This window comes from Catellatospora paridis (assembly GCF_009720365.1).
GTDB classification, from domain to species: domain Bacteria; phylum Actinomycetota; class Actinomycetes; order Mycobacteriales; family Micromonosporaceae; genus Catellatospora; species Catellatospora paridis.
This window is the reverse complement of sequence record NZ_ML769318.1, coordinates 265,140-322,266: the sequence shown is the minus strand read 5'-3', so window position 1 is coordinate 322,266 and position 57,127 is coordinate 265,140. Positions and strand designations below refer to the sequence as shown.

The following is a 57,127-nucleotide window of genomic DNA, read 5'->3' as shown; positions in this document are numbered from 1 at the left end:
GACAGCTTCCAGTTCGGCGAGGCCGAACCCGTGCGGCAGCAGCTCCGCCATGGTCAGCGGGCCGCCGTCGGCGTCCACCAGCATCCGCGGGCCGCCCTGCTCCCACAGCAGCTGGCGGCAGCGCCCGCAGGGCAGCAGCGGATCGCCGGAGGCGTTCACGCAGGCCATCGCGACCAGCTTGCCGCCACCGGTGGCGTGCAGCTGGGACACCATGCCGCACTCGGCGCACAGCACCACCCCGTACGCGGCGTTCTCGACGTTGCAGCCGACCACGACGCGGCCGTCGTCGACCAGCCCCGCGGCTCCCACCGGGAACTTCGAGTAGGGCGCGTAGGCGCGGTGCATCACCCGCACCGCCTCTTCGCGCAGCATCTCCCAGTCGACGTCCATCACGGCCCCTTTCCACGTTCGCCCGACCGGCGTGGCGCCCGGCCGGGCGCCACGCAAGATCGGACCATCCAGCCTAGCCGTCAGCCCTTGACGTAGGGCTTGCCGTCGGCCGCGGGCGCGCGGACGCGTCCCACCAGCCCGGCCACCGCGAAGATCGTCGCGACGTACGGCAGCATGCTGAGGAACTGGCTCGGAATCGGGCTGCCGATGCTGTTCAGGAACCCGGTCAGCGCGCCGAAGAAGCCGAAGAACAGCGAGGCGAAGAACGCCCCGACCGGGTGCCACCGGCCGAAGATCATGGCGGCCAGCGCGATGAAGCCCGCGCCGCTGACCATGTACTTGCTGAAGCCGGTGGTCGACAGCATCGAGAAGTACGCGCCGCCGAACCCGGCCACCAGGCCGGCGATCAGCACGTTCGTGTACCGCAGGCCGAGCACCCGGATGCCGACGGTGTCCGCCGCGGCCGGGTGCTCACCGACCGCCCGGGTGCGCAGACCCCAGCGGGTGCGGAACAGCGCGATCGTCACGACGGCCACCGCGAGCAGCGAGCCGTAGCTGAAGATGTTGCCGTTGAACAGCGCCGGTCCCAGAATCGGGATGTCGACGAGTCCGGGGATCGGCCAGCTCGGCACGCGCCCGGGGAAGTTGTACCCGTCCGTGTCCGGCCGCATCACCTGCTCGTAGAAGAACGCGGTGAGCCCGCCCGCGAACACGTTCAGCACGATGCCCACGACCACCTGGTCGACCAGGTACTTGATGGCGAACACGGCCAGGATCGCCGACAGCAGCGCGCCGCCGATCGCCGCGGCCAGCAGGCCGAGCCAGAAGTTGCCGGTGAGCGTGCCGAACAGGGCGCCGAAGAAGGCGCCGGTGAGCAGCTGCCCCTCGATGGCCACGTTGACCACGCCGCTGCGCTCGCAGAGCACGCCGCCGAGCGAGCCGAAGATCAGCGGGATGGCGGCGGTGAAGGTGGCCGCGGCGATGAAGCCCAGGGGCATCGTGTGCGACACCGGCGACACCGACATCTGCCAGCACAGCGCCGAGATGATGAAGGCCATCAGGGCGACGCCGGTCAGCAGGCCGAAGTGCCTGCCGGTGACCAGCAGCGCCACGCCGGCCGCAAGGGCGAGGAGTCCGAAGATGATCGCGCCGGCGGTGCCGGGGATGTCGAACCCGGCGCCGGACACGTTCTCGCCGAGCGTGAACCGCGCGTTCCCGGAGCCGGCCAGCGCGCCGAACACGATCGTGGCCAGCAGGCCCAGGAAGATCATCACCGCGCCGGTCTTGCGGGTGCGGGTCCAGTACGCCTCCGGCACCGCCAGCTCGACGTCCATCGTGGAGGTAGTCACGTTCACCCCTTCGCCAATCCGGCCTGCGCGGCCGCAGCCGGCGACCTGCGCAGCCTGTAGATCGCCTTCACCAGTGCCGGAGCGGCGACGAAGAGCACGATAAGTGCCTGGATGACGCCGACCAGCTCCACCGACACGCCGGAGAAGGTCTGCATCGCGTTGCCGCCCGCCTGGAGCGCGCCGAACAGCAGCCCGGCGCCGACCACACCCCACGGCCGGACCCGGCCGAGCAGCGCGACCAGGATGCCGTTGAAGCCGATCTGCCCGAGCATGTCGACGGTCAGCGCCGGGGCGGTGCCCAGCGCGACGCTGGTGCCGCCGAGCCCGGCGAGCGCACCGGCCAGCGCCATGGTCAGCGCCACGGTCGTGCCGACCTTGATGCCGGCCGTCGCCGCGGCGTGCGGGTTGTGCCCGACGGCGCGCAGCTCGAAGCCGAAGCGCCCGCGCTTGAGCAGCCAGGCCACCCCGGCCGCGACCGCCACGGCCAGCAGGATGGCGAAGTTGGCCCGCAGCAGCGGGTCCGGGATCAGGTGCGGCAGGCGGCCGGACTCCTGGATCGGCTTGCTGATCGCGTCCGACCGGACCGGGTCCTTGATCCCGGCCTGCAGGATGTACCAGCCCAGGAAGAGGAACGCGATGTTGTTCAGCATGATCGTGAGGATGACCTCGTGCGCGCCCGTGCGCGCCTTGAGGATGCCGACCAGGTAACCCCAGAGGCCACCGATCAGCGCGCCGGCGAGCACACCGAGCGGCAGCTGGACGACCGCGGGCAGGGACAGCGCCAGGCCGACCGTGCCGCCGCCGATGGCGCCCATGATGGCCTGGCCCTGGCCGCCGATGTTGAACAGGCCCGCGCGGAACGGCACCGCCACCGCGAGGCCCGTGAAGATCAGCGGCGCGGCGTTGGTCAGCGTCTCCGAGATCGGGTAGAAGACCTGCTGCCAGGTGGTCATGTCCCAGTACCAGCGGTTCACCGTGTCCGGGTTGACGACCGCGCCCTTGAACATGTCGGTGTACGCGGTGCTGACGAACGCCCAGGTGTCGCCCAGCGTCTTGCCCGGCTGGTAGAGCAGGTACTGCCACTGGTCGCGGACCTCGGCGTTGCCGATGACCATCAGCACCGCGCCGCAGACCAGCGCGAGGAAGATCGCCAGCAGGGTGACCGTGAAGTTGTTGTCGGCCCACAGCTCCTCACGGAAGGTGCGCGCGAACGAGCGCTTGCCCCCCTCGGGCGCGCGGTGCTTCGGCTGCCTCTCCGCCTGGTCGTGGTGCTTTTCGAGATCGACAGGAGGCAGCGACGGGTTGACGTGGTACTGGTCCACGTCGGGGGCCGGCAGCGCCGGGCTCTTGTCGGGCGACGCGGCGGTGGTGCCGGGTTCCGCCTCGAGAGGCTCGTGCGACGTCATGAGGCTGCCTCGCCGTGCTCGCTCATACCCTCACCTTGGGTGTCCTGCTCGCCGGAGGCCGGTGTCCCGGGGGTGGGCGAGCTGCTACTGGGGTCGATGCCGGCCATCAGCAGGCCCAGCGTCTCGCGCGGCGTGTCCGGGGAGACCACGGCCAGCACCCGGCCGCGGTACATCACCGCGACCCGGTCGGCCAGCGCCACCACCTCGTCCAGCTCGCTGGAGACGACCAGCACGGCCGCGCCGCGGTCGCGCTCGGCCACGATGCGGGAGTGGATGAACTCGATCGAGCCGACGTCCACGCCGCGGGTCGGCTGCGACGCGATGAGCAGCTTCAGCGGCCGGGACATCTCCCTGGCCACGATGACCTTCTGCTGGTTGCCGCCGGACAGCGCGCCGACCGGCTGGTGCGCCGACTGGGTGCGCACGTCGAACTCGGCGATCTTCTCCCCGGCCGAGTTCTCGATGGCGTCCAGGTCGAGCGCGAACCTGCCGCCGAACGGCTGCAGGTCGTACAGGTCGAGCACCAGGTTCTCCGCGACGGAGAACTCTTTGACCAGGCCGTCGACGCTGCGGTCCTCGGGTACGTAGCCGACGCCAGCGCGCAGCACCTCACGGGTGTGCCAGGTGGTGATCGGCTTGCCGGCCAGGTGCACGCTGCCGGCCCGCGCGGGGCGCAGCCCCATGATCGATTCGACCAGCTCGGTCTGCCCGTTGCCCTGCACGCCCGCGATGCCGAGCACCTCTCCGGCGCGTACCACGAGGTCCACGCCGTCGACCGCACGGTGCTCGCGGTCGTCGGCGACGACCAGGCCGGCCACCTCCAGCACCGGCTCGCCCGGCACCGCGTCCTCCTTCGGCACCTCCAGCACCACGCTGCGGCCGACCATCAGCTCGGCCAGCTCCGACTCGGGGGCGGTCGGCTCGGCGGTGCCCACGGTCCTGCCGCGGCGGATCACGGTGATCCGGTCCGCCACCGCCTTGACCTCGCGCAGCTTGTGCGTGATGAAGACGATGGACTTGCCCGCCGCCTTCAGCCCGCGCATGACCTCGAGCAGCTCGTCGGTCTCCTGCGGGGTGAGCACGGCGGTCGGCTCGTCCAGGATGAGCAGGTCGACGTCGCGGGTGAGCGCCTTGACGATCTCGACCCGCTGCTGGATGCCGATCGGCAGGTCCTCGATGATCGCGTCGGGGTTCAGCGGCAGGCCGTAGCGCTGCGATACCTCGCGTACCAGCTTGACGGCCTTGGCGTGGTCGATGAACCCGCCGCGGGCCGGCTCGGCGCCGAGCATGATGTTCTCGGCGACGGAGAAGACGGGCACGAGCATGAAGTGCTGGTGCACCATGCCGATGCCGACCTTGATCGCGTCGCCGGGGCCTTTGATGCGTACGGGCGCGCCGTCGACGAGGATCTCGCCCTCGTCCGGCTGCAGCAGGCCGTACAGCACGTTCATGAGAGTGGACTTGCCCGCGCCGTTCTCGCCGAGCAGCGCGTGGATCTCGCCCGGTTCGACGGTCAGGTGGATGTCATCGTTTGCGACGAGGTCACCGAATCGCTTGGTGATGCCGCGCAGTTCGAGTCTCAGCTCCGGCCTCCGATGGTCTGGTGCACCACCGGAACAGGGAATCGGTCGGCGGGGCGCCGCGACGTTCCGCCTTCCGAGGGCGAGTGTGCGCTCATTATGTGGGCGGCCCCGGGGGGAGCGCACTCCCCGGTCCGCACTGAGGCTTCACCGGACCGGCCGCCATCTCGACCACGGATTCCGTGGCGGGACAGCGGCCGGTGGAGGAAAGCGAGGCCGCCCTCTCCGGTGATCATCTCACCGGAGAGGGCGGCCGGGTGTCACTTCGGCTGGGCCGGGGACTCCACCTTGATCTTGCCGGAGATGATGTCCTGCTTCAGCGTCTCGACCTCGGCCTTGAGGGCCGGGTCGATCTTGCTGTCGAAGTCGTGGTACGGGGCCAGCGAGACGCCGTTGTTGGCCAGCGTGCCCATGAAGCCGCCGGTCAGCATGGTGTCCGGCGCGGCGGCGGCCTTGGTCACGGCCTCCTTCACACCGTCGGTCGAGTTCTTCACCACGGTGGTCAGCATGACCGAGCCGTACTTGGTGGTCTCGAAACCGTCCGCGTCGACCCAGATCACGACGAACTTGGTGCCGGCGTTGGCGGCCGAGCCGAGGCCCGCACCACCCGCGACCGGGAAGATCACGTCAGCGCCCTGAGCGGCCAGCGTGTCCGACTTCTGCTTGCCCTTGTCCTGCGAGCCGAAGTCCTCGGTGAACAGGCCGTCCTGCTTGGCCTTGTCCCAGCCGAGCACCTGGACGTTCTTGCCCTTGGCCGTGTTGTAGGCGGCCACGCCGTCGGCGAAGCCGTCCATGAAGATCGTCACCGGCGGGATCTTCATGCCGCCGTAGGTGCCGACCTTGCCCGACTTCGAGTAGCCCGCCGCCAGGTAGCCGGCGAGGTACGCCGCCTGCTGGGTCTGGAACTGGATCGGGTACACGTTCGTCAGGCCGAGGTTGTCGGCGTCGACGATCGAGAACTGGACCTTCGGGTTGGCGGTCGCCGCGGTCTTGGTCGCGGTGCCCATCAGGCCACCGACGGCCTGGATGTACTTGCAGCCCTTGGTGACGGAGTTCGCCAGGTTCGGGTCGTAGTCCGTGGCCGCGGTCGACGCCGTGTAGCTCGGGTCGATCGCCGGGTTCGCCGCCTTGGCGGCCTGCAGGCCCGCCCAGGACGAGGCATTGAACGAGTGGTCGTCGATACCACCGGTGTCGGTCACCATGCACGCGCTGTACTTGGCAGCGGCGCTGGTGCCGGTGCCCGGCGTCTCCTCAGTCGGCTTGGCACAGGCGGCTGCGGCGAACGCAAGGCCCGCAGACGCGACAAGCGCGACAATCTTCATCCCACGCACAGGGCGCAAGACGGTCTCCTCTCCCATAAAGACACCGCACATGGTCTTCCATCTTGTGTACAGATGGCGGCACGGTGAACCTCGCCCAGCAACATATCCTTCACATCGCCGTTCGAACGACAATCGTGCAGGGTTGTTGAACGGTCGTTACCCCCGCGTGACCAGGAGGTGTAATGGGTCACGAAGCAGCCTCGGCCACTCCCGCCGTAACTGGACCAGTTGGCCATGAATCGGGCATTCGTTCAGGCCCATATCTGGCTGTGACCGGGGTGTGACGTTGGCAACGGGTGCTCGCGTACCCTCGGCGATCGTGGACGCTATGGAAGCAGTACGCCTGATCCTGCGGTACGCGCACCTGGTCGGCTTCGCCCTGCTGTTGGGCGGCGCACTGGTGCAGTACTACACGGGACGTATCTACATCAATGCCGTGATGCTGTGGGGCGCGACCATCCAGGTGGTCACCGGCGTCGCGCTGGCCGCACCGCTGGGCCGCGAGGTCCAGCCCGACCCGGCCAAGCTCGCGGTCAAGGGAGTCATCGCCATCATGATCTTCATCATGGTGCTGATCCCGTACCTCAAGAAGCGCGAGACCGTCAACAAGGGCCACTTCCTCACCATCATCGCCCTAACCCTGGTCAACGCCGCCGTAGCCGTCTTCTGGCGCTGACCCCCGCCGCCGGGTCGCCGCCCGGACGGCGCCTCCCGAGATCGCTGTTTCGTGTCCGCAAGCTGTGGTCAGACCGCAGTTCCAGACACGGAACAGCGATCTTTCGTCGTCAGCGGGGGCGGCGGGCGCGGAGGGCGGACTTGAGGTCGCGGATCAGGGGGTCGTGGCCGTCGGCGAGCTGGTGGGGGGCGGCGGGTAGGACCAGCCAGTCGGGGGCGGGCGGGGGTGCGGGGATCTCCGCGCAGTCCACGGCCACCCGGTGATCCGGCCAGGCCAGGTCGAGCCGCACCGCCGGCTGCCCGTCACGGGCCAGCACGTACTTCACCACCGGGGCCGGGACCCCGGCCAGGACCAGCCGGACCCGCACCCGGCTCTCGTGCGGCCCCCGCGCGGCCGGGTCGACCAGTCGCGCCGCCTTCAGCAGCCGACCCCAGCCGGGCTTGCCGATCCGGGCCTGGGCGTACTCCGTCAGCGCGCCGACGCTGACCGCGCCCCGGGCGACCATGACGTCGAGCAGCGCCACCGCCTCCACCACGTCGAGCCAGCGGGCCAGGTCCCACCCGGTGCGCTGCGGTGTGGTGACCCGGATGCCGTCGACCCGCCGGGTCACGTCCTTCTCCGGCACCGGCCCGCGGTGCACCAGGATGCCCGCCATCGGCCCGAACCGGCCCGGGGTGAGGATCTCCACCGCCTCGTCCGCCCCGTACGGCGCGCCGTACAGGCTGGCGGCCGAGCGTCCGGCGACGACCCCGTCCTCGGGCAGCAGGAAGTCGCTGACGGCCAGGCAGCGAAGGCGGTGGGTGATGGTCAGGTCGCGGTCGGCGTACACCCCGCGGAACAGCGGCCGCCAGGCGGAGCTGCGCAGTTGGGCGCGGGTGAGCAGACCAGACTCCAGCGCGTCGGCTCCCCGGAAGATCCGGCGGGCGAGCGCTTCGGGGCGCAGCGGCGGCTTGGGCACGGGCGTCAGCGTAAGACCCCCGTTCACGCGATCTTGCGTGAGTCGCGGGGGCGACACGCCCGAAAAGGACATACCACCGGTCGATCATGTGGATTTCTCGCGATTACACGGCGTGTCGACACGTTTACGGCAAGTGGCGGCACACGGGGTCGAACCGCGTGCCGCCACCGCCTGTCAGCGGGGTGGTTCCAGTCGCCAGACGCGCAGGGCCGGACCGTCGCCCGGCAGGGTCAGCCGACCCGTGCCGTCCGGTTCGAGGTCCGTAGCAGCGAAGACGCCGGCAGCCCGCGCGCCCAGGGCTAGTGAGACTTCCTCACCGGCCGCGCGCGAAGCCGCCACCAGAAGTGCATTCTGCTCGAATTCCCGCAGGTAGACCATGGTATCGCTGGTCACATGCAGCCACCGCAGCCCGCCGTGGCGCAGCGCGGGCTCCGCGGCCCGCAGTCCGAGCAGCTCGCGGTATGCCGCCAGCGTCTGCTCGTCGCGGTCACCCGCCCGGTTCCACGGCATCGGGGTGCGCGCGTTCTCGCCGTTCCAGCCGGTCAGGCCGAACTCGCTGCCGGCATACACCATCGGGGTTCCCGGCAGCGTGACCTGCATGCCCAGCGCGACCAGCTGCCGCGCCGCGGAACCGGTGACGGTGCGGATGCGGGCCGAGTCGTGCGAGTCGAGGATGTTCCAGGAGTGGACCAGCGACCGCCAGGACACCCGTGCCGCGAACGCCCGCATGGTGGCGTGCACCGCCGCCCCGTCCCGGCTCGGCACGTCGCCCGGCGTGCCGAAGAAGTTGGGCAGGCCCGGTGCCTCGCCCCGCAGCCACGCCCAGACCGGACGGGTGAACCCGAGGTAGTTCATGGCCCCGTGCCAGCCGTCGCGATCCAGGTCGCCGGTCGCGTCGTGCATGTGCTCGCCGACCAGCATCGCCTCGGCGGGCAGCGCCCGGCGGATCAGCGCGGCCACCTCGTGGGCGTCGTCCTGCGCGCCGCGGCGGCCGGTCATGTTGGCCACGTCCACCCGCCAGCCGTCGAAATACACCAGCCAGCGCCGCAGCACCGCGGTCATCCGCTGCCGCACCAGCGGACTGGCCCAGTTGAGTTTGGGCAGGCTCTTGACCCCGCACCAGGCCTCATAGTCGCCGGTGTCGGCGTCGAAATAGAACATCTCGCGCTCGGCGGAATCCACATCGGACGCCGCACTGGTGAACCACTCATGAGCGTCGCCGCAATGGTTGGAAGTGATGTCGCCGATCAGCCGCATGCCGCGCGCATGCACGGCCTCGGCCAGCCGGGCCAGCGCCGCATCCCCGCCGAGCAGCGGATCCACCTCGTCGAAGGTGGCCGCGTCGTAGCGGTGGTTGGAGCGGGCCGGGAAGATCGGCGTGAGGTAGACCGTGTTCGCACCCAGCGCCTGGATGTGGTCCAGGTGCTCGGCGATGCCGTCGAGGTCGCCGCCGAAGAACTGCTCGGCGGTGCCCGGACCCTGCCCGACGACCTCGTCGCGGTCCCACTCGCGGGGCAGTGCCCAGCCCGGCAGGTCCAGCGCCTCCAGCGGTTTCGCGTCCGCCGCGCGGGCGAAGCGGTCCGGGAAGATCTGGTACAGCACGGCGTCCGCGGACCAGGCCGGCGGCGCGTCGTACGCGACGGCCCGGAAGTCGGTGTCGTCGGGCAGTTCGTGCTCGACGATCCCGCCCGCGGTCAGCCAGTACGTGTCACCGGCGGCGGTGCGCAGGTGGAAGCGGTAGTTCGTCACCGGGTTGCGCACGGTCAGCGCGGCCCGCCACCAGACATCGGTCGCGCCGTACCCACCGACCGCCGTGCCCGTCCGCCCCGGATCCACCTCGGCCGCAACGAAGTTCGGCTCGCCATCCGGCGTGCTCCGCAGGTGCACCGCGCTGACTCCGGCCGCGGCGGGCACCCGCACCCACACGGTGACCACGTCGCCCAGCCTCGGGGCGCCGTCCGAAATGTACTGGGGCGAGCCGTCATGATGCGGTTGTTCGACGAGACGCATTGTCGCGCCATCCTTCCGTGTTCAGAGGATGTCGACGTTTCAGCCCGCAGCCCCGTCACCAGGACCCGAGGTCGCGACACTGCTGTTGCTGCCGCCCCTCCCCCACTGCGTTGATCATGAAGTTGTGGCGACGACACACCGTCGAGCCGTGCCATAAGTTCATGATCAACGCGGTGGGGGTGGGGTCAGCCCTTGACTGCGCCGGCGGTTAGGCCGCTGACGATGTAGCGCTGGAGCCAGAGGAAGAGGCTCACGGTGGGGATCGCCGTCAGGAGGGTGGCGGCGGCGAACATGCCGAAGTTGGCGTCCCGTTTGTCGGTGAGCATGCCGTACATGCCGACCGCCAGGGTTTTCGCCTCGGTGTCGCGGAGGAAGACGTTGGCGATGAGGAACTCGTTGATGGTGCCGATGAAGGAGAGCATCGCCGTCACCGCGAGCACCGGGCCGACCAGCGGCAGGATGATCCGGAAGAAGGTCTGCACGTGCGACGCGCCGTCCATGGTGGCCGACTCGTCGATCTCCTTGGGCACCGTGTCCAGGTAACCCTTCATCAGGTACGTGTTCACGCCCAGCGCGCCGCCCAGGTAGAGGATCAGCAGGCCCCACGGCTTGTTGAAGCCGAACGCCGGGTACAGCTCGGTGACCTCGGTGAACACGATGAAGATGGCCACGATCGCCAGGAACTGCGGGAACATCTGGATGAGCAGGATGGACAGCAGGCCCACCCGGCGGCCCCGGAACCGCATCCGGCTGAACGCGTACGCCGCCGCCACGCTGATCAGCAGGCCCGCGAAGGCCGAGATCAGCGCGATGACCACCGAGTTCAGGAACCACTTGGTGAACGGGTGGTCACCGGTGAGCAGGTCGTGGAAGTTGGACAGGCTGGCCCCCTGCGGGATCAGCCCGGTGGAACCGAGCGTGCCCAGCGGGTTGATCGCGGCGGACACCACGAACAGCACCGGGAACAGCGCGAACGCGCACACCGCCAGCACCACCGCGTAGCGCCAGCCGACCTCTCTGAGCCACTTGATCACGAGTACACCTCCTCCTGCGCCCGGCTGCGCCAGAACGCCACCGTGGAGACCGTGGCCACGATCGCGAAGATGAACACCGAGATGGCCGCGGCGAAGCCGAAGTCGGCCACGCCGGAGTCGAAGCCCGCGACCCGGTACGTGTAGCTGATCAGCAGGTCGGTCGCGCCGACGGTGCTGTTGTCGATGGCGTACGGGCCGCCGTTGGTGACCAGCTTGATGTTGTTGAAGTTGTTGAAGTTGAAGCCGAACGACGAGATCAGCAGCGGGGTCAGCGCCACCAGCACCAGCGGCAGGGTGACCCGGCGGAAGCCGGCCCACGCCGACGCGCCGTCGATACGGGCCGCGTCGGTCAGCTCCCGCGGCACGGCCTGCAGCGCACCCGTGATCACCAGGAACATGTACGGGAAACCCATCCACAGGTTGATCACGATCAGGCCGAGCCGGGCCGTGGTCGGCGTGCCCAGCCAGTCGTGCACCCCGAACAGCTTGCTGATCAGGCCGAAGTCGGTGTTGAACATGTCCCGCCAGATCAGCAGCATGGCGAAGCCCGGCATGGCGTACGGCAGGATCAGGATGATCCGGTAGAACTTCGTGCCGCGCACCCGGGGCGAGTGCAGCGCCAGCGCCACGATCATGCCCAGCGCGAACGTGGTGGCGACCGCGCTGAGCGCGAAGACGAAGTTCCAGATGAGCACGTTGAGGAAGTGCCCGGAGATGGTCGGGTCGGTCAGCGCCTTGGTGAAGTTGGCGAACCCGACGTCGACCTTCCAGCCCTGGTCGAGGTGCTTGCCCTCGGCGTCGACGAAGTAGCCCTCGACCTCGTCGGCGACCCACCTGCCACCGGACGGGCTGGTGACGCAGTCGCAGGCCGCGTCGTAGGACTTGTCGGCCTTGCCCTCGAAGGCCCGGCTCAGGCCGGTGGCCTTGACCGCGCCGCCGGCGGTCGGCACCGAGAACGCCGCGATCTCCGCGTCGCGCTCGGCCGCCTGGGCCGTCGGGATCACGGTGTACCCGCCCGCCGACAGCACCTTGCCGGTCAGTGACACCTCCGCCCCGTCGACCGGGGACAGGCCGTCGGCCGTGCCCGCCTGGACCGCCTTGGTGTCCGGGTCGACCAGCAGGAACACCAGCTCGCCGTCGCGCTCGGCGATGGTGAGGTAGTACTCCGGGGAGCCCGGCACCTGGGTCACCGAGCTGGTCTCGATGGCCCGGATCGCCTCGTCCTTGGTGCCGCGGTGCCCGTCGCCGAAGTTGGTGAAGGCGGTGACGAAGGTCAGCACGATCGGCACGATGGCGAACGCGAACAGGAAGATCGTGCCCGGCACCAGGTACTTCGCCGGGATGTGGCGCGGGGTCAGGTAGAGGTAGGCGACGAGCGCCGTGACCACGCCGACGACGCCCAGGGCGGTCCAGGCCTCGGTCTGGATCAGCGGCGGGAGCGCGTAGATCAGCAGTGCGGCGACGATGCCGAGCACGGCGATACGCGACACGATGAAGCCGGTGGACAGTTCGCGGGTGCGGCGGACCTGCTCCGCATCACCGCGCCGCCCACCCCGGGAGCGCTGGTCGGGGGCCTGCCCGGACGGCCCCGGGTGCGGGGAGCGCTCGCTCCCCGCACCCGTTACCTCAGTGGTCATGAGGCAGGACTACTTGTTGATCTCGGCGGTGATGGCCTTCGTGGCGGCCTCGGCCGCGGTCTTGGCGTCGCCGCCCTTGACCACCGCCACCTCGGCGTTGGCCATCGGGCCCCAGATCGCGCCCATGGCCGGGATGGCCGGCATCGGGATGCCGTTGGCGCCGGCAAGCACGAACTTCTCGGCGTTCGGGTCGAGGCTCTTCACCGCGTCGGCGGCCGCGGTCAGCGCCGCGGGGCGCGGGTCGGCCTTGTAGAGCGCCATGGCCACGTCCTTGTTGGTGACGTAGTTGGCCACGAACTCCTGGGCCAGCACCTTGCTCTTGCCCTTCGACGCCACGTAGAACGCCTGCACGCCGAGGAACGGCTTGGCCTGCCCACCCGCCGCGAAGCCGGGGACCGCGCTGATGTCGTAGCCGAAGCCGGCCTTCTTGACGTCGTTCATCGACCACGGGCCGGAGATCAGGAACGCGCACTTCTTCTGCACGAAGGTCGGGATGCCGTTCTCGTTGCCGATCGAGGTCTTGATCGCGCCCTCGCCCTTCTCGCCGAGCGCCTTCATCTTCTCCAGCGCGGCGATCGACTCGGGGGTGTTCACGGTGACCTTGGACGGGTCCGGGTCACCGGAGGCGGTGGTGCCGAACAGCGAGCCGCCGGCCGCCGAGAACAGCGGGTACGTGTGGTACACGTCGCCCGCCGCGCCGAACGGCACGCAGAGGATCTCCTGGACCTTCTTGGCGGCCTTGAGCTCCTTGCCGGTCTTGATCAGGTCCTCGATCGTGGCGGGCGCGGCGGGGACCAGGTCCGTGTTGCGGATCAGGGCCACGTTCTCCATCGCGTACGGCGCACCGTAGATCTGCCCGTTGAAGGTCACGGCCTTGATCGCGTTCGGGTGGAAGGCGGCCTTCTGCTCGGCGGTCAGCTGCACCGGGTCGATGGCGCCGTTCTGCACCATGTTGCCGATCCAGTCGTGCGCGCCGACCATGATGTCCGGGCCGCTGCCCTGCTGCGAGGCGGTGATGAAGGTCTGCTGCTGGTTCTCGCTGATCTCCTTGACCTCGACCGTCACGCCGTTCTCCTTGCCGAACGCCTCGGCGAACGGCTTGAGCACGGGGGCCCGGGTCGGGTCGGTCCACAGCACGAGCTTGCCGTTGCCCTTGTCCTTGCTGGGGGTGGCGGCCGGCTCGTTGGTTCCGCCGCAAGCCGCGACACCGAGCATCAGCAGCCCGGCGGCGGCGATCACACCCGCGGTACGGATGCGCATGAGCACTCCTTCGAGAAGGGTCACGCAGGTGACCCGGGGGTGACCACGCGGGCGAATCCACGCGCCCGAGCGGCCGAGAGGGGTCGACGCATCACCGCTCCCTGGAAGGTCTTCCAGAATCGGTGACGCACCACAGCACCCCGTTGCCGGGGTTGTGATCCGTGTTACGGAGTTTGTTGCCGGGAGGTTAGCAAGCCTTTGCAAGCAATGGAAGACCTTGCAACGTGCCCATATCAACATCGGGCTGTCTTCGGCTAGAGTGCCGCCATGCGCGCACGACTCTCTGACATCGCCCAGCAGGCGGAGGTGAGCGAAGCCACCGTCTCCCGGGTGCTGAACGACCGGCCCGGCGTCTCCGCCGACACCCGGCAGGCCGTGCTGACCGCTCTCGATGTGCTGGGCTACGAGCGCCCCGCCCGGCTGCGCAAGCGCAGTGCGGGCCTGGTCGGCCTGGTGGTGCCGGAGCTGGACAACCCGATCTTCCCGGCGTTCGCCCAGATCATCGAGACGACCCTGGCTCAGCAGGGCTTCACCCCGGTGCTGTGCACCCAGACCCCCGGCGGCGTCACCGAGGACGAGTACGTCGAGATGCTGCTGGACCGGCAGGTCTCCGGCATCGTCTTCGTCTCCGGCCTGCACGCCGACTCCACCAGCGACCCCGAGCGCTATCGCAAGCTGCTCGCCCGGCCGCTGCCGATCGTGCTGGTCAACGGCTACGCCGAGAACATCGAGGCGCCGTTCATCTCCTGCGACGACCGGGCCGCCGGCGAGCTGGCCGTCGCCCACCTGGTGGCGCTCGGCCACAAGCGGATCGGCCTGATCTCCGGCCCGGACCGCTACCTGCCGGTGCAGCGCAAGATCGAGGGCTACCGGGCCGCCATGCGCCGCCTGCTGCACCTCACCGACGCGCAGATCGACGAGATGATCTCGCTGTCCCTGTTCGGCGTGGAGGGCGGCGACGCCGCCGCGTCGCGCCTGCTGGACAAGGGCGTGACCGGTTTCGTCTGCGGCTCGGACCTGATGGCGCTGGGCGCGATCCGCGCGGTGCGCCAGCGCGGCCTGCAGGTGCCCACGGACGTCTCGGTGGTCGGCTATGACGACTCGCCGCTGATCGCCTTCACCGACCCGCCCATGACCACGCTGCGCCAGCCGGTGCGGGCGATGGCCGTGGCGGCCGTGCGGGCTCTCGTGGACGAGATCAAGGGACACCCCGCACCGCACTCGGAGTACATTTTCCGACCGGAGCTGGTCGTTCGGGGGTCCACCGCCGCCCACAGCGGGTGACGGAGCGTCAGTATGATGATTGAAACTTTCTGAAATCGTCTGCTTGACTCTTGCGCAACTTGCACGACATCCTTCATGGGTCCTCGTGGCGTTCTTAGCCCGCGAGACGCTCGCTCCTGGAGGAAACATGCGCCGCAGCAGCCGCGCCACCGCCGTCGCCGGCACGGTGGCCATCGCGCTGCCCGGCCGCTGCGGCATGGGCGGCGAGAAACCGCTCTCCCAGCCGCTCCTGCCCGCCCTCCGGACCGCTGAGCGGCGCGTTTCGCCCCCGGCCCTCGCCCACGCCGGCCGGGGCCCAGCCTCCCTCTCGACCGACAGCCCGCGCAGCCGCTCATGCGCCACCCTTGGAAAGGACTGCCCGTGACCACGCAGGCAAACGACGACTGGTGGCGCGACGCCGTCGTCTACCAGATCTACCCGCGCAGCTTCGCCGACGCCGACGGTGACGGCACCGGTGATCTGCAGGGCGTGCGCGGCAAGCTGCCGTACCTGCGCGAGCTCGGCGTCGACGCGATCTGGCTGAGCCCCTTCTTCACCTCGCCGCTGGCCGACGGCGGCTACGACGTCGCCGACTACCGCGACGTGGACCCGCGCTTCGGCACCCTGTCCGACTTCGACGACATGATGAAGGACGCCCACGCGCTGGGCATCCGGATCATCGTCGACCTGGTCCCCAACCACTCCTCGGACCAGCACGCCTGGTTCCAGGCGGCGCTGGCGGCCGCGCCCGGCTCGGCCGAGCGCGAGCGGTACATGTTCCGCGAGGGCAAGGGCGAGCACGGCGAGCTGCCGCCCAATGACTGGGAGTCCATCTTCGGCGGCCGGGCCTGGACCCGGGTGCCCGACGGGCAGTGGTACCTGCACCTGTTCGCCCCCGAGCAGCCCGACCTGAACTGGGAGAACCCCGAGGTGCGCGCGGAGTTCCGCGACGTGCTGCGGTTCTGGCTGGACCGGGGCGTGGACGGGTTCCGGATCGACGTCGCGCACGGCATGATCAAGGAGGCGGGCCTGCCGTCGGTGGGCCGCACCTCCGACGAGGGCGGCCGCCAGGTCGAGATGCTCGGCAGCGAGCGCCTGCCGTACTTCGACCAGGACGGCGTGCACGACATCTACCGCGAGTGGCGGCCCATCCTGGACGCGTACCCGGGCGGCCGGATGGCCGTGGCCGAGGCGTGGGTCGAGTCCCCGGAGCGGCTGGCCCGCTACATCGGCCGCGACGAGCTGCACCAGGCCTTCAACTTCGACTTCATGATGGCCGACTTCGACCCGGCGTCGTTCCGCGCCATCATCGACAAGTCGCTGGCCGAGGCCGCCCTGGTCGGCGCGCCGACCACCTGGGTGCTGTCCAATCACGACAAATTCCGCCACGTCACCCGCTACGGCGACGGCGATCTGGGCCTGCGCCGGGCCCGCGCCGCGACTCTGCTGATGCTGGCCCTGCCCGGCTCCGCCTACCTCTACAACGGCGAGGAGCTGGGCCTCAACGAGGTTCTCGACCTGCCCGACGAGCTGCGCGAGGACCCGTCGTTCAAGCGCACCGGGGAGAGCCGCGACGGCTGCCGGGTGCCGCTGCCCTGGGGTGGCACGGCGGCCGAGGGCTTCCGGTTCAACCCGGACGGCCTGGGCACACCGTGGCTGCCGCAGCCGGCGAAGTGGGAGGCGCTGACCGCGCAGGCGCAGGAGTCCGACCCGGACTCGACGCTGAACTTCTACCGCGCCGCGCTGCGCCTGCGCAAGGAGCTGCCCGCACTCGGCGGCGGCACGCTGACCTGGCTGGACGCGCCGGAAGGGGTGCTGGCCTTCGTCCGGGAGCCCGGCGTCGTGGTCGTCGTCAACATCGCCGACCGCGCCGTCGACCTGGCCGAGCTGAACCTGACCGGCGACGTCCTGCTGGCCAGCGGCCCCCTCCACGAAGACGGCCGCATCCCCGCCGACACCACGGTCTGGCTCACCGCCTGACCTGATGACAGGAAGGACCCCTTCTCATCGTATTACAGGTGAGAAGGGGTCCTTCCTTCCTTTTGGGCATCGATCAACGCTGGTGGGGGATCGGGCGGCGGGGTGGTGCGGGGGTCGGGGAGGATGAGGGGGTGGTGGCTGTGGTGGGTTGGGTGCAGCGGATGACCGAGGCTGTCGGCGCCCGCTATGACGCGCTGGTGGACCGGGCTCGCAAGCGGTCCGCCGCCTTCGACCACCTGTGGCGGATGAAGGAGCGCTACGCCGACGTGCTGGCCGGGCGGCTGGCCGCGGCGATCGCCTACTACGCCTTCTTCGCCGCGTTCGCGCTGGCCATGGTGGCGTACGCGGTGCTGGTCAAGGTCTTCTCCGGCGACGCCGAGCTGGTGGCCGAGGTCGATCAGTTCCTCAAGACCTACCTCCCGGCGATGAACACCGACCAGCTGCGCACCGCCGCCGGCTCCATCGGCACCGTCGGTCTGATCAGCCTGGTGCTGGCCGGCATCGGCTGGGTGGACGCCTGGCGCTCGTCGCAGCGCGCGATCTGGGGGCTGGACCAGCACCCGGGCAACTTCCTCGTGCTGCGGCTGACCGACTTCGGCACGCTGATCGCGCTGGCCCTGCTGATCGGCGTCTCGCTGACCGCGATCGACGGCCTGGCCACCCTGTTCGACCTGCTCCCGGGCACCAGCGGCGCGTTCTGGCTGAAGGTGAGCGTCTACGCGGTGACGATCCTGGTCAACGCGATGATCGGGTTCGCGCTGATCACGGTGCTGCCCAGGGTGCACATGACGCCCCGGCGGCTGCTGCCCGCGATCGGCATCATCGCGGTGGGCCTCACCATGCTCAACGAGTTCGGCCGGTACTTCGTCCAGCGCACCGAGAACAACCCGGCGTACGTCGCGGTCGCCGCGTCGGTCGGCCTCCTGCTGTACCTGTACCTGTTCAACCAGATCGTGCTGTGGGCCGTCGCCTACGCGGCCACCTCCGCCAACGGCAAGGTGTTCGACCTGGCCTGGGGCCGCCCGCGCAAGCACCACCTGGAGTGGGTGCCGCCCGGCGACATCGCCAAGGCCGAGGCCGAGGCGGTGCAGGCCGAGACCGAGGACGACACCGCGGAGCGGGCCGCTCGGCTGGAGGCCGCCGAAGACTCCGACGCGCCGGATACGCGGAAGACCCCCGAAAAGCATCGCGAAGCTCGATGATGGTCGCGTGGGTGCACTCGTGACTTTGGAGCTGCCGGCCGGATCGCCGCAGCTGGACCTTCCCTGGATCATCACCTTCGGCCCGCTCGACGACGACGAGGAGTGGGAGCCGGTGGTCTGCGGGCCGTACGAGCGCCCGCACGCCCTCGCGCTCGCGCAGCACGTCGTCGCCGACGAGGACCTGATGGCGGTCGTCGAACCGCTGCTCCCGGCGACCTCGCTGGACCAGATCCGCGCGGAGATAGCCAACGCGCAGGACCTGGCCGCGCAGGAGGCCGACGAGATCGACGACGTGCTCGACGACGACGCGGACGACGACGAGCACGACCATGACCACGACCATGACGATCACGTGGTGGAAGCCCCGAGCGCCGCCGAGCTGAAGGCCGGCTTCGCCCGCATCTCCGCCCGCCTCACCGGCTCCTGACGCCGGGCCCTGCTCCGCACTTCGGGGAAACTGCACGAAACGAGCCACTCGTTCGCGCAGTTTCCCCGAAACTGCAGGCGATCTTGGCGCGGAGCGCGGCAGGGGCGGGGCGTCAGCCGCGCAGGGCGTATTCGCGGATGGGCTGCCAGCTGCCGCTGCCGTTGTGCTCGTAGCGGGTGAAGTGGTCGACGTCGAAGCGGGCCGAGTAGTCGGCCATGCGGTCGAAGACGTCGTCGAGCGCGGGCTCCGGCACGTCGTGCCCGATGGTGACGTGCGGGTGGTACGGGTGCGCCAGGTCCCGGGCCAGCGGACCGGTGCGGATCGCGCCGGCCAGCTGCTCGCACTCCCCGATGCCCGTCGCCAGCGCCACGAACACCACCTGGCTGACCGGCCGGAAGGTGCCGGTGCCGCGCAGCTGGATGGCGAACGGCGCGTTCTGCTCCGCCACGCTCAGCAGCAGCTCGTCGAGGCGGCGGTCCAGGTCGGCGGAGACCGGCAGCATGGTGGGGCCGAGCAGGGTGACGTGGGACGGGATCAGCGCCGCGAGCGGGTCGCCGGTGGACGCGCGGGCCGCGTCGAGTTCGGCACCCCACGGTTGCGGGATGCCGATCGCGATACCGATGGTGCGCTCCACCGACGCCTCCAATACTCGCCCGGCGCGTGCGGCGCCGGACTGCCCGTGCAAACGGTCGGCAGGCTTACCCGACGCGGCTAGCGTCCGAGAGGGGCCAAGAACCCGATCTTGTCGTAAACGGTAGCCAGCGTCCGCACCGATACGGTACGGGCCTTCTCGGCACCGATGACCAGCAGTTTGTCCAGTTGCGCGGGGTCGGCCAGGTACTCCTGGGTGCGCTGCTGGAACGGTGTCACGAACTCCACCACCACCTCGGCGAGGTCCTTCTTGAGGTCACCGTACCCCTTGCCGGCGTACGCCTCGACCAGCTCGGGGATCGGGCGGCCGGACAGCGCGGAGTAGATGGTGAGCAGGTTGCTCACGCCGGCCTTGGCCTCGGGGTCGAAGACGATGTCGCGGCCGGTGTCGGTGACCGCGGACTTGATCTTCTTGGCGATCTTCGCCGGCGGCTCCAGGAGCTCGATCAGGCCGTTGCCGGTGGAGGCCGACTTCGACATCTTCGCGCTCGGGTCCTGCAGGTCGAGGATCTTGGCGGTCTCCTTGGAGATGTACGGCTGCGGCAGGTTGAACGTCTTGCCGAACTGCGTGTTGAAACGCTGCGCCAGGTCGCGGGTCAGCTCCAGGTGCTGGCGCTGGTCCTCGCCCACCGGCACCGCGTCGGCCTGGTAGAGCAGAATGTCGGCGGCCTGCAGGATCGGGTAGGTGAACAGGCCCACGCTGGACCGCTCCGCGCCCTGCTTGTTCGACTTGTCCTTGAACTGGGTCATCCGGCTGGCCTCGCCGAAGCCGGTGATGCAGCTCATCACCCAGCCCAGCTGGGCGTGCTCGGGCACATGCGACTGCACGAAGATCGTGCAGCGGGCCGGGTCGAGCCCGACTGCCAGCAGCTGCGCCACGCTGACCCGGGTGCGCTCGCGCAGCAGCTTCGGGTCGTGCCCGGCGGTGATCGCGTGCAGGTCCACCACGCAGTAGAACGCATCGTGCGAGTCCTGCAGGCCGACCCAGTTGCGCACCGCGCCCAGGTAGTTGCCCAGGTGGTACGAGCCGCCGGTGGGCTGGATCCCGGAGAGCACCCGGGGCTTGCTGTGCGTCGTCGCGTCGAAGGACATGGCAGCCATTCTCCCACCCGGATGTTCGGCCCACGAACCTGGGAACCGGCAGCCGGTGGCGGGACTCACTAGAGTCGCCGAGACAAGCGACCGGGGAGACCATGACCGCGCAGGACGAGCTGGGTGAGCTGTACCACGCCGGGTACCGCCGGCTGGTGGCGCAGGTCTACGCGTTCACCACCGACCTGACCGAGGCGCAGGACGCCGTCCAGGAGGCCTTCGCCCGGGCGCTGGCCCGCCGGCACGGCCTGAGCGATGTGGACGCGCCGGAGGCGTGGCTGCGCACCGTCGCCATCAACGTGGTGCGCCGCCGCTGGCGGCGCCGCCAGCTGCTGGACACCATCCTGCTGCGGGAGCGGCCGCTGACCCGGGTGACCGCGGCCGCGCCGGAGCCCGACAACACCGATCTGCGCGCGGCGCTGGCTGCCATCCCGAGCCGGTACCGCGAGGTCGTCGTCCTGCACTACCTCGCCGATCTGCCCCTGGACGAGGTCGCCGAACTGCTGGAGGTCCCCGTGGGCACGGTCAAGTCACGGCTCTCCCGGGGCCGGGACGCGCTGCGGGGGCTGCTCGACGACGTCGAGGCGCCGCCGCTGGAGCAGGTGCGGGTCCGCGCGGGCCGGATCAAGGCCCGCCGCCGCACCGCGCAGGCCGCCGGCGCCGCCGCGGTGCTGCTGATCGCCGCCGTGGGCGTGTTCCAGCCGTGGCGGCCGCAGCTGTCGCCGGACCAGACGGCCACCTCGCCGAGCGCCCCGATCACCGCGCCGCCCGCGCCCGTGTACTCGGGATCAGGCTCCGGGGCGGGCCTGGCCATCGACGGCATCTTCAACCCCGCCACCGCCCCGGACGTGCCGGGTTTCATCACCGAGTTCGAGCTCGACGGCGCGGCCGGCTGGCTCCGCACCGCCTGCGGCAGCCGGGAGCTGCCGAGCTGCCGGCCGACCTTCGCCCGCACCGCCGACGGCGGCCAGACGTGGCAGATCGTGGCCGACACCGGCGCGAAGCCGCCCGTCCCGCCCGGCGACCCCGGGCTCATGGTCACCTGGGCCGCGCGCGGCCGCACCCCGGCGGGCCTGGCGTGGGTGGCCGGGCTGGACGGCGGCACGGCCTACCTGGCCTCGACCGCCGACGGCGCGCAGTGGCAGCGTCACGCGCTGCTGGGCGCGGCGGGCGCGGACCGGGTCACCGCCACCGTGCGCGGCGAGGACGTGCTGGCGTTCGCCCTGAAAGACAACAAGATCATCGCCGTGTACGCGGGCCGCGTGCCCGTACGCGTCTCCGGCGGGGCCGGCTTCGCACCCGTCGGCGAGCCGGTCTACCTGCCCGACGGCCGCATCCTGGTGACCGGCCCGGAGAGCCGGTTCTACGTCAGCGGCGACCTGGGCGCGAGCTTCGTCCCGGCGGGCGGCACCCTGCCGACGGTCGGCGAGCTGCGTGCCACGACCGACGGCTACGTCGCGCTGGACCTGTTCCGCGCGGGCTGGACGGCCGTCTCCACGGACGGCTTGGCCTGGCACAAGCTGCCCATCCGCTGACCCGGTCGCCGCTTCGGCGGTCAGGCCGGGTCGGACAGCGGGGTCGGGTCCACCGGGATCGGGTCCGCCGGGTCCGGGTCCAGCGGGGCCAGGTCCACGGGCGTGAGCCGGACGCGGGCGACCCGCCGGCCGTCCAGGGCGAGCACGGTCAGCCGGTACGCCTCCAGCGTGGCGCTGTCCCCGGCCGCGGGCAGCCGGCCCAGCGCGCTCATCAGGAAGCCGCCCACCGTCTCGTACGGCCCGGCGGGCAGCGAGATGCCGGTGCGCTCGGCGAAGTCGGCGAGGTTGAGCATGCCGTCGACCTCGTCCGGCGCGGGCCCGCCCGGGGCGTGGGCGGCGGGGGTGTCGTCGTACTCGTCGTGGATCTCCCCGACCAGCTCCTCGATCAGGTCCTCGAGGGTCACGATGCCGGCCGTGCCGCCGTACTCGTCGACGACGACGGCGATGGTGTGCCGCTCCCGGCGCATCTCCGACAGCGCGGCGAGCACCGGCTTGCTGGCGGGCAGCCGCTTGATCTCGCGGGCCAGCTCGCGCACCGAGCGGTCCGGCCGCTCGTCCCAGAGCAGGTCGCGCAGGTGGACGAAGCCCACCACGTCGTCGTGGCTGCCGTCGGCGATCGGCATGCGGGTGTGCCCGGCCTCACGGGCCTCGGCGATCGCCTCCGCGACGGTCATGCTCACCGTCAGGAACCACACCTCGGTACGCGGCACCATCACCTCGCGCAGCGTGGCCGCGGAGCGCGACAGCGCCTTGCTGATGATGTGGCGCTCCTCCGGGTCCAGCGCGGTGTTCACGGCGACCAGCTCGCGCAGCTCGGCCTCGGTGATCTGCTCGCGCCCGGCGGTCGCCTCGACCCCCAGCACGCGGCTCGTCCAGCGGGTCAGCGCGTCGGCGGCCCGTACGATGGCCGGCGCGACGGCACGGGCCATCCGCCCGGGCGGACGTAACCGGGGCTCCCGTCGGCGCGGCTCGCGGCCATGGGTATCCCGCTGGCGGGGGGTGTTCTGCCGGGGCACGGACATGGGCGCATATTAGCGTTCCCGGATCGTCGTGCCCGCATGACGAGGGGCACAGGCAGGCCGGGGACGGCGATTTCCCGGAATTCGCGGGTGCCCGGAGGCCGACCGGCCGCACCCGGGAGCGTTGAAGCCTGTTGTTTTATGTTTGAATGTGATGAGATAACGGCGACGACACGAGCGTCACCGGGCGGGCTAGGCTGGCCCGCACGAGCAGTTGAGGGAGAGTCTTACATGAAGCTACTGGTCACCGGGGGCGCCGGTTATGTCGGCAGCGCCGTGGCTCGGCTGCTCGTCGACGCCGGCCACGAGGTCGTCGTGCTCGACGACCTGTCCCGCAACGACGCCTCCCAGGTGCCCGCGGGCGCGCGCCTCGTGCAGGCGCGCATCCACGACGCCGCCGCCGTGCTCACCCCCGACGCCGGGTTCGACGCCGTGCTGCACTTCGCCGGCCTGATCGCGGCCGGCGAGTCGATGGCGCAACCCGAGCTGCACTGGGACAACAACACCGTCGGCTCGCTGGCGCTGCTCGACGCGATGCGCGCGGCCGGGGTGAGGCGCCTGGTGTTCTCCTCCACCGCGGCCACCTACGGCGACCCGTCCGAGCTGCCGCTGACCGAGACCGCGGTCACCAAGCCGGTCAACACGTACGGTGCCACCAAGCTCGCCGTCGACATGGCCATCGCCTCCGAGGCGCACGCCCACGACCTGGCCGCGGTCAGCCTGCGCTACTTCAACGTGGCCGGCGCGCTGGTGCTGCCGGACGGCTCGGCGATCGGTGAGCGGCACGACCCGGAGACCCACCTGATCCCGATCGCGCTGCAGGTCGCGGCCGGGCAGCGGGAGAAGCTCGCCATCTTCGGCGACGACTACCCGACCCCCGACGGCACCTGCATCCGCGACTACATCCACGTCGGCGACCTGGCCCAGGCCCACCTGCTGGCACTGGAGGCGGCCCGCCCCGGCGAGCACCGGATCTACAACCTCGGCAACGGCACCGGCTTCTCCAACAAGCAGGTCGTCGACGCGGTGCGCGAGGTCACCGGGCACCCGCTGCCGGTGGAGATGGCACCGCGCCGCCCCGGGGACCCGGCCGAGCTGGTCGCCTCGTCGGCGAAGGCGCGCGCCGAGCTCGGCTGGACGCCGGTGAAGTCCGACCTGCGCGACATCGTCGCCGACGCCTGGACCTTCTTCCGGAGCGGGCTGTGACGACCGTCGACCAGGGCGTATGGGCCGCGCCGGGCCGGATCAACCTGATCGGCGAGCACACCGACTACAACGACGGCTTCGTGCTGCCGTTCGCGCTGCCGCAGCGGACAGTCGTCACCGCGACCCGCCTCGACCGTCCCGAGTGGACCGTCACCTCGACGCTGACCGGGCAGACGGTCGCCTTCGACCTGTCCGAGCCGGTCACCGGCTGGGCCGCATACGTCGCCGCGGTGGTCTGGGTGCTGCGCGAGGCCGGTCACGAGGTGCCCGGCGCGCGGCTGTCCGTCGACTCCGACGTGCCGGGCGGAGCCGGGCTGTCCTCGTCGGCGGCCCTCGAATGCGCGGTGCTGTCCGCGCTGGCCGACCTCGGCGGGCTCGACATCCCGCTGGAGCAGCGGCCTCTGCTGGCCCAGCGCGCCGAGAACGTGTACGTCGGCGTGCCCTGCGGGGTGATGGACCAGTCCGCCTCGACGCTGTGCCGCGAGGGCCACGCGCTGTTCCTCGACTGCCGCAGCATGGCCACCGAGCACGTCCCGCTCGACCTGGCCGGTCAGGGCCTGGCCATCCTCGTCATCGACAGCCGCGCCCCGCACCAGCTGGTCGACGGCGAGTACGCCGCCCGCCGCGCCGCGTGCGAACGGGCCGCCGCACTGCTCGGCGTGCCCGCGCTGCGCGACGCCACCCTCGACGACCTGTCCCGGCTGGACGACGAGCTGCTGTTCCGCCGCGCCCGCCACGTCGTCACCGAGAACGCCCGCGTCCTGGACACCATCGCCCTGCTCCGCGAGGGCCGGTTGCGCGAGATCGGCCCGCTGATGACGGCCTCGCACGCCTCGATGCGCGACGACTTCGAGATCACCGTGCCCGAAGTGGACGAAGCGGTCGAGACGGCCCTGGCCGCCGGCGCGTACGGCGCCCGGATGACCGGCGGCGGCTTCGGCGGCTGCGTGCTGGCCCTGGTGGAGGCCGAAAAGGCGGCCACCGTGGCCGAAGCGGTCACCGCTGCCTTCGCGGCTCGCGGCTTCAACCCACCCGCCACCTTCCTCGCCCTTCCCTCCCCCGGCGCCCACCGCCTGTCCTGACCAAAGGAAGGGCGCCCCTCGCCCGTGATCGTCCGACTTGCCGGGCACCTATGCGTATCTTGGGTCCGCGTTCGCCCACTTGCCAGGCAAGTCGAGTGATCATGGTGCACTGACCGCCCCGCTCGTCCGCCGTGTGCCGGGCGGCGCGGGGCGGTTTCGTATCCGACACCACAGTGGACGGTCTTGCGGGCATGGGGCAGGATGCCGCGCATGGCTTCCGCGGAGCGCAACACCTACCTCGACCAGGTCGTGGCCCAGTCGGCACAACTCGAGCAGGACCTGCGGGTCAAGAAGGCCCCCATGGCCCAGGCCCCCGCGCCCGGCGGTGGCGGCGGCGACACCAGCAACCGGGCCCGGCGCAGTGCCGCCGAGGCGGCGACCACCCCGCCCACCGCCGTCGACGTGCGCGTCACCGGCTTCGGCCCGTGGAAGACCGTGCTGGTCCCGCCGAACGCCTTCGTGGTGCACACCCGCCGCGGCCGCGACAAGCCCCTGCACCTGGGACTGGGCACGTCCTTCCGGTACCGGTCGGCCACCGACTCCTACCTCGTGGTGCCCGGCACCATGCAGACCATCCTGCTCAACGCCTTCTGCATCTGCCGTGAGCTGCAGGGGGTGCTCGTCCAGGCATACGTCCAGTGGATCGTCCAGGACATCGCCACCGCCTACCGCAAGCTCGACTTCGGCGACGCCTCCGACCCGATGCGCCTGGTCAACCTCCAGTTGAAGGAGCAGGCCGAAGCGGCGATCAAGGACAAGGTCGCCACCATGAGCGTGCACGAGGTGCTCAGCGACAAGCAGCCCATCATCGAGGAGCTGACCGCCCGGCTGCGCGGTGTGGCCGAAGGCGCGGGCGACAGCGACACCGGCCTCGGCCTGCGCATCGTCACCGTGCAGATCAAGGAGGCCGTGGTCACCTCCGCCCGCCTCTGGGAGAACCTGCAGAAGCCGTTCCGCTCCGAGCAGGGCCAGCTCGCCCGGCTCGCCGAGCTCGGCGCCCAGGAGATCATCACCGGCCGCGAGCTGGCCTCCCAGCGCCTGGACCAGCTGCAGCGCCTGGAGAACGACCGCGAACTCGCCGACCTCAAAGCCCGCAACGCCGCCGCCGCGTTCGACCGGGACGCCGCCGAGCGGCTGCGCCGGGGCGAGCGCGAGCAGGCCGACGCCCGCGCGCTGGCCAGCCAGGCCAGCGAGACGACGTTGCACGAGCTGGAGCTGGAGCAGCAGCGGCACGCGCAGGAGACCGAGATGCGCCGGCTGCGCCTGGAACTGGAGCAGACGCTGCAGCGCCTCACCCTGGACCACGAGCTGGCCGTCGCCCGCGACCGCGCCGAGCAGCTGCACGCCGCCGCGCTGCTGGAGCTGGAGCGCGACCGGGTCAGCCAGGACATCGCCAACGGGCGCTCGCCCGAGGCCGTGCAGGCCGAGCTGATCGCGCGGCTGCCGGAGATCGTCGCCAAGCTGCCCAAGCCGGACGAGCTGCGTACGGTCAACCTGTCCGGCGCCGACGGCGGCAGCCTGTCCGGCATCGTCGCCGAGCTGGCCGCCGCGGTCACCGCGATCCGGTCGGCGGTGTCGTCACGCGAATGATCGCCTGGGTGAGCCCGTCCGACGCCGCGTTCGGCGCGGTCGCGGAGCTGTTCGACGACTACCGCGCGCACTACGGACAGCAGCGGGGATACGGCGCGACCCGGCAGTGGCTGCAGGAGCAGGCGGGCCCGCCGGGCCTGCGGATCAGCGCCGCCTTCGCCGGGGGACGCCCCTGCGGGCTGCTCACGGCGCTGGTCATGCCCGCGTCCCTGACGCTCGGCACGTTCTGGATGATCCGGGACCTGTACGTGCCACCGGAGCACCGCGGCAACGGCCACGCCCGAGCTCTGGTGGCCCATGCCGTGGCGGCGGCCCGCGCGGCGCACGCGCGCCGGATCTCCCTGCAGACCGAGCACGACAACACCGCCGCCCGCGACCTCTACCGCAGCCTCGGCTTCCACGAGGTCGACGGCTATGTCAGCTACAGCCTCACCGGCTGACCCGGCCCTCGACGTCTGGCCGCGCGCCCTGATCGCGTCGCCTGCACTTTCCGGAAAAGCGCACGAAAACAGCCTTCCCACCGTGCGCTTTCCCTAAAAGTGCCCGGTGGCTGGCCAAACGCGGAACCGCACCGGCCCGGGGTCGGGCGGGTGCGGTTCCGTGGTGTGGTTGCGGCCCGGTCAGCCGGCTTCGATGATCATGCCGGCGGCGACGGTGCGGTTGGTGGCCTCGTCGATGATGATGAACCCGCCGGTGGTGCGGTTGCGGCGGTACTCGTCGGCCATCAACGGGACCGTGGTGCGCAGCCGGATGCGGCCGATGTCGTTCAACCCGAGCTGCGCGGCGGTGTCGTCGCGGTGCAGGGTGTTGACGTCGAGCCGGTACTGCAGGCCCTTGACGATGGCGCGGGCGGTGCGGGTCGTGTGCTTGACCGTGTACTTGGCCCCGACGGTCAGCGGCTTGTCGTCCATCCAGCAGACGAGCGCCTCGATGTCCTGGGCGGGGGTGGGGGCGTTGTGCGGCCGGCAGATCATGTCACCGCGGGAGACGTCGAGCTCGTCTTCGAGCCGGACGGTCACGCTCATCGGCGGGAACGCCTCGGCGACCGGCCCGTCGGCGGTGTCGATACCGGCGATCTTCGTGGTCATGCCGGACGGCAGCACCATGACCTCGTCACCGGGCTTCAGGATGCCCGAGGCGACCTGCCCCGCGTAGCCGCGGTAGTCGGTCACGGTCGTGGACTGCGGGCGGATGACGTACTGGACCGGGAAGCGCACGTCGACGAGGTTGCGGTCGGACGCGATGTGCACGTGCTCCAGGTGGTGCAGCAGGCTCGGGCCTTCGTACCACGGCATGTTCGCCGACCGGGTGGCGATGTTGTCGCCGTTGAGCGCGCTGATCGGGATGATCGCGAGGTCGGTGATGTCGAGTTTCGCGGCGAAGCTGGTGAACTCGTCGACGATCCGGTCGTAGACGGCCTGGTCGAAGTCGACGAGGTCCATCTTGTTGACGCACAGCACGAGGTGCGGGACGCGCAGCAGGGAGCACAGGAACGCGTGCCGCCGCGACTGCTCCACGATGCCCTTGCGCGCGTCGACGAGGACCAGGGCCAGGTCCGCGGTGGAGGCGCCGGTGACCATGTTGCGGGTGTACTGGATGTGCCCGGGGGTGTCGGCGATGATGAACTTGCGCCGCGGGGTCGCGAAGTAGCGGTAGGCGACGTCGATGGTGATGCCCTGCTCGCGCTCGGCCCGCAGGCCGTCGGTCAGCAGGGCGAGGTTCGTGTACTCGTCACCACGGGCAGCCGACACGGCTTCGACCGCTTCGAGCTGGTCCTCGAACAGGCTCTTGGTGTCGTAGAGCAGCCGGCCGATCAACGTCGACTTGCCGTCGTCCACCGATCCGGCCGTGGCGAAGCGGAGCAGGTCGACCCTGCCCCCCGAACGGGCCTCGGCCACGGGCTCAGCAACAGCGGTCATCAGAAGTACCCCTCACGCTTGCGGTCTTCCATCGCCGCCTCGCTGACCTTGTCATCGCCGCGGGTCGCGCCACGCTCGGTCACCCGAGTAGCGGCGACCTCGGCGATCACCTTCTCCACCGTGTCCGCCTCGGACGCCACCGCGGCGGTCAGCGTGGCGTCACCGACCGTCCGGTAGCGGACGCGGGCCTTGAACACGTTCTCACCCGGCTTGGCCGCGATGAACTCGTTCACCGCGAACAGCATCCCGTCCCGGGACACGACCTCGCGCTCGTGGGCGTAGTAGATCGACGGCAGCGGGATCTCCTCCCGCGCGATGTAGTGCCAGATGTCCAACTCGGTCCAGTTCGACAGCGGGAACACCCGGATCGACTCACCCGGGTGATGCCGACCGTTGTAAAGGTTCCACAGCTCAGGACGCTGATTCTTCGGATCCCACTGCCCGAACTCATCCCGGAAGCTGAAGACACGCTCCTTGGCGCGGGCCTTTTCCTCGTCCCGGCGCGCGCCGCCGAACAGCGCATCGAACCGGTACTTGTCCACCGCGTCCAGCAGCACCGGCGTCTGGATCCGGTTACGCGAACCGCCGGCGGGCTCGGTCACCAGACCGCGGGCGAGCGCCTCCGGCACCGACGCGACGATCAGCTGCAGGCCGAGTTCCTCCACCCGGCGGTCGCGGTACTCCATGACCTCGGGGAAGTTGTGGCCGGTGTCGATGTGCATCACCGGGAAAGGGATCCGGCCCGGAGCGAACGCCTTCTGCGCCAGGCGCAGCATGACGATCGAATCCTTGCCACCCGAGAACAGCAGCACCGGACGCTCGAACTCCGCCACCACCTCCCGCATCACGAAGATGCTCTCGGCTTCGAGAGCGTCAAGGTGGGAGACCCGGTATGCAGCCGGCTGCTCAGACGCAGGCTGGATCATGTCCAGACCTTTCCTAGTGATTTACTCGGGAATCTAACGTACACGCGGGCGCGCTTGCCGATCAAGAAACGTCGCGCTTACCCGAATCAAGAATGCTGTGACACAGCTGACAGCAGGTCGGCGGCCAGATCGCGGCGGCAGACGAGCAGATCGGGCAGGCTCGCGTCCGACTGGTTGTAGACCAGCGGCGAGCCGTCGATGCGCGAGGTGTGCAGGCCCGCCGCGGCTGCGACGGCGACCGGGGCCGCCGAGTCCCACTCGTACTGGCCGCCGCCGTGGATGTACGCGTCGACCTCACCGGTGACCACGGCCGCGATCTTGGCACCGGCCGAGCCCATCGGCACCAGCTGCGCGCCGACCTGCGCCGCGACCGCGGCCAGGAACGCCGGGGGCCGGGTGCGGCTGGTCGCGATCCGGATCGGGCCGCCGGCGGCCACCGACGGGGACAGCGGCGGGTACGGCGCGGCCGGCACGCTGCCGAGCACGCGCTGCTGGGCGGGCAGGCCGACGGCCCCCGCCGCGAGCACACCCCCGTGCTCGCCGGTGCGCCGCCACAGCGCGACGTGCACGGCCCAGTCTGCGCGGCCCTGCTCGCCGAACTCGCGGGTGCCGTCGAGCGGGTCGATGATCCACAGCCGGTTGGCGGTAAGCCGGGCGGGGTCGTCCACGCCCTCCTCGGACAGCACCGCGTCCGCGGGACGCCAGCGGGACAGCTCGGTCATGAGCAGGTCGTGCGAACGCTTGTCGCCGGCGGCGCGCAGGCCCGCCGGGTCTTCGAAGCCGAGTTCGTCACGCAGGGCGAGCAGCAGGTCGCCGGCCTGTCGGGCCAGCCATACGGCGAACGCGCCGTCTTCCACCGGGGGCATCAATACGCTCCAGAGCTACGGGCGACGGCGGTCAGTGTACGCAGGAGGATGAGCAGGTCCATGGACATCGACCAGTTCTCGACATAGCGGAGATCCAATCGGACCGCCTCCTCCCACGGCAGGTCGGATCGCCCGGAGACCTGCCAGAGTCCTGTCATGCCGGGCTTCACCGCCAGCCTGCGCCGCACGTCGTCGGCGTATGCGGCAACCTCGCAGGGCAGCGGCGGCCGTGGCCCCACCAGCGACATCTGTCCCAGCAGCACGTTCAGCAACTGCGGCAGCTCGTCCAGCGAGTAGCGGCGCATCCAGCGGCCCATCGCGGTCACCCGCGGATCGTCCCGGATCTTGAACAGCACCCCGTCGTGCTCGTTGAGATGCCTCAGCTCGGCCAGCCGCGCTTCGGCGTCGGTATACATGGTACGGAACTTGTAGATGACGAATTCACGGCCGTCCCTGCCGACCCGCACCTGCTTGAACAGGGCCGGGCCGGGGGAGTCGATGCGCAGCGCCATCGCGATCACCAGCAGCAGCGGTGCGAACAGCACCAGCAGCAGCGCCGCTCCGGCCCGGTCCATCAGCTCCTTCACCACCCGGCTGCCGCCGGACAGCCGCGGATGTTCCACGTGCAACATCGGCAGCCCGTCCACCGGGCGGATGGTGGTGCGACCGCCGGCCACGTCGATCAGGGCGCTGGCCACGATCAGGTCGATCTCGTCGCGCTCCAGCTGCCAGGCCATCCGGCGCAGCGCGTGCCCGTCCAGCTCAGGGCAGCTGAGCACGATCACGGTGTCCGCGCCCGCGGCCCGCACCGCCGGCGCGACGTCGTCGAAGGTGCCGTACACGGGCAGGCCGACCCGGCCGTCGCTGCCGCGCGGGACGCACGCGCCGACGACCTCCAGGCCGTGGAAGCGCTCACGGCACAGCTGCCGGGTCATGCCGATGATCGCCAGTTCGTGCCCGACCACGATGGTCCGGCGCAGGCAGGAACCGCGCTCGCGCCGCCGGTGCAGCCGCTTGCGGATCAGGAAGCGGGTCAGCACCAGGGTGCCGGTGGCGGCCGGCAACGCGATGAGCACGTACGAGCGGGCGGTGGGCAGTTCCAGGGCGTACGAGCCGATCGCCGCGCTCGCGATCAGCCACAGCCCGCCGCGCATGACCCGGTCGTACTCCTGCGTGCCGACGTACAGGTAGCGCTTGTCGTAGGCCCTGGTCAGCGCCAGCGACGCGAGCAGCGCGAACGGCAGTGCCAGCGAAAGCAGGGCGTAGGTCCTGGTGTACGGGGTGATCGAGGTGCCGAAGCGCAGCATGTAGACCAGCACCCCGGCGGCCGCGCCGACAAGCAGGTCCGAGCCCAGCAGGGTGCGCAGGTAGCGCTGCTCCCAGCCCCTGCGGCGGTCCAGCTCGCGGACCGGGGTGCCGATGTGGGTGCTGCCGCGGTGCAGTGGGCGGCGTCCCGCGGCGGGCCGGTGCTGCGGCGTCTGCGGGCGCACCGCGACCAGGCCGACCGGCGCGGGGCTGAACGGCGCGGGTCCGGCGGGCGTGGGGGTCGCGGTGTAGGACAGCGCCCCGGAGGCGTCGATGTGCCGGTGGCGTTGCGGGTAGGGCCGCGGGCCGCGCCGATCGTCGCCTCGGCGCTGCTCCATGGAATCCCCCCGTCACGACCCGGCAACACCTGCGGCCTGCAGAAATCGGGCAGGGAAGGTGCGCCTGACGGTTACAACGCGAGAATGGGGCAAATGTGACGGCGGCGAACTGTCGGGGATCAGGCGGTGTGGTACGTCAGCTGGGCCGCGGCCAGACCGCTCTTCACGATCGCCTCCACCGCGTCCGCAGCCCGGTCCACCAGGAACTCCAGCTCCTTGCGCTCCACCGCGGAGAAGTCCGACAGCACGTAGTCCGCCGGGTCCTGGCGGCCGGGCGGGCGGCCCACGCCGAACCGCACCCGCAGGTACTCCTTGGTGGCCAGCGACTTGGTCATCGAGCGAAGCCCGTTGTGGCCGCCCTCGCCGCCGCCGACCTTCAGCCGCAGCTGCCCGTACGGGATGTCCAGCTCGTCGTGCACGGCGATGATCTGCTCCGGCGGCACCTTGTAGAACTGGCTCAGCGCCGCGGCGGGACCGCCGGACAGGTTCATGTAGGTCAGCGGCTTCACCAGGACCAGCCGCGGCGCGTCCACGCCGAACCCGAGCCGGGCCTCGGCGACGTCGGCGACGGCCTTGCGGTGTCGGCCGAACTTCGCGCCGGTGCGCTCGGCGAGCAGGTCGGCGATGAAGAACCCGACGTTGTGCCGGTTGCCGGCGTACTGCGGTCCCGGATTGCCCAGGCCGACGATCAGCCACGGTGCGGCCTGCTCCATCAACACTCCCCTGAATACGCTCGTGGCGCCCTTCACGCTCTCACAGCATGAAGGACGCCACGGTCTAACGCTAAAGCGATCAGGCCTGGGCGGACACGGTCTCGGCCTCGGCCTCGACGGCCTCCGGCGCCTCGGCGGTCTCGCCCTCCATCTGCTCGGCGGTCGGGGCCGCGTTCACCACGGCGACCATGGTGTCGGCGTCGACGGCCAGCTGGGTGCCCTTCGGCAGCTTGAGGTCGCCGGCGGTGATGTGCGAGCCGGCCTCGAGGCCCTCGATGGAAGCCTCGATGAACTCCGGCAGGTGCAGCGCCTCGGCGATGACCGAGATCTTGTCGTGCTCGTGCATGACCAGCGTGCCCTTGGCGGCCTCGCCGACCAGGTGCACCGGCACGTCGACGGTGACCTGCTCGCCGCGCTTCACGATGAGCATGTCGATGTGCTCGAAGGTGTCCTTCAGCGGGTCGCGCTGAATGGCCTTCGGCAGCGCCAGGGTCTTGGTGCCGTCGGGGCCGACGAGCTCGAAGACGGTGTTGATGCCACCGTGGCGGATGGCGGCGGCGAACTCACGGGCCGGCACGGCGATGTGGCGCGGGGCCTCACCGTGACCGTAGATGACGGCGGGCACGAGGCCCGCGCGGCGGGTGCGACGCGCGCCACCCTTGCCGAACTCGGTACGCGGCTCGGCGCTGATCTTAACTTCAGACACGATTCATCTCCTGCTCAACGGGTCTCTGTCAGGCCGAGCGAACGAGGGCGCGCGGGGTAACCATGACCCGGAGCACCGCGTCGATCACGGCGCCATCAACAGGCTTTTCGACCCGCAGGGCACCCTCGCCGTGGCAACCCGATTACTGTACCCGATCACTTTCGGTGATCCCCGCCGGGGCAGCCCATGTCACCCCAGCTCCGCCCACACTCACACCCATCGCGCCCCCACCGGCCCACCGACGCGCGCGGCGGGTCCCCACCCCTGCCCCCGCATAGACGTTGGCCTATCTGGATGAGAAATTCGCGATCGAACTCATCCAGATAGGCCAACGTTTATGTAAAGCGGGGTGCGGCGCGGCGGCCGCGTGGCGGTGTCAGCCGAGCGGGTCGGCTCGTCAGCTGAGGCCGCCGAACAGGGTGGTGACGGAGCCGTCGTCGAAGACCTCGCGGATCGCGCGGGCCAGCAGCGGGGCGATGGAGAGCACGGTCAGCTTGTCGAACTGCTTGTCCGAGCCCAGCGGCAGCGTGTTGGTGACGATGACCTCGCTGATGCGGCTGTTCTTCAGGCGCTCGGTGGCGGGGTCGGAGTGCACGGCATGGGTGGTCGTCACGATGACGTCCGCGGCGCCGTTGTCGAACAGGATGTCCGCGGCCTTGCAGATCGTGCCCGCGGTGTCGATCATGTCGTCGACCAGGATGCAGGTGCGCCCGGCGACCTCGCCGATGACCCGGTTCGCGACCACCTGGTTGGGCTTGAGCGGGTCGCGGGTCTTGTGGATGAACGCCAGCGGACAGCCGCCCAGGCGGTCGGTCCAGCGCTCGCCGACGCGCACCCGGCCCGAGTCCGGCGACACCACGGTCAGCTCGCGGTGGCCGTAGTTGGCCTGTACGTAGTCGGCCAGGATGTCCATCGCGAACAGGTGGTCGACCGGTCCGTCGAAGAAGCCCTGGATCTGCGCGGTGTGCAGGTCGACGGTCAGGATGCGGTTCGCGCCGGCGGTCTTGAGCAGGTCCGCGATGAGGCGGGCGGAGATCGGCTCGCGGCCGCGGTGCTTCTTGTCCTGGCGGGCGTACGGGTAGAACGGCAGCACCACGGTGATGCGCTTGGCCGAGCCGCGCTTCGCCGCGTCGATCATCAGCAGCGTTTCCATGATCCAGTTGTTCACCGGCTGGGTCATGGACTGGACGATGAAGGCGTCCGAACCGCGGACGGACTCCTTGTAACGGACAAACGTCTCACCGCTGGCGAAGTCATACGCCGTCGTCGGGGTCACCCCCACGCCCAGCACCTCGCCGATCTCCTTCGCGAGCTCGGGGTAGGCCCGGCCCGAGAAGAGCATCAGGTTCTTGCGGTTCTCAGTGACGATGCTGCCCATCGGCTTGCCGCCCCTTCACGATGGTCTGCGGTCAGTATCACCTTTTCGGTTCATCCTCTCCCGGCGGTTCGCCAACCAGCCAGCAAGGCCGTTCCTGGGTGCGACAGATCACGGACAGACCGCTTGCCTCGGAGTTCACGCAGCTGACACCAGGGTGCCTTGCCCGCTCCCGCGGGCGGGCGCTACCTTCGTTAGGCACAAGTGTCCGCACAGAGAGGCTGCACTCGATGGCCCGGGACCGGTCCGGAGAACCGACGCTCGTTCAGCGCCGGATCCTCCTGCTGCTCGCCGCAGGTTTCACCGTGCAGACGATCACCAAGCTGGTCTTCCTCAGCGAGCGCGCCGTGCACGACCACATCGCCAACCTCAAGCAGGCCACGGGCGCGAAGAACCAGTTCTCCCTCGGAGCCGAGGCCGCCAAGCGCGGCTGGCTAGAGGGCGAGGACGAGCAGCCCGACCGCCGCTGACCGGCCCACCCCGTACACGAAAAAGGCGCGACCCCTGGGGGCCGCGCCTTTGAAGTTTCGTCAGCCCTCTTCGGAGGCTGTCTGTTCCGCCCGTTCGGCCGCCTCGGCGGCCGCGCTGCCCGGACGGGACCGGCGCACCCAGCCCTCGATGTTGCGCTGGTGCGCCCGCGCCACCGCGAGCGCGCCCGGCGGCACATCCTTGTCGATCACCGAACCGGCCGCCGTGTACGCGCCGTCGCCGATCTGCACCGGCGCCACGAACGTGGTGTCGCAGCTCGTCTTCACGTGCGAGCCGATCACGGTGTGGCTCTTGGTGCTGCCGCTGTAGTTCGCGAACAGGTTGCCCGCGCCGATGTTGGTCTGCTCGCCGATCGTCGCGTCGCCCACGTACGTCAGGTGCGGCACCTTGGTGCCCTCGCCCAGCGACGCGTTCTTGATCTCGACGAACGTGCCGACCTTGCCCTTGCGGCCGATACGCGCCCCGGGCCGCAGGTACGCGTACGGCCCCACGGTCACGTTCGGGCCGATCTCGGCCTGCACCGCGTGTGCGCGCACCACCTGGGCCTGCTCGCCCACCACGGTGTCGACCAGCGTCACGTCCGGGCCCACCACGGCGCCCTCGCCCACGCTCGTCGCCCCGCGCAGCTGTACGTTCGGCTCCAGCAGGGCGTCGCGCTCCACCGTCACGGTGGCGTCGACCCAGGTCGTGGCCGGGTCGACGATGGTCACCCCGGAGCGCATCAGCCCGAGGTTGATCCGGTCGCGCAGCAGCGCCCGCAGCGACGCCAGCTCGGCCCGGTCGTTGCAGCCCAGCGTCTCGGACGCGTCGGCGGCCAGGTGCACCCGCACCGGCGAGCCCTGCGTCACGAACAGCTCGAAGACGTCGGTGAGGTACTCCTCGCCCTGGTCGTTGTCGCTGGTCAGCTTCGCCAGCGCGGTCCGCAGCGCGGCCGCGTCGAAGGCGTAGATGCCCGCGTTGATCTCGCGGATCGCGCGCTGCTCCGGCGTCGCGTCGCGCTCCTCGACGATGCGGGCCAGCCCGCCGTCGGCGTCGCGGACCAGCCGGCCCAGGCCGGTCGGGTCGGGCACCGACGCGCCCAGCACGGTCGCCGCCGCGCCCGCCGACTCGTGTGCCTCGACCAGGTCCTGCAGCGTCTGCGCCCGCAGCAGCGGCACGTCGCCGTTGAGCACCACCACGGTGCCGTCCAGCTCGCCGAGCGCCTCGACGGCGATGCGCACCGCGTGGCCGGTGCCGTTCTGCTGCGCCTGGAGCGCGGTGCTCACGTCCGGCGCGATCTCGGCGAGGTGCGCGGTGACCTGGTCCGCGCGGTTGCCGACGACGGCCAGGGTGCGCTGCGCGCCCAGCGGGGCGGCGGCGGCGAGCACGTGGCCCACCAGGGAGCGGCCGAGTAGCGGATGCAGCATCTTCGGCAAGTCCGACTTCATCCGCTTACCCTCGCCCGCCGCGAGAACGATCACCGTACGAGTCACGAGCTGCCTAACGTCGATCCGAACACATAACTAAAGCTCGGCTGCCAGGGCTCGAACCTGGAAAGCGCGCTCCAAAGGCGCGAGTGTTGCCAATTACACCACAGCCGATCGGGTCGCCTGACAGCTTAGCGCCTACCCCGCCTGGTCGGTCGCCCACTTCCGGGGGGCCCGCGGCGCAGGCAGTTGGTGTGCCGGAAGGCCTTCCCGACCAGGGGCTCGGCAAATTCCCAGCGGACGACTCTGTCAAACTACGGTCCCGTAGGTTACGGTGTCGTAGGTATCCCAAACCGTGCCTTCCACCCAGCTCCAGCGAGGTGCCATGACCACGACAGCCATCGACACGCCTACCGGCACCGCGCCTGCGCGCGGTCAGCGGCCGCTGACCGAGGGAGCCCAGTCCAAGGGCACCTTGATCGGGCTCTGGGCCTTCGTGGTCCTGCCGTTCCTGGCGCTGTTCGCGGTCGTGCCGGTCGCCTGGGGTGGCTGGCTGAACGTCACCGACGTGGTCATCTTCGCGGTGATGTACGTGGTGACCGGCCTGGGCATCACCGTCGGCTACCACCGCTACCTGACGCACAGCTCGTTCAAGGCCACCCGCTGGCTGCGCGTGACGCTGGCGGTCTCGGGTGCGATGGCCGTGCAGGGCTCGCCGACCCAGTGGGTCGCCGACCACCGCCGCCACCACCAGTACTCCGACCTCGAGGACGACCCGCACTCGCCGTGGCGTTTCGGCAACTCCTTCAAGGGTCTGACCAAGGGCATGTTCCACGCCCACGTGGGCTGGCTGTTCGCCCGCGAGCTGTCCAACCGCGCCCGGTTCGCGCCGGACCTGCTGGCCGACAAGGACATCGCCAAGGTCGACAAGCTGTTCGGCCTGCTGTCGCTGACCACCGCGTTCGCGCCGGCCGTCGTCGGCGGCCTGGTGACCTGGTCGTGGCAGGGCGCGCTGACCGCGTTCTTCTGGGCCGGCCTGGTCCGCATCGGCCTGCTGCACCACGTCACCTGGGCCATCAACTCGGTCTGCCACGTGTACGGCGAGCGCCCGTTCGAGATGCGCGAGGGTGACAAGGCCTCGAACTTCTGGCCGCTGGCGATCCTGTCGTTCGGCGAGAGCTGGCACAACCTGCACCACTCGGACCCGACCTGCGCCCGCCACGGCGTCATGCGCGGCCAGATCGACATCTCGGCCCGGGTCATCTGGTTCTTCGAGAAGTTCGGCTGGGCCACGAACGTCAAGTGGCCCAAGGTCGACCGGCTCCAGGCGAAGATGATCGACCGCGACGCCGAGCTCAAGCTGGCCCGGTGACCGTCGACACGACCGGCGGACCACCTTCGCAAGTGGGGACTCCCGGCGGTTCGCCTGAACGGCGAGCCGCCGAGGACTCCCCACCAGCGCCCCCCTCGTCCTCCTGGCAGGATGGGGGCGTGGCAGACGAACCCCGTGAGGCCCGGCCGGCCCGGCAGGCTGCCGCCCCGAAGACCGGCTCACGGGTGCGGATGAGCTTCTCCCAGCGCCGCGAGCAGCTGATCGCCGTAGGACGGCAGCTGTTCGCCGAGCGCGGTTTCGACGCGACCTCGATCGAGGAGATCGCCTCCCGCGCCAAGGTCTCCAAGCCTGTGGTCTACGAGCACTTCGGCGGCAAGGAAGGCCTGTACGCCGTCGTGGTGGACCGCGAGGTCACCTCGCTGCTGAACCGGGTCACCTCCGCGCTGACCGCGGGGCACCCGCGTGAGCTGCTGGAGCAGGCGGCGCTGGCGCTGCTGGACTACATCGAGGAGGAGACCAACGGCTTCCGCGTGCTGGTGCGCGAGTCGCCGGTGATGTCCTCGCAGGGCAACTTCTCCTCGGTGCTCAACGATGTCGCGCACCAGGTCGAGCACATCCTGGGCGCGGAGTTCAAGACGCGGGGCTACGACCCGAAGCTGGCGGAGCTGTACTCGCAGGCGCTGGTGGGCATGGTGGCGCTGGCCGGCCGCTGGTGGTTGGAGGTGCGCAAGCCGCGCAAGGAGACGGTGGCCGCGCACCTGGTCAACCTGTGCTGGAACGGGCTGTCGCATCTGGAGCCCAAGCCCACCCTGCTGACCCGCAAGGGCGTCAAGTAACCCTTACCTGTTGGCGTGGGGTTTGACGGCGAACTTGTCGCCGGGGCGGGTGCTGTGGCGCAGGACCTCTTCGGCGATGGATTCGGCCGGTGTGCCGACCTTGCCGTACATCCCGGCGATCAGCATGATCGTGCCGAGGATGAACGAGACCACGCAGGTGGAGATCTCGAAGTTGAGCTTGTTCGCCGAGGTCTGCATGACCGTCAACATGATCAATCCGGCCAGCATGAAGACCGCGCCGCCGAAGATGTTGATGAAGTGGTCGATGTTGCGGCCGACGATGGCGCCGCCGAGCACGATCGCGCCGACGATGATGGACAGCCAGGCGAACGCGGGGTTGGTCTTCAGCCCGAGCGCTTCGGTGTCGGTGCGGGCGAAGAACGGTTCACCGGCGGTGCGGATCGCGCCGACGATGCCGAACGTCAGCAGGTACGCACCCGACAGTCCCGCCAGGAAGCGCCACTGGGGCCTTAGTCGGTGATTGACCGGTAGATGCATAGGCCCAGTGTCCCGCCGGGAGTGTCCCGGCGGGACCGATTCGCGGCAAATCAGGCCGCGCCGACGCGGTGCTTCTCCTCCGCGGCGGCCTTCGCGACCGAGCCGACCTTGACGTACATCCCGGCGGTGAACAGGACCGAGCCGATGAGGTACGAGACGATGCAGGTCGCCATCGTGAAGTTGAGCACGTTCGAGTCGGTGTGCATCAGCGCCAGCATCGCGGTGCCCACGATCATGAAGCCGACGCCGACCCACATGTCGACGAAACGGTCCAGGTTGCGGCCGACCAGCGTGGCCAACAGCACCGCGACACCGGCGGCGATGCTCGCGTACGAGAAGGCGGGGTTGGTCTTCAGGCCGAGCGCGCTGGCCTCGCCCTGGTAGAACAGCGGCTCGCCCTGGCTGTCGAGGTAGCCGAGCACCCCGAACGCCAGCACGAACAGCCCGGCGAGCAGGGCCAGCCCGCGGTAGAGCGGGCGCAGGGAGTGGTTGACGGGCATGTGGGAAGCCATGTCGCAGCTCCGACGGGTACGAGGGGTCAGGGGATGCGTGAGGCTATCAGGCCTCCCCTGACCCGCTACCCGCCAGTGCGGCAGCTATTCGGAGATCAGCTCCGCGAGGTTGAGCCACTCGTCTTCGAGCAGCCCGCGCTCGTCGTGCAGGGCCTTGAGGCTCGCGTCCAGCTCGGCGATCTTCGCGAAGTCGGTGGCGTGCTCGGCCATCTGCGCGTGCACCTTGGCCACCCGCTGGTCGAGCTTGTCGATCTGCCGCTCGACCCGCGAGACCTCCTTCTTCGCGGCACGCACCTCGGCGGCGCTCGGCCCGCCGGTGCGCTCGGCCTTCAGCTCCTTGACCGACCCGGCTGAAGCCCCGCCGACCTGCGCGGCCTCGTGGTCGACACGCTGGAGGTACTCGTCGACGCCGCCCGGCAGGTGCCGGATCTTGGCATCGCCGAACAGGCCGTACACCTTGTCGCAGACGCGCTCGACCAGGTAGCGGTCGTGGCTGGCCACGACCATCGTGCCGGGCCAGGTGTCGAGCAGGTCCTCCAGCGAGGCCAGCGTGTCGGTGTCCAGGTCGTTGGTGGGCTCGTCGAGGATCAGCACGTTCGGCTCGCCCGCGAGCAGGCGCAGCATCTGCAGCCGGCGGCGCTCGCCACCGGACAGGTCCGACACCGGGGTCCACACCCGGCGGTCGGTGAAGCCGAACACCTCGGCCAGCTGCGACGCCGACAGCTCCCGGTCGCCGAGCTTGACCCGCCGGGCCACCTGCTCGACGGCCTCCAGCAGCCGCAGCTCACCGGGCAGCTCCGCCAGCTCCTGCGACAGGAACGCGGGGCGCACCGTCTGGCCGGCCCGGAAACCGGCCGCCTCGGTGACCCCGGCCAGCAGCCGCAACAGCGTCGACTTGCCCGCGCCGTTCGCGCCGAGCAGCGCGATCCGGTCGCCGGGGCCGACGTGCCAGGTCACGTCGTCGAGGATCAGCTTCGGCCCGGCGTACAAAGTGACGTTCTCCAGGTCGTAGACCTGGCGGCCGAGGCGGGCGGTGGCCAGCTTGGCCAGGGTGACCTGGTCGCGGGCCTCGGGCACGTCGGCGATGAGCGCGTTGGCGGCGTCGATGCGGAACTTCGGCTTCGAGGTGCGGGCCGGCGGGCCGCGGCGCAGCCAGGCGATCTCCTTGCGGAGCAGGTTCTGGCGGCGGGACTCGGTCACCGCGGCGACCCGCTCCCGCTCGGCGCGGGCCAGGATCCATGCGGCGAAGCCGCCGTCGTACGCCCGCACCTGCTGGTCGGCGACCTCCCAGATGTGGTTGCAGACCGCGTCCAGGAACCACCGGTCGTGGGTGACCACGACCAGCGCGCCGCGCAGGCTCTCGTTGAGGTAGCGGGCCAGCCAGTTGACGCCCGCGATGTCGAGGTGGTTGGTGGGCTCGTCGAGGATCAGCAGGTCGGTCGGGCGCACCAGCAGCGCGGCGAGCGCGATGCGCCGCCGCTCGCCACCGGACATCGGCCCCACCGGCTGGTCCAACCCGAGACCGGGCATGCCCAGGCCGTCGAGGATGTTGCGCACGCCGGAGTCGCCGGCCCACTCGTGCTCGGCCTCGAATGCGGCGGGCAGCCAGGCGTCGCCCAGCACCACGTCGCGCACGGTCAGGTCCGGGGCCAGGTCCAGCGCCTGCGGCAGCGCGGACACGCGCAGGTCGCGACGGTGGGTGACGCGCCCGGAATCGGGGTCCTCGGCCTTGGTCAGCATCCGCAGCAGGGTCGACTTGCCCGCGCCGTTGAGGCCGACCACGCCGATCCGGTCGGCGTCGTCGAGACCCAGGGAGACGTCGGTGAGCAGGGGACCGGTCGGGCCGTAGCCCTTGCCGACCCGGTCCAGATTGATGATATTGGCCATGGTGAGGTCAGCCTATCCGGGCGCCGTGCACGGCTCCGTACGCCTGCTGCACCCCGCGGCACAGTCCCGAGTCGCGCAGCGCCTGGGCGAGGTCCGCGCCGTGGGCCTCGTCACGTGCCAGGAAGACACAGGTCGGGCCGCTGCCGGAGACCAGGCTGGCGAGCGCGCCCGCCTTGTCGCCCACGTCGAGCGTGTCGGCCAGCGCGGGCCGCAGGGACAGCGCGGCCGCCTGCAGGTCGTTGCCGAGCGCCGCGCCGAGCACCGCCGGATCCCGCTGGCGCAGTGCACTGAGCAGGTCGTCGCTGCTGTTCAGCGGGGCGGGCGCGGTGCCCGCGGCGCGCATCCGGTCCAGCTCGCCGTAGACCTGGGGGGTGGACAGGCCGCCGTCGGCGAACGCCACCACCCAGTGCCACCGGTTGGCGCGGGCCAGCACCGGGCTGACCGCCTCGCCGTGGCCGGTGCCCAGCGCGGTGCCGCCGTACAGCAGGAACGGCACGTCGGAGCCGAGCGTGGCGGCGATCCGGGCCAGGTCGTCGCGGCCGAGCCCGGTGCCCCACAGCGCGTCCAGCGCGACCAGGGTCGCGGCGGCGTCGGCGGAACCGCCGGCCAGGCCGCCCGCGAGCGGGATCGTCTTGCGCAGGTGCAGCCGCGCGTGGGCGGGCACCTTGGCGGTCGCGGCCAGCGCGTGCGCAGCCCGGATCACCAGGTTGCTGTCGTCGAGCTCCAGCTCGCCGACGCCCTCGCCCTGCATGGTCAGGCTGAGCGTGTCCCCGGCCCGCGCGGTGACCTCGTCGTACACGGAGATGGCGTGGTAGACGGTGTGCAGCTCGTGGTAGCCGTCGGACCGCAGCGGGCCGACCCCGAGGTGCAGGTTGATCTTCGCGGGCACTCTCACCCGGACCGGTCCTGACAAGGCTCCCGCCAGGTCGTCGTCGCCGTCGCCGAGTGTCCACGCCTCTGTCACGCCGACCAGCGTACTGGCCCGGCCCGGATCACCCGGCGGCGCAGCACCCCGCTCCCACACCCCCTGCCCACCACCCGGCGAGGCTGTCCCCCGACCTCGCCTTATGTAGACGTTGGCCTATCTGATCGAGTTTCCGTAGATCGAACTCGATCAGATAGGCCAGTGCCTATTCACAGGCGGCGGCCAAGGCCGCGAAGGCGTGCACGTCGAGCTGCTCGCCACGGGCCGACGGGTCGATGCCGGCCTTGCGGAGCAGCGCCTCCGCCGCCGGCGCGCTGCCCGCCCAGCCGGCCAGCGCGGCCCGCAGCGTCTTGCGCCGCTGCGCGAACGCCGCGTCGACCACCGCGAACACCGCTTCCCGGCTGACGTCGTCGCGGGGCGGCTCGCGCCGAGTGAACGAGACCAGGCCCGAGTCCACGTTGGGCACCGGCCAGAACACGGCGGGCGGCACCTTGCCCGCCTGGCGCGACGAGGCGTACCAGGCAAGCTTCACCGACGGGATGCCGTAGATCTTGCTGCCGGGCGCGGCGGTGAGCCGGTCGGCGACCTCCTTCTGCACCATGACCAGCCCGTGCCGGATGCCCGGCAGCTCGGCCAGCAGGTGCAGCACCACCGGCACCGCGACGTTGTACGGCAGGTTCGCCACCAGCGCCGTGGGCGGCGGATCGAACTCCGCCGCGGTGACCCGCATGGCGTCGCCATTGTGGATGGTGAGCCGGTCGGCGAGGCCCGGAGCGCGCTCCGCGGCGGTCGCGCCGAGCGCCGCGGCCAGCGGCGGGTCGATCTCCACCGCGTGCACGTGCGCCGCGAACGGGAGCAGGCCCAGCGTCAGCGAGCCCAGGCCGGGGCCGACCTCGACGGCCACGTCCGCCGGGTCGAGTTCGGCGGCGGCCACGATACGCCGGATGGTGTTGGGGTCGTGCAGGAAGTTCTGCCCGAGCTTCTTGGTCGGCGCGACGCCGAGCCGCGCGGCCAGCTCCCGGATCTCCGCCGGGCCGAGCAGTCTTGCCTGTTCAACGGTCACGCCATCAGGCTATCGGCCGCGCCCGGCGCCGGCGCGGCGCGTGTGTGCGCCGCGGCCGTCACCCGCCCTGGCGGCGCGGGCGCACCGTCATCCGCAGGCCGCCCTTGGGCCGGATGGTCGCCTGGCCGGACAGCTGCACCCGCTGGTCGGAGACCGGCTCCAGGGTGACCCGGGGCACCAGGGTCGCCAGCACCAGCGCGATCTCGGCCTCGGCGAAGCGGTTGCCGACGCAGATCCGCGGGCCGTCGCCGAACGGCAGGTACGCCTCGCGCGAGATCTCCACCCCGGGCGCGAACCGCTCGGGCCGGAACTCCTCCGGATCGGGCCAGTACGCCGGATCGGTGTGGATCACATATGGGCTGAAGAACAGGATCTGTCCCGCCTTGACGGTGTGCCCGCCGAGAGACGTGTCGGCGACCGGGGTGCGGTCGAACAGCCAGCCCGGCGGCCAGCGCCGCAGCGTCTCCTTCACCACCTGCCCGAGGTAGGGCAGCTGCGGCAGGTCGGCCATGGTGGCGGGGCGTTCGCCGAGCACCTCGGCGACCTCGGCGCGCAGCTTCTCCGCGATCTCCGGATGCCGGCCCAGCTCGTAGAACGCCCAGGTCAGCGCGGTCGCGCTGGTTTCGTGTCCGGCGAAGAACATGGTCAGCAGCTCGTCGCGGATCTCGGTGTCGGTCAGCGCGGGCCCGCCCTCCGGGTCCGTCGCGTTGATCAGCATCGACAGCAGGTCGCCGCCGTCGCCACCGCGTTCGCGGCGTCGCCTGATCAGCTCGTACGAGATCCGGTCCATGCGGGCCACGCTGGCCTTGCGCCAGCGGTGGGTCGTCGTGGGCAGCCAGCCGGGCAGCAGCCCGAAGGACAGCAGGTACGCGTTGAGCGAGTTGACGAAGTCGTGCACCGCGGCGAAGACCTCGTCGCCGTCGTCGTCCACGGTGAACAGCGACGTGCCGACGATGCGCAGCGTCAGCTGCGTCATCTCCTCGACGACCTCGATGCGCTGCCCGTCGGCCCAGGAGCCGAGCAGGCGCTGCGACTCGCCGACCATGATCTCGCCGTACCGCGCGATGCGCTGGGTGTGCAGGCTCGGCAGCACCAAGCGGCGGTGCCGGCGGTTCTCGACGCCCTCGCGGGTGAGCAGGCCGTCGCCGACGTGGCCCTGCAGCAGCCGGGTGGTGCGCCACGACTTGGCGAACTCCTGCGGCCGTTTGACCAGCATCTCGTGCACCAGCAGCGGATCGGCGACGAGCAGCATGGACAGCGGGCCCATCCGCACCCGGCTCACCGGCCCCATGGTGCGGGCCGTGCGCTGCAGGAAGCCCGGCATGTCGCGGTTCATCTCGCGCAGGTTGCCGAGCAGCGGCAGGCCGGGCGGGGAGGGGATGGTCTCCGTCGTCACATCGACGAGGTTAGACGTGCCCGGCGACACCTACCAGGGGGACTTCTTCGTCCAAGCGGCGGACGACCGCTCACCAGGGCCCGAAGACGCGATCTCCGTTGTCCGAGATCGCGTGGCACATCTCGGCCAGCGGCATGCCCTTGGCCTCGGCGAGCGCCCGCACGGTCAGCGGGATCAGGTAGGACGCGTTGGGCCGCCCACGGTGCGGCATCGGCGTCAGGTAGGGCGCGTCCGTCTCGACCAGGATCTGCTCCGGCGGGGTCAGCGCGGCCGCCGCGCGCAGTTGCGGGGCGTTCTTGAAGGTCACCGTGCCGGCGAAGGACAGCACGAAGCCGCGCCGCACACACTCGGCGGCGAACGCCTCGTCGCCGGAGAAACAGTGCATCACCACGGTCCCGGGTGCGCCCTCGTCGTCGAGCACCCGCAGGATGTCGGCGTGGGCGTCGCGGTCGTGGATGACGAGCGGCTTGCCGACCCGCTTGGCCAGCGCGATGTGGGCGCGGAAGCTGCGCTCCTGCGGCTTCAACCCTTCTTCCTTCGTACGGAAGAAGTCCAGCCCCGTCTCGCCGATGCCGCGCACCCGCGGGTCCTCGGCCAGCTCCGCGATCTCGGCCAGTGCGGCGTCCAGGTCGGACAGCCGGGGGGCCTCGTTGGGGTGCAGCGCCACGGTGGCGACGACGGCCGCATGCTCGGCGGCGCAGGCCACGCCCCAGCGTGAGGAGGCCACGTCGACGCCCACCTGCACCAGCCGGTTCACGCCGACCTTCGCGGCGGCGTCGATCTGGGTGACCGGGTCGCCGCCGTCCTGGGCGACGATGTCGAGGTGGGTGTGGCTGTCCAGCACGGGATGGGGCAGTGCCTCCGGAGCGGGCGGGAAGGACTCCCAGCGGCGTTCGGCGGCCCGCGCGGCGCGATCGTTCGTCACCCGGCCATGATCCCACCTGCGCCGGCCGACGATGCGGTCGGTGAGCAAGCCGTCCCGCTGCGAGGTCGATCACCCCGCGCGCGGCCGTCTGTTCAGTCGGTGTTCATCTGCGGGGCACGCGCGGGCATTAGCGTCAGAGCCCGTGACGACCGTCAATGACACCGACCGCGGCACGGTTCTCGTGGACGGCCGCGCCTACGCCGCGGACGCGATCGCCGGTGGCGCCGCCTACGAGCTGTTCAGCGAGACGCCCGCGCCGGGCTTCCTGCGGATGGACAACCCCACCCGGTGGGCGTATCACCGGTTCGTGCCGGCCGCCGAGGTCGCCGCGGGCGCGCTGGAGCTGGCCGCGACGCACCCGGAGTCACCGCTGTGCGCGCCGCTGTCGCGTGCCGTGAGCTGGGAGCACGTGCACCGGCTGAGCCAGCGCCCGCCGCGTGACCGGCAGGCCGCCGAGCTGGTCGGCACCGTACGGGCCAGCGCCACCGTGCGCCGGGGCACCCGGATGGTCATGCCGCTGAACCCCACCAGTGTGACCGCGCTGCTGCGCGGCCGCCTGCCGCACGGTTTCTGCTACCGCGAATGGGACCTCGCCCACCTGCGCACCCCTGCCGACCTGGCGGTGCTGGGCGCGGGTGGCACCGGCACCCAGGATCCGGCCGACGAGATCGCCTACCTGCTGCGTTGGCGCGCCGTCGACCCGCGTGACTACATGCCGTCGGCCGGGGACGTGGTGGCCGGGCTGGTGGCGATGCCGCCGCACGACCGGGTCGGCGCGGCGGTGCTCGGCACCGGGTTCGCGCCGAGCAGCAGCGAGCTGATCCCCGAGTGGATCACCGCGGACTTCGCCGACCTGCCCCTGCCCGCACACGCCGCGCTGGTCGCGTACGTGCCGGACGGCACCGAGATCGTGCTCTACACCTTCCAGCCCGAGCAGCGGGGCTGGCTGCGCCTGGTCGGCCCGCAGTGGCGGCGGCTGCTGCACCCGCTCCGCGAGATCAGCGCGGACCAGGAGTACCTGCCGATCCCCCGCACCGAGACCGTGTTCAGCCGGCTGATCGGCACGTTCCGCGGCGAGGAGTACGAGGCCGTCGCCGACCCGCCGGAGGAGTTCCGGGTGCTGGCGATGAGCCGGGCCGCCCGCTACCCGGTCGAGTCGCTGCTGCGGCGCACCCGCTACGCGCACTGGCGCGGCGCGCCCTGCACCGTGCTCGGGGCCGACAGCACCTGGGTCCGGCTGCGCCTGTGCCGCCCCGACCCGACGAATGTGGCCGCGCTCGGCGCGCAGTGCTACGAACGGGGCGTGTACGAGGCCTGGGCGCCGGCGACCGAGGTCACCGACGCCCAGGACGTCGACATCCGCTACCCGCTCTAGCTCTCCAGCCGGGCCAGCTCCTCGTCCACGATGGACGGGTCCAGCTTCTTGAACACCGGCGTCGGCGCGCTCAGCGGCGTGCCGGCGCGCAGCTCACGCGGCTCCCACTTCGCGCCGACGGTGTAGTCGCCGGTCAGCACCGGGTAGCCGGGCCCGCCGTCGAGATCGGACACCTCGACGATCTCGGGCATCGGCGCGTGCACGCCCTGGCCGCCGAGCAACTCGTGGATCTTCTGCGCGGCGTGCGGCAGGAACGGCGTGAGCAGCGTGTTGCAGTCGGTGATCGCCTGCAGCGCGGTGTGCAGGATGGTGGCCAGCCGGGGCCGGTCCTCCTCCGCCTTGATCTTCCACGGCGACTGGTCGGACAGGTACTTGTTGGCCTCGCCGACGATGCGCATCGCCTCGTTGATCGCGGCCTTCTGCTTGTGGTTGCCCAGCAGCCCACCGATCGTGGCGAAGCCGCCGCGCACCGTCTCCAGCAGCGCGGTGTCCTCCGCGGTGAGATCACTGGCCATCGGCACGGCGCCGAAGTTCTTCACCGCCATCGAGACGGTGCGGTTGACCAGGTTGCCCCAGCCCGCGACCAGCTCGTCGTTGTTGCGGCGCAGGAACTCGGCCCAGGTGAAGTCGGTGTCGGTGGTCTCCGGTCCGGCCACCGCGATGTAGTAGCGCAGCGCGTCGGCGTCGTAGCGCTCCAGGAAGTCGCGCACGTAGATGACGACCCGGCGCGAGGACGAGAACTTGCGGCCTTCCATGGTCAGGTACTCGCTGGACACCACCTCGGTGGGCAGGCCCAGCTCGCCGAGCTCGCCCGGCTTGCCGCCCCTGTCGCCCTTGCCGTCGTAGCCGAGCAGGATCGCCGGCCAGATCAGCGAGTGGAAGACGATGTTGTCCTTGCCCATGAAGTAGTACGACAGGCCGTCCTCGGACTGCCACCACTTGCGCCACGCCTCCGGGTCGCCCGAACGGCGCGCCCACTCGATCGAGGCCGACAGGTAGCCGATGACCGCGTCGAACCAGACGTAGAAGCGCTTGGTGTCCCAGCCCTCCTTCGGGATGGGCACACCCCAGTCCAGGTCCCGGGTGATCGCGCGGGGCCGCAGGTCGGCCACCAGGTTCTTGGAGAAGCGCAGCACGTTGGGCCGCCAGCCCTCGCGGGTGTCGAGCCATGAGCCCAGCGCGTCCGCGAACGCGGACAGGTCCAGGAAGTAGTGCTCCGAGTCGACGAACACCGGCGTCTCGCCGTTGATCTTCGACTTGGGGTCGATCAGGTCGATCGGGTCCAGCTGGTTGCCGCAGTTGTCGCACTGGTCGCCGCGGGCGCTGGTGTAGCCGCAGATCGGGCAGGTGCCCTCGATGTACCGGTCGGGCAGGCCGCGGCCGGTCGACGGGGAGATCGCGGCCTGGGTGGTCTTCGCGATCACGTACCCGTTTTCGAACAGGGCGGTGAACAGCTCCTGCACCACGGCGTAGTGGTTGCGGGTGGTGGTCCGGGTGAACAGGTCGTAGGCGAGGCCCAGCCCGTGCAGATCCTCGACGATCATGCGGTTGTACTTGTCGACCGCCTCCCGGGGCGTGATGCCCTCGGCGTCGGCCTGCACCTGGATCGGCGTGCCGTGCTCGTCGGTGCCCGACACCATGAGCACGTCGTGGCCTGCCATGCGCATGTACCGGCTGAAGACGTCGGAGGGCACTCCGAAACCGGAGACATGACCGATGTGGCGGGGGCCGTTCGCATAAGGCCAGGCGACCGCGGCGAGAACGTGACTCATGACTAACCAGCGTAGTGAAGGCCGCCGCTGGCCCATGCACCGGTTGTCACCTCGTACGACACGCCCGGCAAATCCCCTTGTCAGGTGTCCGACTGGAGTGAAATGACCAGGTATGAGGGATAACGTGGACAGCCTCGCGCACGATGAACCCACCCAGCGGGTCGAGCCCGGCGCGGCCCCCGCCCGCGACGAGGCCCACCCCTCCCGGCCCGTCCGGTCCGGCACGCTGGTCGCCCCGCCGCCGCCCGGCCTGGTGGCGCTGCCCGCACCGGCCGACACCGACACCCCGTGGCGCCGCCCAGGCGACCAGGCGTCACCACCGCGCGTGTCAAACGACCACACATCACCGCAGCCCGTCGCGGGTATACCGACGTCGCCGCAGCCCGTCGTGGGCGTCCCGGCGTCCCCGCAGCCCGTCACGAACGTCCCCGCGTCGCCGCAGCCCGTCACGAACGTCCCCGCGTCCCCGCAGCCCGTCACGAACGTCCCCGCGTCCCCGCAGCCCGTCACGAACGCGCCGGAGTCGCCGCAGCCTGCGCCGGAGGAACTCGAACCACGGCAGGTCGCGCCCGAAGCGACCGACGCCGGGCAGACCGACCCGCACGAGCACACCGTGCACGAATCCGCTGCGCCCCGGCCCGCGGCACCGGACGCGGCACCGCCGCGGCAGGCCGAGCCCGACCCGGCGCGGTCGCAGGCCGCCGCACCAGACGCGGCACCGCAGCCCGCCGAGTCCGGCCCGCTGCCCGACGGCTTGGCCTCGGACGGCGGGGCGTCGCTGCGGTCCGGCGACGCCGGGACAGCGGACCTCGACGAAGACCCGGCCGCCGACCCGGAGCCCGAGCACACGTCGGGGCGCGCGAATCCCGCCTGGCTCGGCGAGCCGACCGGCCACTTCGACCTCGACCTGCCAGAGCTCGACGGCAGGAACCCGTCCTGGCTCGGCGAGCCCACTCGCCGCCACGACCCCGACGAACCGTTCGACCAGTACGCGCTGCCCGACGACGCGTCCCAGGCCGCCACGACCCCGGCACCGGAGCGGCCCGCGACGGCACCCGGCCAGGTGCGCGGGGCACGCAACGCCGTCACGGTGGATCTGGCGGACCCGGACGGCGGTCACGCCGAACCTCCGGACAGCGACAGCGGACTCCCCGCTCCCGGTACCGCCGCCGCCTCCGCTTCTACGACGCTCGCATCGCCGCCCGCAGCGCACCGGCCGACGGGGGAAGCGCCGCACGCGCAGGCTCCCGGGATCTCCGCGCCGACCGAGGCGTTCACCATGCCCGTGCAGGAGGTCCCGCGAGAGAGCTGGATCGACCCTCGGCTGCACGGCGGCCGCCGACGGCAGGAGTCCGCCCCGGCGCGCAAGCGGGCGAAGCGGCCCCGCCCACCGCGGCGGGCCGGTGTCGCGATGCCGCTGCTGATCCTGTTCGGGCTGGTCGCCGCCTTCTTCAGCTGGGTCAGCGCGGAGCCGCTGTGGCTCGCGGTGGGTCACGGCAAGACCGGCACGCTGACGGTCACCAGCTGCGCGGGCAGCGGGCTCCTGCAGCGCTGCGTGGGCGAGTTCGCCACCCCGGCCCGCGACTTCACGGCCGACGCGGTCAGCGTGCTCGGCCCGCCCGGGCAGGCCGAGGGCCTGAGCGCCCCGGCGCGCATGGTCGGGGCCGGCAGCCACCGGGCGTACGTCACCAACGGCACCGGCGGCCTGCACCTGCGCTGGATGGTGGGGCTGTCGATCGTGCTGTTCTGCTCGATCTGCATCGTCTTCGCCACCGGCGCCCTGCGCCTGCCCGAGCGCCACGAACGCCTCGCCGCCCTCGGCCTCTCCTTCGCCGGCCCCCTCCTCATCACGATCGGCTTCCTCGCCGCCACCTTCTGACCCGCCCCGATACGGCACGCGCTTCACGGTTCTGCCCTTGATAGACGTTGGCCTATCTGGATGAGTTTTCGACGATCGAACTCATCCAGATAGGCCAACGTCTATGCATGGGGACGGGGTGGGGTGGGGTGGGGCGGGGTGGGGTGAGTGTGGGGGTGAGGGATGCCCGCGAGCCGATCACGGTCAGCACCGCCGAGCGAAACGGCGGCGCGTCAGCGGCGGGTGGAGAGGTCGTAGACGTCACGCTTCGGGAGCTGGTGGGCGGCGGCCACGGCGGCGGCGGCGTCCCGGCGGGACGAGCCCGCGGCCACGTGCGCGGCGACCTCGGCGATCAGCTGCTCGTCGGTGGGGCGTTCCATGTTCGGCACCGCACCGGCCACCACGAGGGTGATCTCGCCACGGAGTTCCTCCAGCTCGGCCAGCTCGGCCAGCGGCGCGCGGCGTACCTCCTCGTAGGTCTTGGTCAGCTCGCGGCACAGGGCGGCGGCCCGGTCGCCGCCGAAGGCCGCCACGAGGTCGGCGAGGGTGTCCTTGACCCGGTGGGTGGACTCGAAGAAGACCAGGGTGCGCTCCTCGGCCGCGAGCGCGGCCAGCCGGGCGCGGCGCTCGCCGCCCTTGCGCGGCAGGAAGCCCTCGAAGCAGAACCGGTCGCAGGGCAGCCCGGACAGCGCGAGCGCCGTGGTGACGGCGCTGGGGCCGGGGGCGCAGGTGACGGGCAGCCCGGCCGCCAGCGCCGCGGCGACGAGCCGGTAGCCGGGGTCGCTGACGCTGGGCATGCCGCCGTCGGTCACCAGCGCCACCGATTGCCCGTCGCGCATCGTCTCGACCAGCTCGGGGGTACGCCGCTCCTCGTTGCCCTCGAAGTACGAGACGATCTTGCCAGGGATGACGATGTCAAGATCGCGGGCCAGCCGGAGCAGCCGGCGGGTGTCCTCGGCGGCGACCAGGTCCACCTCGGTGAGCACCTGGCGCAGCCGCGCCGAGGCGTCCGCGGGGTTGCCCAGCGGCGCGCCGCACAGCACCAGCCCGGTGACTTCCGCCATCTGTCCCCTGCCTTCGATACGTTTTTGCCGATCACCGTGAACTCAGGCGACGGTTTCCGAGTTTTTCAGCCTACGATCCTTGGCGTGACCCAGACGGCGACGGCGCCCCCGCAGGCGCCCATCACTTCCGAGCCGCACGTGCTCAATGTCGTTCGGCGCCGCCTGCTGCCCTTGGAGCAGCGGCTGAGCCCGTACGCGTGGCTGGCCGCGCTGGCGGTCACCTTCCTGGCGGGCGTGCTGCGCCTGTACAACCTGGCGAAGCCGCCCGGCAAGATCTTCGACGAGACCTACTACGCCACCGACGCCCACTGGCTGTGGGAGAAGGGGTTCGAGTGGGACGAGAAGAACGCCACCGCAGGCTACGTGGTGCATCCCCCGCTCGGTAAGTGGATCATCGGACTCGGTGAGCAGGTCCTCGGGTACAACGAGGCGGGCTGGCGGCTGTCCGCGGCGGTGTTCGGCACCATCTCGGTGCTGATGTTCACCCGCATCGCCATGCGTTTGTTCGGCTCGGTGGTGCTGGGCGGCGCGGCGGGCCTGCTGATGGCCTTCGACGGCATGCACTTCGTGCTGTCGCGCACGGCCCTGCTCGACCTGTTCCTCATGTTCTTCCTGCTGGCCGCGTTCGGCGCGCTGGTGCTCGACCGTGATCAGCGCCGCCTGCGGTGGCTGCGCTTCGTGGAGGGCGGCGGCGACCCGCACGGACGGGGCCGCAGCAGCCGCCCGGCGTTCGCGGTGCCGTGGTGGCGGCTGGCGGCGGCCGCGCTGCTGGGCGGCGCCCTGGCGGTCAAGTGGTCGGCGCTGGCCTTCCTGCCGGTGTTCGTGCTGCTGCTGATCTGGTGGGAGGTGGGCGCACGGCGCAGTGCCGGGGTCCGCCACCCGATCCGCGACGCCATCCTCGACGAGGGCCTGTGGGTGCTCGCCTGCATCCCCATCGTGTTCGGCGTCTACCTGGCGAGCTGGAGCGGCTGGATCCTCACCGACGGCGGCTACTACCGCAACTGGTCACCGAACTGGTTCAGCAGCCTGTTGCACTACCACCAGGAGGCGCTGCGCTTCCACGAAGGCCTCAGCTCGGAGCACACGTACCAGTCGGCGGGCCCGTGGGCGCCGATCCAGTGGCTGCTGCTGGGGCGCCCGGTGGCCTTCTACTGGTCCGGGGATCCCGGCTGCGGGGTGGAGCAGTGCGCGGCCGAGGTGCTGCTGCTGGGCACGCCGCTGCTGTGGTGGAGCTTCCTGCCCGCGCTGGGCGCGACGCTGTGGTTCGGCATCGCCCGTCGCGACTGGCGGGCCGGGGCCATCCTGGTGATGACGGGTGCCGCGCTGATCCCGTGGTTCTTCTTCCCGACCCGCACGATGTTCTACTTCTACGCCATGCCGGCCGAGCCGTTCCTGATCCTGGCCGTGGTGTTCGTCTTCGGCGCGATCATGACCTCGCCGCCGGGCCTGCCGCAGAACGAGAACAGGCAGCTCATCGGCTCCGTCGCGCTCGGCGCGTTCGTGCTGCTCGTCGTGATCATGTTCGCCTTCTTCTACCCGATCTACACGGGCGAGCCGATCCCGTACGTCGACTGGCAGAAACGCATGATCCTCGGCAACAACTGGATCTGATCCTCGACCGGACGAGGGCCCGTGGCACGCCGCCGCGGGCCTTCGCCGTCTGCGCCGCAGGCGTGACCAGGCCGCGGCCGCAGTCGGCTACCAGTACAGGTCGAAGCCGCCGACCCTAGCCAGCACCAGGACCGGGGGATACGGGAAAACGAAGAGGCCGTCTCTCACAGGAGAGACGGCCTCTGACTCTGGTGGAGACGAGGGGATTCGAACCCCTGACCCCCTCGATGCGAACGAGGTGCGCTACCGGGCTGCGCCACGTCCCCGAGTCGGTCCGTGTAACGGACCGGCCAAGGTTAGCAGGTCCGCGGAACGATCGCGAATCCATACCCGGTGCGTCGTGCGTCACGGTTCCCGCACTCCGGAAGGGGTCAGGCGGCCGGGCCGGCGTGGTACGGCCGGCCGCGTACGCCGCCCTGGCGGCCGCGGTAGGAGATCGTCGCCACCCGGGGCGGCGGGGGTGCCTCGGCGGCCAGGGTCTCGGCTTGGGCCTGCAGCGCGGCCAGCTGCTCCTGGGCCCGCAGCAGCTCCTCCTGGAGCAGCCGGGCGGCCTCGCGGCGGGCCTGCGCGCGGCGGCGCTGCGCAAGGCGGACCTGCGCCTGCTGCTCGGCGAGCCACTGCGCCTGGCGCTCCTCGGAGCGGCGGCGGCGGGCCGTACGCAGCGCCTGGCCGCGCAGGTGGGCGACGTACAGCAGCAGGGCCGAGCCGGTCACCGACACGCTGATCAGGAACCCTGGGCTGACCAGCGCGACGCCGGCCAGCTGCACCAGGTTCAGCAGCACCAGCCCGGCGAGCAGCCGGCGGCGGCGGTACACGGCCGGGCGGTGCCGGCGGCGGGGCTTGGCCTTGACCCGCTCGGCCTGGCCGACCAGGCGCAGCGGGGTGCGGGACGGGCCGTTGCCGGACGAGGGCGGCGCGGACACGGGGGCGGTGCACAGCGCCCGCGGCGGGCGGATCGGCCGCCGTCCGGGCACGGTGCGGCGACGGCGGCGGCGCGACAGCACCCGCGCGGTAGAGATCGCCCGCTCGGCCACCAGCCGCTCGGTGGCGTCGTACCGGCGCACCAGCGCCGGAGCGAGAGCGAGCAGGCCCGCAGCAGCGAGGACGGCGAGGAGCACCGAGGTCGGCACCCTCTCCCCTCCCTGCGCCAATGGCTCCTCCCGGCAGCCCGCCGTCGGCGGACCGCCGTGGACTGACCACCGGCGTCACCCTTGGTACGGCGGCCGGCCTATCGATCGGTCACCGTAAGACTTCCAGTGAGGGGAGCCTACGTTCGTGATCACGTGATCGCGTAACGCCACACCGTAGGAAGGTGAAGTCCGGTTCAGCCGCGCCGCCGCCGCCAGCGGGCCAGCAGGCCGCCGTCGGAGGCCACGTCCTCCCAGGTCAGCGCGTATCCGATGTGATCACGCCAAGCGCCGTCGATGAACATGTAGTGCGGGTGGTAGCCCTCCTCGCGGAAGCCGAGCTTCTCCACCACACGACGGCTGGGCTTGTTCTCCGGCCGGATGTTGACCTCCACGCGGTGCAGCCGCCCCGGCCCGAACGCGTGGTCGACGACGAGCGCGAGAGCCGTGGGCATGATGCCGCGCCCGGCCACCCGCGAGTCGATCCAGTAGCCGCAGTACGCCGAGGAGAACGCCCGCCGCACGATGCTGCCCAGGTTGATGTGCCCGACCAGGCGCTCCCGGCCGCGGTCGCGCAGGCAGATCGCGAACGGCATCGACTCGCCCTGGCGGGCGCCGCGGCGCATGGCTCGCCGGATCATGTGGAACGCGGCGGTCGAGTTCAGCTCGGACCAGGCCGCGGGCGGCGTGGCCTCCCACTGCCGCAGCCAGGCCTCGTTGTAGGTGCGCACCTCGACCCACGACCCCGCGTCGCCCCGCCGGTACGGCCGCAGCACGACGTCGCCGTCGGTGAGCACCGCGGGATAACCCACCGCGCTGCTCATGCCTTCTCCTCGCCGCGCTCGCTGTGCCCCGTCATCGCCGGCGGTCCAGCAGCAGCACGTCCACGGTGGAGCCCGCTGCCGCGCTGGTCACCCGCTCACCCAGCACCAGTAGTCCGTTAGCCTCGGCCATACCGGCCAGGGTACGGGCACCGCCCGGCAGCGGCTGCACCGTGTATCCGCCACCGCGGCGCTCGGCCACCAGCGCCGGGCGGAACTCGCGCAGCCCCCCGGGCGACGCGACGGTCTCCAGCAGGTGGCCGCGCACCGACGGCCGGAACACCGGCTCGGCCCCGGCCAGCACCTGAATCACGGGGCGGGCCAGCACCTCGAAGCCGATCAGCGCGGCGCCCGGCTCGCCGGGCAGGCAGACGATCGGCACCTCCTCGGCGCTGCCGACGGTGCCGAAGCCGAGCGTGCCGCACGGGTACAGCGACACGTCCGTGAAGGTCACCATGCCCGCTCGGCTGCCGTCGCGGCGCGACAGGATGCGCCGCACCATGTCGCCGGGCCCGGTGCCGGAACCGCCGGTGGTGATGATCAGATCGGCGCGCAGCGTCTGATCCTCCAGCAGCGCGCGCAGCGCCTCCGGGTCGTCGTCGCAGATCCCCACGCGGTACGCGTGCGCGCCCGCCTCCGCGGTGGCCGCGGTCAGCGCGTGCGAGTTGACGTCGACGACCTGGCCTGGCTGCGAGACCCGGCCCGCCTCGACGAGTTCGTCGCCGGTGGACACGATCACGACGCGCGGGCTGGGCCGCACGATCACGTGCCCGATCCCGCTGGCTGCCAGCGCCCCGACCAGCGCCGGGGTCACTGTCGTGCCCGCTCGCGCCAGCACCATGCCCTCGGTGACGATCTCGCCGGTGCGGCGTACGCCGTAACCGCGCTTGGCGGGGTGGTGCACCTCGACCGAGGCCATGCCCTGGTCGGTCCACCGGATCGGCACCACCACGTCGGCGGCCTGCGGCAGCGCCGCGCCGGCGGCCACCGAGAAGCAGGTGCCGGGCGTGAGCCGGGCCGGCCGCCAGCTGGACGCGGCGAGGTCGCCCACCACGTTCAGCCGCGCGGGCCGCCCGGCCGCCGCCGCCGCGATGTCCTCGGACCGCGCCGCGTAGCCGTCGATCGCGGCCTGGTCGAAGGCCGGGTACGGGTGGGTCGCCAGCACGTTGTCGGCCAGCACGTTGCCGTGCGCCTGGGTCAGGTCCAGATCCAACGCCGGCAGCGCCCGCAGCCTGCGCAGCACGCTGCCCAGGTAGTCGGCGAGTGGCGTCAGCTCGCCCGCGGCCGCTGCCGCGTCGAGATGGACGGGGTCCGGAGTGGACCTGACCGTGGCGGTCATGTCAGGCGGCCTTCCCCGCATTGCCGTCGAGGCCCGCGACGAAGGACTTCAGCCACTCCGTGAAGGCGGGGCC

Annotated in this window: 49 protein-coding genes, 2 tRNA genes and 1 pseudogene (2 of these 52 only partly in view); 16 read left to right on the top strand and 36 right to left on the bottom strand. The window is 71.0% G+C overall.

Annotated features, from left to right (window positions below; translation table 11 throughout):
• From F9C41_RS21160 to F9C41_RS21140, 5 genes and pseudogenes are all read right to left on the bottom strand, one after another.
• Positions 1–390: pseudogene (locus F9C41_RS21160) on the bottom strand (cytidine deaminase) (its annotated part extends 6 nt beyond the left edge of the window); the annotation flags it as partial.
• An 80-nt stretch (positions 391–470) separates the two neighbouring features.
• The gene (locus F9C41_RS21155; protein ID WP_155388593.1) at positions 471–1,724 is read right to left on the bottom strand and encodes an ABC transporter permease; all 1,254 of its coding nucleotides are present in this window, start codon (positions 1,722–1,724) and stop codon (positions 471–473) included.
• A 17-nt stretch (positions 1,725–1,741) separates the two neighbouring features.
• The gene (locus tag F9C41_RS21150; RefSeq protein ID WP_155388547.1) at positions 1,742–3,145 is read right to left on the bottom strand and encodes an ABC transporter permease; all 1,404 of its coding nucleotides are present in this window, start codon (positions 3,143–3,145) and stop codon (positions 1,742–1,744) included.
• Complete coding sequence (locus tag F9C41_RS21145; RefSeq protein ID WP_330164779.1) at positions 3,142–4,668, bottom strand: ABC transporter ATP-binding protein; 1,527 nt, start codon at positions 4,666–4,668, stop codon at positions 3,142–3,144. The genes F9C41_RS21150 and F9C41_RS21145 overlap by 4 nt, the downstream gene beginning before the upstream one ends.
• A gap of 317 nt (positions 4,669–4,985) precedes the next feature.
• The gene (locus tag F9C41_RS21140; RefSeq protein ID WP_155388591.1) at positions 4,986–6,047 is read right to left on the bottom strand and encodes a BMP family lipoprotein; all 1,062 of its coding nucleotides are present in this window, start codon (positions 6,045–6,047) and stop codon (positions 4,986–4,988) included.
• Between the two features lie 328 nt (positions 6,048–6,375).
• Between F9C41_RS21140 and F9C41_RS21135 the strand changes: the two genes are divergently transcribed.
• A complete protein-coding gene (locus F9C41_RS21135) occupies positions 6,376–6,723 on the top strand; it encodes a hypothetical protein (protein WP_155388590.1) in 348 nt (115 codons plus the stop codon).
• 109 nt (positions 6,724–6,832) lie between these two features.
• Here F9C41_RS21135 and F9C41_RS21130 read toward each other — a convergent pair whose 3' ends face one another.
• The 5 genes from F9C41_RS21130 to F9C41_RS21110 all read right to left on the bottom strand — a co-directional run bounded on the left by F9C41_RS21130 (position 6,833) and on the right by F9C41_RS21110 (position 13,622).
• Positions 6,833–7,681 carry a hypothetical protein gene (locus F9C41_RS21130; protein ID WP_155388546.1) on the bottom strand — a complete coding sequence of 283 codons (849 nt, stop codon included), beginning with the start codon at positions 7,679–7,681 and terminating at the stop codon, positions 6,833–6,835.
• A 174-nt stretch (positions 7,682–7,855) separates the two neighbouring features.
• A complete protein-coding gene (locus tag F9C41_RS21125; RefSeq protein ID WP_155388545.1) occupies positions 7,856–9,691 on the bottom strand; it encodes a glycoside hydrolase family 13 protein in 1,836 nt (611 codons plus the stop codon).
• Positions 9,692–9,876: 185 nt separating this feature from the next.
• A complete protein-coding gene (locus F9C41_RS21120) occupies positions 9,877–10,722 on the bottom strand; it encodes a sugar ABC transporter permease (RefSeq protein WP_407924718.1) in 846 nt (281 codons plus the stop codon).
• Positions 10,722–12,362: an ABC transporter permease subunit gene (locus F9C41_RS21115; RefSeq protein ID WP_155388543.1), complete on the bottom strand. Its 1,641-nt coding sequence runs from the start codon at positions 12,360–12,362 to the stop codon at positions 10,722–10,724. Before F9C41_RS21115 ends, F9C41_RS21120 begins: the two co-directional genes overlap by 1 nt.
• Positions 12,363–12,371: 9 nt before the next feature.
• Positions 12,372–13,622 carry a sugar ABC transporter substrate-binding protein gene (locus tag F9C41_RS21110; RefSeq protein WP_155388542.1) on the bottom strand — a complete coding sequence of 417 codons (1,251 nt, stop codon included), beginning with the start codon at positions 13,620–13,622 and terminating at the stop codon, positions 12,372–12,374.
• Between the two features lie 267 nt (positions 13,623–13,889).
• Between F9C41_RS21110 and F9C41_RS21105 the strand changes: the two genes are divergently transcribed.
• The 4 genes from F9C41_RS21105 (at position 13,890) to F9C41_RS21090 (ending at position 18,494) form a co-directional block, all read left to right on the top strand.
• Entirely contained in the window at positions 13,890–14,906 is a 1,017-nt protein-coding gene (locus F9C41_RS21105; protein WP_155388541.1) for a LacI family DNA-binding transcriptional regulator, read from the top strand.
• Positions 14,907–15,239: 333 nt separating this feature from the next.
• Positions 15,240–16,865, top strand: a complete 1,626-nt coding sequence (locus tag F9C41_RS21100) for a glycoside hydrolase family 13 protein (RefSeq protein WP_155388540.1) — start codon at positions 15,240–15,242, stop codon at positions 16,863–16,865.
• A 161-nt stretch (positions 16,866–17,026) separates the two neighbouring features.
• Positions 17,027–18,067, top strand: a complete 1,041-nt coding sequence (locus F9C41_RS21095) for a YihY/virulence factor BrkB family protein (RefSeq protein ID WP_155388539.1) — start codon at positions 17,027–17,029, stop codon at positions 18,065–18,067.
• Between the two features lie 7 nt (positions 18,068–18,074).
• On the top strand, positions 18,075–18,494 hold the full coding sequence (locus tag F9C41_RS21090) for a hypothetical protein (protein ID WP_155388538.1): 420 nt from the start codon (positions 18,075–18,077) through the stop codon (positions 18,492–18,494).
• 112 nt (positions 18,495–18,606) lie between these two features.
• On the opposite strand, the gene F9C41_RS21085 is transcribed toward F9C41_RS21090, so the two are convergent.
• Together F9C41_RS21085 and trpS are read right to left on the bottom strand one after the other, a co-directional pair.
• Positions 18,607–19,128 (bottom strand): 2'-5' RNA ligase family protein, encoded by a 522-nt coding sequence (locus tag F9C41_RS21085; RefSeq protein WP_155388537.1) that lies wholly within the window; start codon positions 19,126–19,128, stop codon positions 18,607–18,609.
• Between the two features lie 77 nt (positions 19,129–19,205).
• Complete coding sequence (gene trpS / locus F9C41_RS21080; protein ID WP_155388536.1) at positions 19,206–20,237, bottom strand: tryptophan--tRNA ligase; 1,032 nt, start codon at positions 20,235–20,237, stop codon at positions 19,206–19,208.
• Between the two features lie 101 nt (positions 20,238–20,338).
• On the opposite strand from trpS, the gene F9C41_RS21075 reads away from it, so the two are divergent.
• Positions 20,339–21,772, top strand: coding sequence for an RNA polymerase sigma factor (locus tag F9C41_RS21075; protein WP_155388535.1), 1,434 nt, complete (start codon positions 20,339–20,341; stop codon positions 21,770–21,772).
• 20 nt (positions 21,773–21,792) lie between these two features.
• Here F9C41_RS21075 and F9C41_RS21070 read toward each other — a convergent pair whose 3' ends face one another.
• Complete coding sequence (locus tag F9C41_RS21070; RefSeq protein WP_155388589.1) at positions 21,793–22,701, bottom strand: hemolysin family protein; 909 nt, start codon at positions 22,699–22,701, stop codon at positions 21,793–21,795.
• A gap of 321 nt (positions 22,702–23,022) precedes the next feature.
• Here F9C41_RS21070 and galE point away from each other — a divergent pair, with 321 nt between their 5' ends.
• The 4 genes from galE to F9C41_RS21050 all read left to right on the top strand — a co-directional run bounded on the left by galE (position 23,023) and on the right by F9C41_RS21050 (position 27,109).
• On the top strand, positions 23,023–23,997 hold the full coding sequence (gene galE / locus F9C41_RS21065; RefSeq protein ID WP_155388534.1) for a UDP-glucose 4-epimerase GalE: 975 nt from the start codon (positions 23,023–23,025) through the stop codon (positions 23,995–23,997).
• The gene (galK, locus tag F9C41_RS21060) at positions 23,994–25,079 is read left to right on the top strand and encodes a galactokinase (protein ID WP_230689812.1); all 1,086 of its coding nucleotides are present in this window, start codon (positions 23,994–23,996) and stop codon (positions 25,077–25,079) included. The genes galE and galK overlap by 4 nt, the downstream gene beginning before the upstream one ends.
• Before the next feature lie 210 nt (positions 25,080–25,289).
• Positions 25,290–26,669, top strand: coding sequence for an SPFH domain-containing protein (locus F9C41_RS21055; protein ID WP_155388532.1), 1,380 nt, complete (start codon positions 25,290–25,292; stop codon positions 26,667–26,669).
• Positions 26,670–26,677: 8 nt separating this feature from the next.
• Complete coding sequence (locus tag F9C41_RS21050) at positions 26,678–27,109, top strand: GNAT family N-acetyltransferase (RefSeq protein WP_196279866.1); 432 nt, start codon at positions 26,678–26,680, stop codon at positions 27,107–27,109.
• Between the two features lie 180 nt (positions 27,110–27,289).
• Here the strand turns inward: F9C41_RS21050 and F9C41_RS21045 are convergent, their stop codons facing one another.
• The 7 genes from F9C41_RS21045 to F9C41_RS21015 form a co-directional block, all read right to left on the bottom strand.
• A complete protein-coding gene (locus tag F9C41_RS21045) occupies positions 27,290–28,588 on the bottom strand; it encodes a sulfate adenylyltransferase subunit 1 (protein ID WP_155388530.1) in 1,299 nt (432 codons plus the stop codon).
• Positions 28,588–29,514, bottom strand: coding sequence for a sulfate adenylyltransferase subunit CysD (gene cysD, locus F9C41_RS21040; RefSeq protein WP_155388529.1), 927 nt, complete (start codon positions 29,512–29,514; stop codon positions 28,588–28,590). Before cysD ends, F9C41_RS21045 begins: the two co-directional genes overlap by 1 nt.
• An 86-nt stretch (positions 29,515–29,600) precedes the next feature.
• Positions 29,601–30,380 (bottom strand): 3'(2'),5'-bisphosphate nucleotidase CysQ, encoded by a 780-nt coding sequence (locus F9C41_RS21035; protein WP_155388528.1) that lies wholly within the window; start codon positions 30,378–30,380, stop codon positions 29,601–29,603.
• The gene (locus tag F9C41_RS21030) at positions 30,380–32,023 is read right to left on the bottom strand and encodes a sugar transferase (RefSeq protein WP_155388527.1); all 1,644 of its coding nucleotides are present in this window, start codon (positions 32,021–32,023) and stop codon (positions 30,380–30,382) included. The genes F9C41_RS21035 and F9C41_RS21030 overlap by 1 nt, the downstream gene beginning before the upstream one ends.
• A 119-nt stretch (positions 32,024–32,142) precedes the next feature.
• Positions 32,143–32,739: an aminoacyl-tRNA hydrolase gene (pth, locus tag F9C41_RS21025; RefSeq protein WP_155388588.1), complete on the bottom strand. Its 597-nt coding sequence runs from the start codon at positions 32,737–32,739 to the stop codon at positions 32,143–32,145.
• Between the two features lie 76 nt (positions 32,740–32,815).
• Entirely contained in the window at positions 32,816–33,442 is a 627-nt protein-coding gene (locus F9C41_RS21020) for a 50S ribosomal protein L25/general stress protein Ctc (protein WP_155388526.1), read from the bottom strand.
• Positions 33,443–33,839: 397 nt separating this feature from the next.
• Positions 33,840–34,820: a ribose-phosphate diphosphokinase gene (locus F9C41_RS21015; protein WP_144122138.1), complete on the bottom strand. Its 981-nt coding sequence runs from the start codon at positions 34,818–34,820 to the stop codon at positions 33,840–33,842.
• A 227-nt stretch (positions 34,821–35,047) separates the two neighbouring features.
• Here F9C41_RS21015 and F9C41_RS21010 point away from each other — a divergent pair, with 227 nt between their 5' ends.
• The gene (locus tag F9C41_RS21010; protein ID WP_155388525.1) at positions 35,048–35,287 is read left to right on the top strand and encodes a LuxR C-terminal-related transcriptional regulator; all 240 of its coding nucleotides are present in this window, start codon (positions 35,048–35,050) and stop codon (positions 35,285–35,287) included.
• 60 nt (positions 35,288–35,347) lie between these two features.
• On the opposite strand, the gene glmU is transcribed toward F9C41_RS21010, so the two are convergent.
• Both glmU and F9C41_RS21000 read right to left on the bottom strand, forming a co-directional pair.
• On the bottom strand, positions 35,348–36,778 hold the full coding sequence (gene glmU, locus F9C41_RS21005) for a bifunctional UDP-N-acetylglucosamine diphosphorylase/glucosamine-1-phosphate N-acetyltransferase GlmU (RefSeq protein ID WP_330164777.1): 1,431 nt from the start codon (positions 36,776–36,778) through the stop codon (positions 35,348–35,350).
• Positions 36,779–36,814: 36 nt separating this feature from the next.
• Positions 36,815–36,886: transfer RNA gene (locus tag F9C41_RS21000), tRNA-Gln, on the bottom strand.
• A 211-nt stretch (positions 36,887–37,097) separates the two neighbouring features.
• Here F9C41_RS21000 and F9C41_RS20995 point away from each other — a divergent pair.
• Positions 37,098–38,084 (top strand): acyl-CoA desaturase, encoded by a 987-nt coding sequence (locus tag F9C41_RS20995; protein ID WP_155388524.1) that lies wholly within the window; start codon positions 37,098–37,100, stop codon positions 38,082–38,084.
• Between the two features lie 191 nt (positions 38,085–38,275).
• Positions 38,276–38,881 carry a TetR/AcrR family transcriptional regulator gene (locus tag F9C41_RS20990; protein WP_230689833.1) on the top strand — a complete coding sequence of 202 codons (606 nt, stop codon included), beginning with the start codon at positions 38,276–38,278 and terminating at the stop codon, positions 38,879–38,881.
• 3 nt (positions 38,882–38,884) lie between these two features.
• Here the strand turns inward: F9C41_RS20990 and F9C41_RS20985 are convergent, their stop codons facing one another.
• From F9C41_RS20985 to F9C41_RS20955, 7 genes are all read right to left on the bottom strand, one after another.
• Entirely contained in the window at positions 38,885–39,379 is a 495-nt protein-coding gene (locus F9C41_RS20985; RefSeq protein ID WP_155388522.1) for a DUF4383 domain-containing protein, read from the bottom strand.
• A gap of 50 nt (positions 39,380–39,429) precedes the next feature.
• Positions 39,430–39,891 (bottom strand): DUF4383 domain-containing protein, encoded by a 462-nt coding sequence (locus F9C41_RS20980; RefSeq protein WP_155388521.1) that lies wholly within the window; start codon positions 39,889–39,891, stop codon positions 39,430–39,432.
• An 84-nt stretch (positions 39,892–39,975) separates the two neighbouring features.
• A complete protein-coding gene (locus F9C41_RS20975) occupies positions 39,976–41,778 on the bottom strand; it encodes an ABC-F family ATP-binding cassette domain-containing protein (protein ID WP_155388520.1) in 1,803 nt (600 codons plus the stop codon).
• 7 nt (positions 41,779–41,785) lie between these two features.
• Positions 41,786–42,742, bottom strand: coding sequence for a 4-(cytidine 5'-diphospho)-2-C-methyl-D-erythritol kinase (locus tag F9C41_RS20970; protein WP_155388519.1), 957 nt, complete (start codon positions 42,740–42,742; stop codon positions 41,786–41,788).
• Positions 42,743–42,908: 166 nt separating this feature from the next.
• Positions 42,909–43,766 (bottom strand): 16S rRNA (adenine(1518)-N(6)/adenine(1519)-N(6))-dimethyltransferase RsmA, encoded by an 858-nt coding sequence (gene rsmA, locus F9C41_RS20965; protein WP_230689809.1) that lies wholly within the window; start codon positions 43,764–43,766, stop codon positions 42,909–42,911.
• A 58-nt stretch (positions 43,767–43,824) separates the two neighbouring features.
• Complete coding sequence (locus F9C41_RS20960; protein ID WP_155388518.1) at positions 43,825–45,162, bottom strand: cytochrome P450; 1,338 nt, start codon at positions 45,160–45,162, stop codon at positions 43,825–43,827.
• A 70-nt stretch (positions 45,163–45,232) separates the two neighbouring features.
• Positions 45,233–46,087, bottom strand: a complete 855-nt coding sequence (locus F9C41_RS20955) for a TatD family hydrolase (RefSeq protein WP_155388517.1) — start codon at positions 46,085–46,087, stop codon at positions 45,233–45,235.
• A gap of 142 nt (positions 46,088–46,229) precedes the next feature.
• On the opposite strand from F9C41_RS20955, the gene F9C41_RS40750 reads away from it, so the two are divergent.
• On the top strand, positions 46,230–47,462 hold the full coding sequence (locus tag F9C41_RS40750; protein ID WP_230689808.1) for a hypothetical protein: 1,233 nt from the start codon (positions 46,230–46,232) through the stop codon (positions 47,460–47,462).
• Here the strand turns inward: F9C41_RS40750 and metG are convergent.
• Positions 47,459–49,234, bottom strand: coding sequence for a methionine--tRNA ligase (gene metG / locus F9C41_RS20945; protein WP_155388516.1), 1,776 nt, complete (start codon positions 49,232–49,234; stop codon positions 47,459–47,461). The two genes, F9C41_RS40750 and metG, sit on opposite strands and share 4 nt — an antisense overlap.
• A gap of 112 nt (positions 49,235–49,346) precedes the next feature.
• Here metG and F9C41_RS20940 point away from each other — a divergent pair, with 112 nt between their 5' ends.
• Positions 49,347–51,113, top strand: coding sequence for a hypothetical protein (locus F9C41_RS20940; protein WP_230689807.1), 1,767 nt, complete (start codon positions 49,347–49,349; stop codon positions 51,111–51,113).
• A gap of 212 nt (positions 51,114–51,325) precedes the next feature.
• On the opposite strand, the gene rsmI is transcribed toward F9C41_RS20940, so the two are convergent.
• The gene (rsmI, locus tag F9C41_RS20935) at positions 51,326–52,156 is read right to left on the bottom strand and encodes a 16S rRNA (cytidine(1402)-2'-O)-methyltransferase (protein ID WP_155388514.1); all 831 of its coding nucleotides are present in this window, start codon (positions 52,154–52,156) and stop codon (positions 51,326–51,328) included.
• Positions 52,157–52,240: 84 nt separating this feature from the next.
• Between rsmI and F9C41_RS20930 the strand changes: the two genes are divergently transcribed.
• A complete protein-coding gene (locus F9C41_RS20930) occupies positions 52,241–53,767 on the top strand; it encodes a dolichyl-phosphate-mannose--protein mannosyltransferase (protein WP_155388513.1) in 1,527 nt (508 codons plus the stop codon).
• A gap of 189 nt (positions 53,768–53,956) precedes the next feature.
• Here F9C41_RS20930 and F9C41_RS20925 read toward each other — a convergent pair.
• From F9C41_RS20925 to F9C41_RS20905, 5 genes are all read right to left on the bottom strand, one after another.
• A tRNA-Ala gene (locus F9C41_RS20925) sits at positions 53,957–54,033 on the bottom strand.
• 105 nt (positions 54,034–54,138) lie between these two features.
• Entirely contained in the window at positions 54,139–54,897 is a 759-nt protein-coding gene (gene sepX, locus F9C41_RS20920; RefSeq protein ID WP_155388512.1) for a divisome protein SepX/GlpR, read from the bottom strand.
• Positions 54,898–55,091: 194 nt separating this feature from the next.
• Positions 55,092–55,718, bottom strand: a complete 627-nt coding sequence (locus tag F9C41_RS20915) for a GNAT family N-acetyltransferase (RefSeq protein ID WP_155388511.1) — start codon at positions 55,716–55,718, stop codon at positions 55,092–55,094.
• A gap of 31 nt (positions 55,719–55,749) precedes the next feature.
• On the bottom strand, positions 55,750–57,054 hold the full coding sequence (locus F9C41_RS20910; RefSeq protein WP_155388510.1) for a molybdopterin molybdotransferase MoeA: 1,305 nt from the start codon (positions 57,052–57,054) through the stop codon (positions 55,750–55,752).
• A gap of 1 nt (position 57,055) precedes the next feature.
• On the bottom strand, positions 57,056–57,127 hold the final stretch of the coding sequence (locus F9C41_RS20905) for a UTP--glucose-1-phosphate uridylyltransferase (RefSeq protein ID WP_155388509.1). It continues 879 nt past the right edge of the window; the window shows 72 of its 951 coding nt (coding positions 880–951); the start codon falls outside the window, past its right edge; it ends in the stop codon at positions 57,056–57,058.

What these genes read in the sequence shown, in the direction of transcription:
- F9C41_RS21110 (WP_155388542.1), bottom strand. Translation starts at nt 13,622, where the DNA reads ATGCGCATCCGTACCGCGGGTGTGATCGCCGCCGCCGGGCTGCTGATG.
- F9C41_RS21100 (WP_155388540.1), top strand. Translation starts at nt 15,240, where the DNA reads ATGCGCCACCCTTGGAAAGGACTGCCCGTGACCACGCAGGCAAACGAC.
- rsmI (WP_155388514.1), bottom strand. Translation starts at nt 52,156, where the DNA reads ATGGCGGAAGTCACCGGGCTGGTGCTGTGCGGCGCGCCGCTGGGCAAC.
- cysD (WP_155388529.1), bottom strand. Translation starts at nt 29,514, where the DNA reads ATGATCCAGCCTGCGTCTGAGCAGCCGGCTGCATACCGGGTCTCCCAC.
- F9C41_RS21140 (WP_155388591.1), bottom strand. Translation starts at nt 6,047, where the DNA reads ATGAAGATTGTCGCGCTTGTCGCGTCTGCGGGCCTTGCGTTCGCCGCA.
- F9C41_RS21105 (WP_155388541.1), top strand. Translation starts at nt 13,890, where the DNA reads ATGCGCGCACGACTCTCTGACATCGCCCAGCAGGCGGAGGTGAGCGAA.
- F9C41_RS20990 (WP_230689833.1), top strand. Translation starts at nt 38,276, where the DNA reads ATGAGCTTCTCCCAGCGCCGCGAGCAGCTGATCGCCGTAGGACGGCAG.
- F9C41_RS21015 (WP_144122138.1), bottom strand. Translation starts at nt 34,820, where the DNA reads ATGGGCAGCATCGTCACTGAGAACCGCAAGAACCTGATGCTCTTCTCG.
- F9C41_RS20915 (WP_155388511.1), bottom strand. Translation starts at nt 55,718, where the DNA reads ATGAGCAGCGCGGTGGGTTATCCCGCGGTGCTCACCGACGGCGACGTC.
- F9C41_RS21055 (WP_155388532.1), top strand. Translation starts at nt 25,290, where the DNA reads ATGGCTTCCGCGGAGCGCAACACCTACCTCGACCAGGTCGTGGCCCAG.
- F9C41_RS21095 (WP_155388539.1), top strand. Translation starts at nt 17,027, where the DNA reads ATGACCGAGGCTGTCGGCGCCCGCTATGACGCGCTGGTGGACCGGGCT.
- F9C41_RS21030 (WP_155388527.1), bottom strand. Translation starts at nt 32,023, where the DNA reads ATGGAGCAGCGCCGAGGCGACGATCGGCGCGGCCCGCGGCCCTACCCG.
- F9C41_RS21070 (WP_155388589.1), bottom strand. Translation starts at nt 22,701, where the DNA reads ATGGCCCGTGCCGTCGCGCCGGCCATCGTACGGGCCGCCGACGCGCTG.
- metG (WP_155388516.1), bottom strand. Translation starts at nt 49,234, where the DNA reads ATGAGTCACGTTCTCGCCGCGGTCGCCTGGCCTTATGCGAACGGCCCC.
- F9C41_RS21155 (WP_155388593.1), bottom strand. Translation starts at nt 1,724, where the DNA reads ATGGACGTCGAGCTGGCGGTGCCGGAGGCGTACTGGACCCGCACCCGC.
- F9C41_RS21115 (WP_155388543.1), bottom strand. Translation starts at nt 12,362, where the DNA reads ATGACCACTGAGGTAACGGGTGCGGGGAGCGAGCGCTCCCCGCACCCG.
- galE (WP_155388534.1), top strand. Translation starts at nt 23,023, where the DNA reads ATGAAGCTACTGGTCACCGGGGGCGCCGGTTATGTCGGCAGCGCCGTG.
- F9C41_RS20910 (WP_155388510.1), bottom strand. Translation starts at nt 57,054, where the DNA reads ATGACCGCCACGGTCAGGTCCACTCCGGACCCCGTCCATCTCGACGCG.
- F9C41_RS21135 (WP_155388590.1), top strand. Translation starts at nt 6,376, where the DNA reads ATGGAAGCAGTACGCCTGATCCTGCGGTACGCGCACCTGGTCGGCTTC.
- F9C41_RS20940 (WP_230689807.1), top strand. Translation starts at nt 49,347, where the DNA reads ATGAGGGATAACGTGGACAGCCTCGCGCACGATGAACCCACCCAGCGG.
- F9C41_RS21045 (WP_155388530.1), bottom strand. Translation starts at nt 28,588, where the DNA reads ATGACCGCTGTTGCTGAGCCCGTGGCCGAGGCCCGTTCGGGGGGCAGG.
- F9C41_RS21075 (WP_155388535.1), top strand. Translation starts at nt 20,339, where the DNA reads ATGACCGCGCAGGACGAGCTGGGTGAGCTGTACCACGCCGGGTACCGC.
- F9C41_RS20980 (WP_155388521.1), bottom strand. Translation starts at nt 39,891, where the DNA reads ATGGCTTCCCACATGCCCGTCAACCACTCCCTGCGCCCGCTCTACCGC.
- F9C41_RS21035 (WP_155388528.1), bottom strand. Translation starts at nt 30,380, where the DNA reads ATGCCCCCGGTGGAAGACGGCGCGTTCGCCGTATGGCTGGCCCGACAG.
- F9C41_RS20995 (WP_155388524.1), top strand. Translation starts at nt 37,098, where the DNA reads ATGACCACGACAGCCATCGACACGCCTACCGGCACCGCGCCTGCGCGC.
- trpS (WP_155388536.1), bottom strand. Translation starts at nt 20,237, where the DNA reads ATGTCCTTCGACGCGACGACGCACAGCAAGCCCCGGGTGCTCTCCGGG.
- F9C41_RS20985 (WP_155388522.1), bottom strand. Translation starts at nt 39,379, where the DNA reads ATGCATCTACCGGTCAATCACCGACTAAGGCCCCAGTGGCGCTTCCTG.
- F9C41_RS20975 (WP_155388520.1), bottom strand. Translation starts at nt 41,778, where the DNA reads ATGGCCAATATCATCAATCTGGACCGGGTCGGCAAGGGCTACGGCCCG.
- F9C41_RS21125 (WP_155388545.1), bottom strand. Translation starts at nt 9,691, where the DNA reads ATGCGTCTCGTCGAACAACCGCATCATGACGGCTCGCCCCAGTACATT.
- F9C41_RS21010 (WP_155388525.1), top strand. Translation starts at nt 35,048, where the DNA reads ATGGCCCGGGACCGGTCCGGAGAACCGACGCTCGTTCAGCGCCGGATC.
- F9C41_RS21150 (WP_155388547.1), bottom strand. Translation starts at nt 3,145, where the DNA reads ATGACGTCGCACGAGCCTCTCGAGGCGGAACCCGGCACCACCGCCGCG.